This window comes from Pseudoalteromonas sp. SWYJ118 (assembly GCF_015864505.1).
GTDB classification, from domain to species: domain Bacteria; phylum Pseudomonadota; class Gammaproteobacteria; order Enterobacterales; family Alteromonadaceae; genus Pseudoalteromonas; species Pseudoalteromonas arctica.
This window is the reverse complement of the sequence record NZ_JADYXC010000016.1, coordinates 1-57,671: the sequence shown is the minus strand read 5'-3', so window position 1 is coordinate 57,671 and position 57,671 is coordinate 1. Positions and strand designations below refer to the sequence as shown.

Genomic DNA, 57,671 nt, shown 5'->3' with positions numbered 1-57,671 from the left:
GCATCGTTCTGAAGGTCAGGAAAAAGCCGAGACTATTCGTGCGGGTGTTGACCGTCGTGTAACAGTAATGCTTGCCGATGCAGAGCGTAATGCGCGTTCTGTACGTGGTCAAGGCGATGCTGATGCCGCAGGCATCTATGCAAGCGCGTATAACAAAGACCCTGAGTTCTTTAGTTTTGTGCGTTCGCTTGAGGCTTACAAAAAGACTTTTAAAAATAAGCAAGACGTTATGGTGCTTTCACCAGATAGCGACTTCTTCCAATATATGAAAGGCGCTAAAGCTCAATAGGCTTTACGTTAATTATTTAAAAGTTAAAAAGCCTCGCATTTGCGGGGCTTTTTGTTAAACACAGTCTAGTGCTTTAAATCACTGTTATTTATGTGGTTATTAGCTAATATTTGGATATAACAAATGCGCGCAGAAAAAATAAGCTGAACAGGGGTGATCTTTACTTTAGTTTTCTGGTAAAATCTCGTCCTAATTTTCTCTAAGTGAATTTACGATGGGTAAAAACGTTGTTGTATTAGGCACCCAATGGGGTGACGAAGGAAAGGGTAAGGTAGTTGATCTCCTTACAGACAAAGCATCTTTAGTAGTTCGTTATCAAGGTGGCCACAATGCGGGTCATACTTTAGTTATCGAAGGTGAAAAGACGGTTCTACACCTTATTCCATCGGGTGTATTACGTGACAATGTTAAATGTGTGATTGGTAATGGTGTAGTTTTATCACCAGAAGCGCTAATGAGAGAAATTGGCATGCTTGAAGAACGCGGCGTACCAGTACGTGAGCGTCTTTTAATAAGTGAAGCATGTCCGCTAATCTTGCCTTTCCATGTTGCATTAGATGTAGCCCGCGAAACTGCTCGTGGCGATAAGCCAATTGGTACAACTGGCCGTGGTATCGGTCCTGCGTACGAAGATAAAGTGGCTCGCCGTGGTTTACGCGTAGGCGATTTATTTAATCCTGAATTATTTGCAGCTAAATTAAAAGAAGTTCTTGAATACCATAACTTCACTTTAGTTAACTACTACAAAGTAGACGCTGTAGATTTCCAAAAAACGTTTGATGATGCAATGGCTGTTGCTGATATCTTAAAAGCAATGGTTGTAGATGTAACTGAGCTTTTAGATCAAACGCGTTTAGCAGGCGAAAACATTTTATTTGAAGGTGCACAAGGTACGTTACTTGATATCGATCACGGTACTTACCCTTATGTAACATCTTCAAATACTACAGCTGGTGGCGTTGCGACTGGTGCAGGTTTTGGTCCATTAAACCTTGATTACGTTTTAGGTATTATTAAAGCGTACACTACACGTGTTGGTTCAGGTCCTTTCCCTACAGAGCTTTACGACGGTCTTGAGAAACAAGATCCAGTTGGTAAGCACTTAGGTGATAAAGGCCATGAGTTTGGCGCTACAACAGGTCGACTTCGTCGTACTGGTTGGTTAGATGCAGTGGCTATGCGCCGTGCGGTTCAAATCAACAGTATTTCAGGTTTTTGTTTAACTAAGCTTGATGTTTTAGACGGCTTAGAAACGCTTAAAATCTGTATTGGTTACAAGCTTGAAGATGGCACAGTTACTAACGTAACACCATTAGCAGCTGAAGGTTACGATAAAGTAACGCCAGTATACGAAGAAATGCCAGGTTGGTCAGAAAACACTGTTGGTGTAACGAGTCTTGACGGTTTACCAAAAGCTGCGATTGACTACATCAAGCGTATTGAAGAAATTACGGGTGTTCCAATTGATATTATTTCTACAGGTCCAGACCGCGTAGAAACTATGGTACTTCGCAACCCGTTTGCGTAATTACTATTAGATAAAAAAAGCTGCCGAGTGCAGCTTTTTTTTGTGTCTAAAATTCACCTTGGAACGATCTTTGTATATCATTTAATAAGTTTATTTTTATAAGTGGTGAGCATGCGTTTATTTTCTCGTAATTGCGTATTAAGGCTTTCGTTAATTTCGTTGTCTTTATTTATATCAACCAATAGCTTAGCTACAGAAAGCCCTGCTGCTGTACCGCTGTATACAGAATCTGAGCTAATTGCGTTAATAAATAAAAATACGCATTTAGCGCGGGTAAAGGCAGATGATTGCCAGTTAGTGCAAGATATAGAAGCACGAGCCAATAAAATGGCATTGCCGTCTTATCAATTTTTATACGGCGATATGCTGGCTTATAACGTGTGCGTGGATCGTAATGTAGAGTTAGGTGTGTATTACATGCGAAAAGCGGCTGAACAAGGCTTAGCGACAGCGCTAGAGCAGTTAGGGCGTTACTACGACATCGGGCGTTTAGTTCAGCAAGATAAAGCAATGGCAATTACGTATTTGCGTGAAGCGTCGTCGCAAGGCAATTTAAAAGCACAACTACGTTTGGTTAAATTATTTAATGATGGCTATGGCAGCCCGCGTGATTTTGAAGATGCATACCGTTGGCTATTTAATTCTATGGTCGCAGATAAAGCGACTCATAAAAAAATTGAGCGAGCGCTGACTAAGTTAGCGCAAAAAATGCCAGATAGTGTGGTTGCGCGAGCTCGCCTTCCTATTTAATGGCTCTTAAAAAACAAAACCCTAACTTTTTAAGTTAGGGTTTTTGAGTTTTTACAGGTAGTAAAAGTGTTTAACTTTCTTCTTTAGCCTTTGTTTGCGGGTCTTTTAAGACCGACATTTTAGGCGGCTGTAATGCAACAACACGCTCGCCTTCTTGCGGCGGTTTTTCCATGTTGATTGTAAACGGTCTTAGCTTAATTGGCGTATCGTCGTCGCTGTCTTTATCACCTTTAAGAATAAACAAAGGGATAGCCTCAGGGTTCATTTCTAGGTATTGCTCCCAGCTAAACTCATCCGAGATACGTGTTGAACTAACCTTACCGCCTTTAGCTATGATACTGCTCAAACGTGCGTATGAGCCTTCGTCGCCAAACAATATTTGTCTAGATAAAAACGTTGCACTGTCTTTATTTGCTTTAGCATGCGACGTTGATGAGCGAAGCGAAAATACATTTTTTTCATTAAGTAAATGCGAAAAGTATTGAACGCCTAGCGCATTATGATGACGGTTTGGCGATAGCGCTAAGACACTGCGAATAGTTGTTAGAGGTAAGTAGCGTTCAGCATGCTCTGATTGCGGGTTACCATAATAACAAGCTAAGCCATCCATACGTGCCATTCTGCAGTTTTCCCATGCAGGATCTGAAAGGTGAACCGGAATATTCTGCTCTTGTAAGCCGCGTCCAATTGCACGCGATACATGGTTTGCACCAATAATTAATATTGTGTTTGGCGATGGTTGGCGTACACCTAATAGCTTGGCAACAGGGATGGCTGTTAAGCTTTGCAGCACAACCGTAATGATGATCACCGTAAATATAAGTGGCACCATCTTTTCAGCATCAGCAACGCCAGCTTCCATCATACTTAGTGCAAATACCGACCCAACGGCTGCGGCAACTATACCGCGTGGAGCAATCCAGGCAAGTACCAAGCGAGACTTCATTGGTAAGTCAGTACCAAAGGTCGAAATAGCAATACACAGTGGGCGTGCAACAAAAAGCACAATAGCTAAAAATATAAATACATCGCTGTCGAGCATCATCAAATCAGAAAGCTGTAAACGTGCTGCAAGTAAAATAAACAGCGTTGATATTAATATCATCGACAAGTCTTCTTTAAACTCAAGTACAGAATCTATTTCTAAATCGTCTTGGTTCGCAAGCCAAATACCAAATACAGTTACTGCTAATAAGCCTGATTCATGGCTTAAATAGTTTGATACAGAAAAACTAATAAGGACTAGTGCTAAAATTCCAAACTTATGTAATTCAAATGGCAGCCACTCGCGACGCATTAATAGGGTTGTTAGCCAACCTGCAGCAACACCAATACTTAAACCAACACCCAGGGTTTTAACTAAAGCAATAATAGTATGACTAAATACTTCGCCTTGGCCTACAAGCATTACAGCTTCAAATACCAATACAGCAAATAATGCGCCAATTGGGTCTATTACAATACCTTCCCAGCGAAGTATGCGGTCTATGTCTTGTGTTGGACGCATTGAGTTTAATAGCGGTGCTATAACGGTAGGGCCAGTAACAACGAGTACTGCGCCTAGTACCGCAGCAACACGCCAATTGAGCTCAAGCAACCAGTAGGCGCTTAAGCTAATAATAATGCAGGTAGTAAGCATACCGATTGAGCAGAGATTCCTTACAACTTTTCCTATCCCTTTTAATTCTCTGAAATGCAGAGTTAAGGAACCTTCAAATAAAATGATGGCAACGCTTAGTGATACTACTGGAAACAGTAAATCACCTAACAATGCATCAGGGTCTAAAACACCACTAAATGGTCCAAGTAAAAGACCAGTAAGCAATAAAAAAAGAATAGCGGGTACTCTAAAAGCCCACGCGACCCATTGGGCAAGCACAGAGCAAAGTGCGATACCGGCTATGTAAATTGCTGACATAGATTAAGAATTCCTTATTTATAACGATATGTTTAGAAAGTATAACTTTTGTTAATTATTAATACAGGGGTATACACCGGAAACTGAAATATTACTAATCAATTTTAGCTGCTTATAAAAGATTAGTAGGCTTAAATTATTTAGCGAGAACTTAGCCACCTTATTTTAAAGTGTATTAATTGTTTAATTTATTGAATTTTAATAACAATATAAAGGGTATGAGTGTTTCGTATTAACTTAGTTCGAATTTTAACCTTGATTTTAAAGGGGTATTTGGTGTATTATACTTCGTGTTCTAATAATTAGTCATCTAACGAAGTTTATTGAAGATAAAACAGGCTTGTTAATCTTAACGTCATTTTTAATCTTTATAATCATGTGTTAGTGATGTTTCTAGTATTTGAGCATTATAAAATATCATTTGCCGAATTCTTGGTATGGTTTTGCCAAACAAGTTTATTTAATTATTTAAGTAAATAAAGGTTTGAGTTGAACTATTACTTTCAATATTTAGCCCCCCATCGTGGCGGTTAAATCTCGGTCCTTTGGTCTTCACCCTATCTGTTGGTGTATCAGACTTTAGAGGCTCTATGTATGTTGTTAATAAAAAAGCCACACACAGCTTTTTACAGCGATGCATAAACAACACTTTTAAATTTTTTGATTAGTGCTGCTCAATATTATTGGGTTGTTGCTACTTTTACTTGACCTCAAATCTAAGCTTCTTGTTTTAGATATGGTTTTTGCGTGTGTGTAAAAAAGTGTTGCCTAAATGAAAAGAAAAATTCGAAGCTATGTTTTAAACCTAGCTACTTAGTTTTAGCTCGTCTAATTAAGATGAGCGCAGATAAAATGGAAAGTTGAGCATTTATGCAAAAGTTAAATTGGCGACGTATCGTACTTAAAGTAGGTAGTGCATTAATTGCACCAGATCAAGATGGCTGCCGTTCGCGTTACATATTAACCATCGCACAGTTCATTGTTCGTTGTCGTGCCCGTGGAATCGAGGTGATTTTAGTATCATCGGGTTCTGTAGCGGCTGGAGCGCATTTATTCCCATCAGACAAACCTCGCTCTGTGGTGATGAAAAAAGCAATGGCAGCAGCAGGCCAAACAGAAATGATCGCCATGTGGGACCGCTTTTTTGACTTTCCATCTGCGCAACTATTATTAACGCACGGCGATTTACGTGACCGCGAGCGTTACCAAAGTATTCGCGAAACAGTGTTTACTTTGCTTGAGCATGGTGTTTTTCCTATCATTAATGAAAATGATGCTGTAACTACCGACGACTTAAGAGTGGGTGATAACGACAACTTATCAGCAATGGTCGCAGCAGCAGCCGATGCCGATGCTTTATTAATATTCTCAGACGTTGATGGGTTATATGATAAAAACCCTAACTTACATGATGATGCGGTGTTACTGCCTGAAATAAAATCAATTGATGAATCTATTTATGCTATGGCAGGATGTGCTACAAGTGCTGTTGGTACTGGTGGCATGAAAACCAAAATAGAAGCGGCAGAAAAAGCAACGTCACATGGTATCGCGACTTATATTATAAACGGCTTTAAAGAAGAAACATTTACGAAACTGCTAGCTGGGGAAAATCCTGGTAGCGTATTTTTACCGTACGAAAAGCCGATGCAAGATTCTGTACATTGGATGACACATACAGCAAATGAGCAAGGTGAAGTTGTTGTTGATGGATCATTTGATGAATCCCTTGAAGGTGAAAGTGGATGTATTCGCGGTGATGAAATCATGGAAGTCCATGGTGAATTTGCTGTTGGTGATACCATTTTAGTACGTAGTGAAGACGGTACGCGTTTAGCTAAAGCGACCGCAAATTATAGTAGCTGTTTGTTAAACTTTATTGCAGACAACGAACAGAGTGAATTCAGCGAAAAAATGCAGGATTCAATTGGACCAGTTATATCTGAAAAACATATCGCATTATTGGAGAAGTCATGAGTTTAATTACGGACATTTCACGCCAGACAGCTAAAGCTGCCCATACACTTGCTTTACTCGATACCGAGACTAAAAATCAAGTACTAGTTGAAATGGCAGCGGCATTAAGAGAGCAAAAAGCATTTATAATCAAAGAAAACGAAAGTGACCTAAGCGCAGCACGCGACAATAACTTAGCAGCCTCAATGATCGACCGCTTAACGCTAAACGATGAGCGTATTGAAGCAATGGCAGAAGGTATTGAAGTAATCGTAAGCCTGGACGATCCTGTTGGTCAGTTACGTGATATTACAGAGCGTCCAAATGGCATTAAAATTCGTAAAATGCGCGTACCTCTTGGCGTTGTATGTATGATTTACGAAGCACGCCCAAATGTAACAGCAGACGCTGGCGCATTATGTTTTAAATCAGGTAATGGCGTAATTTTACGTGGCGGTAAAGAAGCACTTAAAAGTTCGCAAGCTATCGCAAGTGTAATGCACAGCGTACTTGAAAAGCATAACTTACCAGTATCACTTATTTCAGTGATTCCAGATCCAGATCGTGCACTATTAATGGAATTAATGCAGCAACGTGAAAGCATTGACTTAATAATTCCACGTGGCGGTGAAGGCTTAATTAACTTTGTTACTGAAAACAGTACGATCCCAGTAATTCAGCATTACAAAGGCGTTTGTCATCTATATGTAGATAAAGATGCAGACCTAGAAATTGCGCTTAACTTACTACTTAACGGTAAAACGCAGCGTACCGGTGTTTGTAATGCACTTGAGGGCTTAGTAGTTCATCAAGATGTTGCAGATGAGTTTTTAAATCTGTGCGCAGTTGTATTACGCCAAGAAGGTGTAAAAATAAATGCTGACAGCTTTGCAGCTAAATACTTTGATAATGCAACTGTGTTAGCCGATAACGAATTTGGTGAAGAATATCTAGACCTAGAAATCGCTATTCGCGTTGTACCAAACTTTACGGCAGCGGTTGAACACATTGCACAGTTTGGTTCAAACCACACTGAAGTAATTTGTACTAAAAACGCAGCCGCTGCAGAGCTATTCCAGCGTAGTGTTGATGCTTCTGTAGTTATGGTTAATACATCATCTCGCTTTTCTGATGGCTCACAGCTGGGTCTAGGCGCAGAGATTGGTATAGCAACTTCTAAGCTTCATGCATACGGCCCTATGGGACTTGAGTCACTGACTACTGAGAAGTACTTAGTGAATGGTGAAGGCCAAGTTCGCGAGTAACCGCTAAAGCTTAATTTCATTAAAAAGCCGAGTATGGAAATACTCGGCTTTTTTGTTTTTTCAGACTACTCTGTAATTAATTTAGTTTTTCAAGCCAGTCGCTTGCAGGTTCAGGCCTGTGTAAATAATAGCCTTGAAGAATAACTTCTGGATATTCTTGCAATAAATCAAAGTGGGACTGGTTCTCTACACCTTCAGCAACTATCTCGAGTTCAAATAAACGGCCTAAGCTTACAATCATATCAATAATTAGCTTATCGTTATTATCCGTCGGTGCTTCCAATACAAAAGAACGGTCAATTTTTAGTTCTTGTATGGGTAATTGTTTAAGATAAGTTAAACTCGAATATCCAGTACCAAAGTCATCAATTGATACCCTAATACCTAGCTTCTTGAGAAAGTGAACAGCCTCAATAGCCGCTTCCATGTGATTAAGCAATGTACCTTCAATTATCTCAATAGTGAGTTGCTGAGGATTAATGCTATGTTGCTTTATTTGTTGGCTAATAAAGCTTAAAAAGCGCGCTTCATGAAAGTGCCTGCCACTTACATTAATTGATAGGTTTAACTCAGGGTGAGTTTTACTAAGTTGCGTTAATATTTCAAGTGCATTTGAAGTTACCCAGCAATCTAAGTCATAAATTATATCTGACTCTTCGGCTATAGATATAAACTCACCAGGGCTAATGAAGCCTTTTTGAGGATGCTCCCATCTTAATAAAACCTCAGCCCCTTTAAGGGTTTGGCTTCGGTCAAATTGGGATTGTAAATATAGGGATAACTCATTATTTGAGATTGCTTTACGTAAATCTTGCTCTATTTCAAAACGGCGTTTTGCTTGCTCGCCAAACGAAGTATCAAAAAAGGTAACTCTATTGCCGCCTTTTTCTTTTGCTTTGTAACAAGCTGCCTCACAGTTACGGATTGTTTCTATAGCGCTTTCCCACTGATCTTCTCGAGGAAAAATATACGTGCCAATACTTACTGTTAAGCTAACGTCTTGTTCATCAACGACAAAGGGGTGGTTTACACTTATGATCAGTTCTTGGGCTTTATTTTCAGCCATAGCTTGGGCTCTGATCCTGCCAACGCCTTTTTCAACTGTACACAGTACTGCAAATTCATCACTGCCTAAGCGAGCAATAACATCTTTTTTACTCACCTTAGAATGAATTCGTTTAGTTAATTCTTTTAAAATGTTATCGCCAGCGAGTAGGCCTAATCCATCATTTATTGAGTGGAAGCTGTCTATGTCAATAATATAAATATAGGCATAACTATTTTCGGTACTACAAACCTGAAGTTGCTGCTCTAACTGCTTTAAAAAACCATTTCGGTTGGGCAAACCTGTAAGTTCATCATGCCATGTGAGGTAGTGAATTCTTTCTTGCGTTATCTTAACGCTAGAAATATCACTAAATACACCAATATAGTGCACGTTGGTATCTTGCTCGCCTCTTACCATACTAAGAGTTAATAACTCAGGATAAAGCTCGCCATTTTTTCGTCTGGTTACTAGCTCTCCACTCCAATATCCTGCTTGGTTTGCATGATGCCATACTTGATCAAAGCTAATACTAGGGTGGTTATTTTGTTTAATATCGTGCAACTGCATTTGCAGGGAGTCAGATTCAGAGTAACCTGTAATCCGGCAAAATGAAGGGTTTACGGCAATAATTTTTCCGTTACTGTCGGTAATAACAACGCCATCAGCGGTTCCCGTTAGGGCTTGATAAAATAACTTTTGTTTTGAGGAGAGTTCTTTTAATTCTTCTTCACGCTGACTTAACTCTTTCGCCAGTGACTCTATTTCAAGTAGTTTGTCGTGCAGGTCAAAGTTTTTTTCTATAAGCCTATCTAGCATGCCTTGAGCGGTAATGTGAGTGCGAATGCGTGCTCTAACGAGCGCTAGCTTGTAAGGTTTGTGTATGTAGTCAATTGCGCCCATAGCAAAGCCTTTTTCTTCAGACTCTTCCTCGGTAAGCGCAGTTACAAATATGACGGGGATGCCTTTGGTATTTTGTTTCGCTTTGAGTATATTACATACTTCGTAGCCGTCCATGCCGGGCATCATTATGTCTAATAAAATCAAGTCAGGCCTAGTTGACTCAATAAAGATCAAAGCCTGCTCACCACTAGTAGAAATACGTACATCGTAGTCAGTTAAAAGTCCTTCTACTAATACGTGTAAATTACTAGGTTCGTCATCAACAATAAGAATTAAAGGTTTATGCTTTTGTTCTGTGGTTAATCCATTATTGTTTGCGAGGTAATTTGAATGCACTATCTGTCCTTCTCTGCGTTCTTTACAATATTAAATCTAGTTCAGGTTAGTGGTTATGCCTAATTTTTATTATCGTTTCTATACTTATCAATAAGCTCAATTACTAACGCGTAGTTAAAATGATCAATTGCTTCTTTGAGCTTAAATAGAGAGTGGTCTCTCTCATATTGATTCATTTCTAGCTGTCTAATCAAACTGCTAGGTACGGGGCGAGCCGTTAATGCTAATGAGTATATATTATCAATAACTGAGTCTTCGTTTTCTAGTTCATGTTGCTGTATATGTTCTTTTTTAAAGCTGTAAGCTATCAAAAATTGTTTTACAGCAAAAAGTGTAAGTATTAATTGCTCATTAAAATGAGATAAATTAATACTTTTCTTATCTATTAAGCTTTTCTCAACACTTTGCGCACTTTGTTGCAGTAGCTCAAAGCCTAATGTGCCGGCCAAGCCTTTGAGTGTATGTACTAGTCGAATTAAGCTTTCTAACTCTCCATTTTTGATTAATATATCAGCTTTAATCGAAAAGTCATTGTAATCGTTGACAAACTGAGTAAATAATTTAGCTAACAATTCGTCATTGTTTTCTAGGTTTTCTTTTGCTAAAGGCAGGTTTATAGTGCTCAGAGATTCGCTACTTTGCAGATGCTTTTCTATACTTTCGTAAAGCGCATCAAAAATAATCGGTTTTACTAAAAAGTCATCCATACCCGCTCTAAACGCTGCTTTTTTATCATTAGGATCTGCGGCTGCCGTAATTGCAATTATGGGAGTTTTGTAGCCTCGCTCTCTTAATATGCTTGTTGCTTCAAGCCCATCCATAACTGGCATTTGAACATCCATAAAAATAATATCGATGTCATTTATCTCTACTTTATCTAATGCATCATGTCCATTATCAGCAATGATCACGGTCATATCTAATTTTGCTAAAAGGGCGGAGGCTATTTCTTGGTTAATTCTATTATCATCAACAACTAATGCATTAAAACCCGAGAATTTAGGGTGAGGCTTTAATTGCTTTTCTTTGAAATTATTTGGTGAAAGCTTTCTTAAAATTTCAACTTCACTATTTTTATTACCAATAATTATAATGTCTATATTTTCATTTTTTGCAATTGGCTCAGGAGACTCTTCATCGGTAATTAATAAAATCAGTGTCAATTTTTCATTAACGTTTTTATTTTGAGCGTACAGTTGTTGTAAAATAAAGTTATCGTTGAGCTCTTTTTTTTCTATCGACATTATTACAATACTAAATGGGCTACTAGGCTGAGACATTTTTGCAATGGCTCTTAATGGTTCTTGTGTTGTTTCTGTCGTTATATTTATATCACTTAGTAAGTCCATTAATTTTTTAATTTGGTCATTATCAGGGCTAATTAATAAGGCGTGTTTTTTAAGCTTTTGTTGCTCAGATAAAGTAAAGGGTAGAGTAAAGAAAAACTCGCTACCTTGATTAATCGTGCTCCTTACTTGTATATCTCCGCCCAGCAATTTAGTTAATTGTTTGCTTATAGTGAGTCCTAAACCAGTCCCACCATACTTTCTTGTTGTGCTTGAATCACCTTGCGAGAAAGACTGGAATATAATTTTTGATTGCTCTTCAGTCATCCCAATACCCGTGTCTTTTATACTAAAGCGAAGGTTTATTGTTTTTTCGTGTTGAGATGTCGCTTCTATAATTAATGATATTTCACCATGCTCAGTAAACTTAATTGCGTTACCTACACAGTTATTTATTATTTGACTTAAGTGCATTGGATCGCCAATAAGTTCAAGCCCTGCATCAACGTGTAAAGTAAAGTTTAATAACAAGCCTTTTTGCTTAGCATTTGTTGAGAATAAATTTTGAACGTTAGAAACTATAGTATGTAAGGTAAAAGGGATTTGCTCTAACTGAACTTTTTCCGATTCTAGTTTAGAAAAATCCAGAATATTATTTAAAATCTGCAATAAATTTTGAGCACTTGAAAAAGCTTTATCTGCGTAGTGTTTTTGCCTTGAGGGAAGCTCGCTGCTTTGTAAGAGTTGCAACATACCTAATATGCCATTCATTGGGGTGCGAAGTTCATGACTCATATTGGCTACAAAATCTATTTTTGTTTTATTGGCTTTATCAGTTTGCTCCATAGCACTCGTCAGGTCGGCATTCATTGCTTCCATTTGGGAATTTAATACGCGGGTTTCATTGAGTAGCTCTTTGGTTTGCTTATTTTTTAAATATAAAGCGTTGGCTGCTTTTATTACCGACGCTATTTCAGTTTGATTTTGGCTGGTATTTGAAATGGTTACTGGCTTTTCGTTATTCATGTCTTTAAGTAATAAAGTGAGCTGGGTAATCGGTTTTATAACCGATCTAAAAATAAAATAGCTTAATAATAAAATGATTAACATAATTAAAACGGCAAATATATTTGCCTGTTCTGTATTTTTTGTTAAGTGGCTACTTAGTAGCTCTTCTGTTTCGGTTAGTTTATTTTTTTCTATATTTTTAATTTCATTAGTTAAATACAGCAATTCGTTTTCTATGCCTGTAAGCACTACATTTACAGAAAAAGTGTAGCTACGGGTGAGTAATACAAGTTGGTTATAAGCTTGTTTTAAGCTTGTTGTTTTATTGGAGAGGGATTCATTTATTACAGAGGTGCTCGTTAGTTTTTTATGTAAGTGATTTAAGTTTTGTTTTACATTTTGTGCTTCATCAAAATTAGGTTTATAGAGATAGCTTATAATTGCGTGTTTTAAATTACTTATTGTGAGTAAAACATCGTTAAAAATAACTTTATTATCATTGTTTGAAGACCCTTCTAAATCACTAATTGTTACCTGTAGGTCATCAATAGGCTGTTTGAACTGAGTAGTGTAAAGGTGTTCGCGTTTTTGTCTGTTTACGACAACTTGGCCAAATGTATCTTGGTAATTATTTAGATACTCGCCAAGGCGTATTAGTGAGTTTTGATACTCAGGGGTCTGGTTTTGAGTGTTTGTTTTTAGCTGCTCGAGATTTAGATTTGCCTTATTTAAATAAAAATTAAATTTGGTAATCGTATTTTCATTTGCATTGTCAATAAATGAAACTGCATGCCCTTGCAGGGAAATAATATCGTTTTCTAAGTGATTCACAGCTTCACTTTGAATAAGCGCGTTATGCTGCGACTTTTGCAAGTTAAGTAAGGACGTTTGCGAATAGTTAAACAAATAGCTTTGTAAAAGAAGTAATCCAATCAGCGAACACAAAGCTAATATTATTTTTGATTTAATTGAATTTATTATCATTATCGGCTAATCAACTCATACCATTTTTGTAGACTGTAGTCATAGGTTGGCATAACTGTATTCCATACTGCTACATTGCTAAAGCGTTTATAGTAACTACCACCATTACGTTGCGCACCAGCTTTAATAGCTACGTCGCCATTTGTATTTAATAAGTCTATGTTTGTTGCTTTTCCACCGTACCAGTAATCCCATTCGGCCGGCGATAAGAGTAGTTTAGAGCGTTGTGGGTTACTAATGTAATAACCTTGGCGAGCAATAAATGCACCAGGCCAGCCTGAAAGCCACCAATTCATATAATCGTAAGCTGCATCTTTTACGCTACTTTGTGTTTGTGACGATAAACACATAACACCATGCCAGCCTCGGTAGCCTTCTTTTGGCGCGGCAAAACGAATATTAATATTTTGGCTGTTTAACGCAGAGACGGCAGGCGAAAACATACTTTCTATATGGGCTCGCTTACTTTTCATAAATTCAATCGACTCAGGAACCGAGTTCCAATAGCCACTAAAGTGACCTTGGCGTTTAAAGTCGAGTAATATACTAAACAATCTATCAAGTTCTGGGCGAGTCATCGCACCTATATTTTTAAATTTTATAAGCCCTTTACTTTGCGCTGCTAGGGCTAGGTCAAATAGTCCAATGGTAGGCGCATTTACGATAGCTACTTTACCTCTGTTCTCGTCATCAAGCAGCCAACTCCAGCTTTCGGTTTCGTATGCTATACCGGGCTTAATAAAATCGGTGTTGTAACCAAAAGAGTCAACATTATGCACATAAGGTAAAAAGCTAATATGATCGCTTTCTTGTGAGCTTAATGTGCCATCGGGTTGAACATTTAATAATTTATAGGGAGCATCACCTGCACCAATACTTGCAGTTTCGGTTAGTTTTCCCGTTTTAGTAAGTGGATTTATCTCGTTAAAGTAGGTGAGTCGTTTTTTTTCTATTGGCTGTATAGAACCTGCATCCCAAAGCACATTAATGCTGTTTGACCATTGTTCGTATAAATCAAAGGAGCTAGGGTCCATTGATGCCTTTTGCAAAACAGCAGCGCTGCCTGCGGGAGTAAATTCTATATTAATACCCAAGTCACTCATCGCTTGTTTGCGGATAGCCTCTTGGAGTGTTACATGCGTACCAAGTACTCTTAATGTGACTTTTTTTCGGGCAAAAACATAAGGCGCATGTGTTATTGCACCAGCTGTTAAACCTATTGCAGCTAGCTTTTTTAGCGTTGAACGCTTAGGTATGTCCATGTTAAGCCTAAAGTACTAATGTGTGACATTATGTATAGCTAAGAACTTGTAAAGACACAAGTTGAATGGATAAATTTAAAATTATATAAAATGAAAAACTAGAATAGTAGGGTGTCAAAAAATAATAAAAACAATGGAAAAATAGAAGAGTAGAGCGAATTTGAAAAGGAGTAGGAAAGTGGTGGAGCTAAGCAGGATCGAACTGCTGACCTCCTGCGTGCAAGGCAGGCGCTCTCCCAGCTGAGCTATAGCCCCACATTCCTAAATTACATATAATGTAACTGCTTGACTGCTGAGTTCCAAGCGGGACGAACTTTAAGTTTTTTTATAAATTTGGTCAAGTATTTTTTCGTAAATTTTCACTGTTTACGTCAATTTTTGTTAGACTCGGCTTAATTCAAAACTAAAACGATAAAAAACAATGAAAAAATGTGTTCTAGCGCTTATGGTTTTACTCGCTGGCTGTGCCTCAAATGATGAGCCGCCTTTTGAAATAAATAATAAACAGTTTCACGAAAAGCAAGATGAGCAAGGCAATAAGCTTTTTGCTTATGTTGTTTCGGTAAAAGCTAAGCATCGTGAAAACTTTAACCTAGACCGTGGTCCTAACAATAGACCAAGCCGTGGTGAGGTTAAGCAGTATATAGAGAAAGAGCATTTTGAAGAGTCGAGCATTCTGAAGTTGCAGCTAGAAGATCAAGCAGTTGAATTATTAAATCAAGAGCTAAAAGAGCGTGAGTATTGCGATAACAAACATGAAGTTAATGATGTTTTATGGCGAGATTTGAGCGTACAGCTAAGAGGACGTTGCTTGTAATATGTTGGCTGATAAAACTAAGTTAGCAGAGCTTTTAGTGGACCTAAATATTACTTACGATGCAATAGAACATCCGCCGCTACATACTAGCTTAGCGGCTGATGAGTTTATGATTGAGCGCCCAGGTACTCGTCTTAAAAACCTATTTTTACGCGATAACGAAGGCAAGCGACACTTTTTAGTTATTACAGCGCACAATAAGCAACTCGATTTAAAGGCACTATCAAAGCAACAAGGGCTTTCGCGTTTAGGGTTTGCATCGAGTGAACGCTTAGCAACGTATTTAAAAGTGGCTCCTGGGTGTGTATCTATGTTGGCTCTTTTAAATGATAAGCAAAACGAAGTGAGCTTATGGGTTGACCAAGATATTTGGGGTGGTGATTTGTTTCATTGTCATCCGTTTGAAAACACCCAAACATGGTTGCTTAGTAAAGCTGATTTAGAAACATTTTTTAATCACACAAAGCATCAACCGCGCGTTGTATTTTTACCCTCAAAATAAGCCCACATAATTAACGATAAACCGCATAAGCAAACCGCGAGCAGCGTAAACATAAACGCTGTTTGCCCATGATGTTGGTATACCACACCGGGTAATAACGACCCCAATGCCCCACCACTGTAATAAAACGATACATATCCGCCATTGGTTACGCTTGGCGGGGCTTTACTTATTTTATTAACGAGCGGTGCGGCAGTTGAATGAATCACAAACATAGCACCACAAAACAAAGTAAATGCGATTAAAAATAAGCTAAGCTGGTGGCTCATTAATAAAATAATACTCACACTATAAAAACTAAATACCGCAGTTAATAAATGCCAAGGCGAAGGGACTTTTTTAAGTAACCAAGGTGCAGCAATAGAGGCGAGGGCACCAACTAAATAACCACTGTAAACTAAACCTATGTCACGAGTATTGGTAATTAAAAACGTGTTTTGTAATATAAACGGTAAGTAATTAAGTAATGCAGCAAAACAAAAAAACATACAAAAGACGGCACCGTACACTTTAAGGATAGCGCCTTCTTTAAGTTGTTTAATGTAATCCAGAGGAGAGAGCTGCGGCGGTGTAGCTGGGTTTGTAAAGCGAGAATGCTTAATTGTCAAAGCTAAGCAAATAAGCATAAAAGCAATTACGTAATAAAAGCTCTGCCAATTCCATAAGTCGCTAAACAAAGCTGCGAGCACACGACCAAAGTAACCACCAACTATACTGCTACCAATATATAGGGTCATATTTTTTTGAAGTGTATCAGCGCTATAACTCATACCTATATAGCTAGTCATTGCTGTTAAAGCTGCAGGGAGTGTTAAACCTTGTAAAAATCTGACTAATAATAAAAGCTCAAAGCTAGGTACATAAATAAAAAGTAAGCAGCTAAGGCCTAAAAGCACCATTGCAATACGTAATATAAGTAGTGGATTTATTTTTGCTAAAAATAAACCATAAACGAGCGGGGCAATGGCTAAGGGCAGCATAGTTGCAGTCATTAAGCTGCCAGCTACCGCAGGTGCTACATTAAATTCGCTCGCAAAAAGGCTAAGTAGGGGTTGGGGTGCATAAAGCACAAAAAATATAAATACCGAGCAAACGAGTAGATGAGGTAAACGCATTATATGGCTCGTGCATTTGCTGATTGGTTGCGTGGTATTGTATTAAAAATTGCTTTTAATTCATAATTAAAACCATAGTCATTGCGCTATATCATGGTTTGTTTTAACTAGTTTGCTAGATTAATGTCGATAGCGCTGTTATTTGAACTCGTTGGTGATTAAAATAGCGATAATATTAGTTTTTAGTGGAACAAAGCCATGGGTTCATTACAAGACCAATTGCTTCAAGCAGGATTAACAACATCGCATAATGCTAAAGTTGCTAAATCAGAAAAGCGTAAGCAACAAAAAAAGCAAAAGAAAGGGGCTACTAGCAACCCAAGTGATCTGCAAAAGCATATTCAACAAACCAAGCTAGAGCAGCAAAAAAAAGCTGAAGAGCTTAACCAAACACGCCAAGTAAGCTTAAAGCAGCGCGAGCAAGAAGCGCGTGTTAAACAAATTTTAGAGCACCACAACCAAGACGCTATTCGTGGTGAGCGCACATTTAATTTTACTTATCAAAATAAAGTAAAAAATATCGACGTAAACGAGAAAACGCAAAAAGCGTTATCGGGCGGTCGTTTAGCTATTTGTGTACTAGAAGGGCAATTTTACGTATTAGACGACGAACCAGCACGCAAAGTGGCTGAAGTTGACGAAAAGTATATTGTTTTTCATGTAGAGCCAGAAAACAAACCAAAAGATGAAGATGACCCGTACGCAGACTTTGAAGTACCAGATGATATAGTGTGGTAATAGTCCATTAAGGGTAAGCTCATTTTTATTTGCTAAAGTATATAAAAGTGAGACAGAAACGAGTTAGCGGTTTTTGGTTAAGTTGATCGTCTAGCGTCGTTTCGTACGTATGCTTTTTATTTGATTGTTTACTACAATCAATAGAACAGTTTTTCTAACCGTCAAAAAAGAAGAGTAAATACAATGAGCAAGATGAAAACACTACTATTAGGCGCGGGCATTACTTTAGCCGCAAGCTTCTCGTTTAATGCAGCTGCTGCCGATGGCGCTGCACTCTATACCGCTAAAAATTGTCAAACTTGTCATGGCGCTGAAGGTAAAGCACCAATTATGGGTATGTACCCTAAACTAAACGGTCAAAACAAAGACTACTTAGTAGCGCAAATGAAAGACATCAAATCAGGTGCACGTAATAACGGTATGACCATGGCTATGAAAGCAATGGTTGCAACGGTAACTGATGAAGAGTTTGAAGCAATTGCAGATTACCTAGCTAACGTAAAATAATTTACGCAGTTATACCATTTTAATACAATTGGTATTTTAGTTTTACAAACAGCCACACAATAGTGTGGCTGTTTTGTTTGGTGTTTGCTATAAAATAGAGACTGCTTTAGACTTCTAAACATCTGTTCGTACAGGTTAATAATGTACGTTTTTAAAAGGCTTATTATGTTTGATTTACCCCAACTCGATTTAAAAAATAAAGTATCGGCACAAGAGTGGCAACTGCGTATTGATTTAGCTGCGTGTTACAGACTGGTAGAGCACTTTCGTTGGGGGGATTTGATCTATACGCATTTATCAGCACGTTTGCCTGGCACCGATCATTACTTAGTGAATGCCTTTAGTTTAACCTTTGATGAAGTAACTGCGTCTAATTTAGTAAAGGTCGACTTAGCCGGTAACATTATTGACGATACGCCATTTAGTATTAATCCTGCTGGTTTTACTATCCACAGTGCGATTCATGAGGTACGCGAAGACGCTCATTGTGTTATTCACCTTCATACTAAAGAAACAATCGCAGTCGCTACACAAAAAAATGGTTTATTACCGCTTAGCCAGTATTCAATGTTTTCACTGCCATCGCTTTCTTACCATGGCTACGAAGGGCTTGCGGTAAATGACGATGAGAGAAAAGTACTGCAAGACGATTTGGGCAGCACTAACCATATGTTATTGGTAAACCACGGTGGCTTAACAGTAGGCCCAACTGTGGGTGATGCGTTTATGCGTTTTTATGATTTACAACGCGCGTGCGAAATACAATTAGCGCTACAATCAAGCTCGCAAGAGGTTATTGAAGTGCCGCAACCTATAATCGACAATATTTATAATCAAGCAAACGTAGTACACAGTGGTAGCACTGGCGGGCAACTTGCGTGGCCTGCTATGTTACGTAAAGCGTATCGACTTGACCCTAGTTTTGCAAAATAACCCATAGCGGTTAATAAGGAATTTTAATGAAAGTAAATCGCGTTGAAGTATTTGATATTCACTGTCCTGATAGACCTTCTTGGACGCCTGTGTTTGTACGTATTCATACTGATGAAGGCATTAGTGGTGTTGGCGAAGCAGGCCTTGCTTACGATTTAGGCCATAGTGCTGCTGCTGCAATGATTAAAGAAATGGCCGATGCCTTTTTAATTGGTCACGACCCATTTCAAACAGAAAAATTATGGTCACGTATGCTACGTGAGAGCTTTTGGGGCTTAGGCGGCGGACCTGTTGTATACGCAGCCATGAGTGCTATAGATACCGCGCTTTGGGATATTAAAGGTAAAGCGCTTGGTTTGCCTGTATACCAATTACTGGGTGGTAAAGTTAACGATAAATTACGCACCTACGCATCGCAATTACAGTTTGACTGGGATAGCGAATTTAAAGCGCTAGTACAGCCGCAAGAATATGCAGAAGCGGCTTTAAAGGCGATGGCCGAAGGTTACGATGCAGTAAAAGTAGATCCAATTCAGTACGATAAAGACGGCAATACTTATTACGACCGTACAAAAATAATCTCACGTACTGAAATGAAGCTATACCGTGCGCGTATGCAAGCTATTCGCGAAGCAGTAGGCGACGAAGTAGATATTATTTTTGAATGCCACAGTTTACCGGGTGTTACAACCGCCATTCAGTTGGGTGAAATTGCAGAAGAATTTGACTGTATGTACTTTGAAGAGCCAGTTAACTATTTAAACCATTCATTACATGCAAAAGTAGCAGATAAAGTTAATGTGCCAATTGCTGGTGGTGAACGTTTGTATAATCGCTGGGGTGTGCGCCCGTACTTAGAAGATCAAAGTATTGATGTTCTACAACCTGATATTGGTTTATGTGGTGGTTTTACCGAAACCAAAAAAGTGTGTGATTACGCTGATATTTTTGATGTGCGTATTCAAGCTCACGTATGTGGCGGGCCTGTTGCAACGGCAGCATCACTGCACTTAGAAACGGCTATCCCTAACTTTTTGATTCATGAGCACCATACTTATGCGATTAAAAAGTGGAACCGCGAGTTATGTTTACAAGACCCACAGCCTAAAAATGGTTTCTTTGAAGTATCAGAAGAGCCTGGGTTAGGTATTGAATTAAACGATGAGATTGTTATGCGTTCTCAACGCGTAGAAATAAAATAATAGCCTTTTAACCTAACTTTAGGTTATACATTAAAAAGCCGGTAAGTGATTAGTCACTTACCGGCTTTTACTCGTTTGGGGGGAGGTAAAGCTTGTTATAACTCGTTGATTTTACATTCCACGTCTTTAAGTTCAATAGTTGCTTTACTATCAAGGTGGCGTATATAGCATTGCTTGCCTTTAATCATCAATTCAAACTGATCGGGTGTATTGCGACTTTGCGTGTCGATAATATTATTACCATCTACATTGCTAAGGGTTACTGTGCTGCTGGTAGTAAATACATCATCAGCTAATTGAGTCTCTTGCATATGTACAAGTGTTTTAATTGCTTTGCTAACCGCTGTTTTATTTGGCTTTGCCAGTAGAGCATGTTGCAGCTTAGGTGTCGGGTCTGGATTTTGAGATATGCAGCCATTGAGAAAAAGCGCTGAAAATACAACGATTAGTAAAAAGTACATTTTCATAAATTGGCCGTATTATCATAAAAAGAGAGTTTAATATAACTAGTTTTACTTACACTTGGTAGTAGTGCTTAGCGTTTGCATAGCTAAGGTCATGCCATGTCTTATCGTTTGAGCATAGCGCCTTATGGCAGTGCCATAGGTTGTTGTAGCTTGTATTTATTTGGCACACAGGGAAGTTGCTAGCAAACATAATACGCTGCTGGCCAAAGTGATTAAAAAGAAAATTAAAACACGCGGCTTGTTGCTCACTGGTGAGCCTAAGTAATTCAAAACCAGAGAATTTAATTGCTATGTTGTCATGCTGAGCAAGTAACTCAACACCTTGTCGCCAATCATTTAAATTACTTGGCAACCCTGCATGATTAATTATAATTTGAAGCTGCGGTAGCTGCTTAGCGTAGTAAGCCACTCGTTTGGTTATTTCGCTATTTTCAATATCAAACTGAGCTTCAAAATGCAGTTGGGTATCTGATAATATTGTTAGGTTTTTAAAACTATTAGCATCTAATAAACGCTTTGCGTCAGTACCTTCGGTTATATCTCTAATGCCACACAAACTCAGATGGGCTAAAGCTTCTAACGAGTTTATAAACTCATCAGCCGATGAGTCAATTTGGTTGTAGCTAATGGCTTTAAATGGAATACCTTTTAAATGCGAGTCTAGCCAGTTTAGCTCGTTAATAGGGGAGGTGTTATCGAATCCGGCTTCTATATGAACAAGCCCTACTAGCTCAAAGTCAGTACTTTTAACAAGTTGCTGTGCACTTACTGGTTGTTTAATTTTTTCTAGGTTAGGCCACGCTGGTGGGTTAGCACCTTGTAGCCATGAGTATTGACCTTCTACTAAATTAAAAAAGTGTACGTGTGGGTCAATAATTTTTAGGCTCATTGCAGATTACTCATTGGGCAGTATTCATTGCGCTGTGTAACCACCATCAATACTTTGTAGGCTGCCAGTAATAAAGCTGGCATCGTCGCTTGCTAAAAAGCTCACAAGGGCGGCAACCTCGTCGGCTTGACCTAATCGGTTAAGCGGTTGCAGACTTGCTTCCTCGGCAACTATTTCAGCTTTGTTTGCGCCACTTTTTGCGCAGTACGCATCTATCGCGTTATGAAATAGCGGGGTTTCTATTGTGCCAGGGCATACCGCATTTGCTCTAATATTAAAACCCGCGTAATCAAGCGCTGTTGTTTTAGCCATTGAGGCAAGGGCATGTTTTGTTAGGTTATACGCAAAAGAGTTTTGCTTACCTATAATTGCCTGATCGGAAGCGACTAATATAATAGCACCGCCATTTTGCGCTTTCATGCTTGGCAATACGCTTTGTATTGCGGCATAAGCGCCTTTAACATTAAGCGCAAAAAGTGCATCGAGAGTTTGCTCGTCGGTGCTTTCTATATTTGCGCTTAAGTGTTTTCCAGCATTAGAAACAAGTACATCAATACGTTTGCTTTGTTCACAGATAGCGTTGATACAGCTTTTTACCGCCGATACATCACTTACATCACACTGATGAAATATACCGATTTCGCTCAGCTCTATATCAAGGTTATGTACTTCATAGCCATTATTTAGCAAACGCTTTACTACGGCTAAGCCAATACCTTTTGTACCACCTGTAACTACTGCAACTTTAGACATACTTACTTCCTTTATTGCTAACTAGTGAGAGTGACCACAGCCGCCTTCAGCGTGCACGTGTCCGTGAGAAACTTCTTCACTTGTCGCTTCGCGTACTGATATAACTTCAACGTCAAACGTTAGCGTTTTACCAGCAAATGGGTGGTTTAAATCACAATCAGCGTTAAAACGACCAACCTTAACAATAGTAACCTGATGACGACCTTGGTTAGAGCTAACCATTGCTGTCATACCAGGTTTCCATACTTTAACATCACCTTGTAGATGCTTAAGCGGGATACGCTGAATTAAGTCATCAACACGCTCGCCGTATGATTCACTTGGCTCTAGAGTTACACTAAATTTTTCGCCAGCTTCTTTGCCTTCAAGTGCTTTTTTTAAACCAGGAAGCATGCCTTCGCTGCCATGAATGTAAGTAAGTGGCGCTTCGTTTGTGCTACTTTCAATTTGCTCGCCCGCTTCGCTAAGGGTGTAATGAAATTCAACTGCTGAATTTTTGCTAATTTGCATGCTTGTCTCTTCAAATAATAACTATGTTAGGGCGCAATTTTACGCGAAATATACTTGTTTATAAACTTAACGTGGCTGATTTAGTGTTTTTTGTAAATTTAGCAGAAAATCTTTTTTTGTTGGGGCTGCTTTTTGCTTTTCAGCTTGTGGTATAAACAGTACTAATTGAGTGCCAGGCTTTAAAATACTTGATGCAGAGAGTTTGTTCCATTTTGCCAAGTCGCTATGAGGTACATCGTAAAGCTGACTTATACTCCAAAGGCTATCGCCCGACTTAACTTCGTAATCTATTTCAATGGTGGGAATCGCAATCTCTTGGTGTTCTAAATAAGGGCTGATTTTGTAATCAACAGTTAATGTGCTTGGCAGGGTTTTAGGTTGTCCAACTAATAACTTTTCTCCAACGCCTATTAAATTATTATTTTTGTTATTAAGTTGTTTTAAAGCTTTTACCGACATACTAAAACGTCCAGCAATACCGTAAAGCGTGTCGTTTTGTTTAACGATGTACTCTCCAGCAAAGTTTGATTTAAAAAACTGACTTTTTAATAAAGCCTCCTGTCCTATAGGAAGCAGTAAAGTATGCGGCCCGTTAGGTGAGCTTTGATTTTTTAAATATCCCTGATTAATCGCGTGTAACTGCTTTGAACCTATACCAGAGAGCTTAGCTATGACTGAAAAGTCGAACTGCTGGCCTATATTCATCTGTGTTGTAAATGGCTTATATGCAAGCTTTGGGCGTTTAATGCCCTTTTGTGGATGCTTAACTAAATAGCTTAAAGCGAGTAACTTGGGTACGTAGTCGGCGGTTTCTTTTGGCAGACTGAGTGACCAGTAATCGGTGCTTTTACCGCGTTTTTTGTTTTTTTCGATTGCGCGTTTAACGCGGCCCTCACCGCTGTTATAAGCAGCCAAAGCATGTAGCCAATTACCATCAAAGCGTTTATGTAAGTAGCTTAAGTAATCAAGTGCTGCATCGGTTGAAGCAAGTACGTCTTGGCGCCCGTCATACCATTGGTCTGACTTAACTCCAAAGTGATGCGCTGTTGCGCCAACTAACTGCCAAACACCAACAGCTTGCTGTGATGAGGCTATCGTTGGTCTAAAATCGCTTTCTACAAATGGTAGTAAAGCGAGCTCCATAGGTAGTTGCTTTTGCTCAATTTTTTTTACGATATGATACAGGTAAGGCGCTGCGCGTTTACTCACAGTTTGTAAGTAGTTAGGTTGCTTTGCGTACCAGCTGATACGCTTTTTTAACGCGCGATTTTGATAAACCGTAAAGTGTAGATTGTTGGCTATATGCACCCACAGATCGGTGGTTTTTGGTGGGCGCTTTTTTACGATTGTTTTTTTGAATTGAAGTGGCGTAACGTGCTCACTAACTTGGGGCGTTTGAGCTACTTCCTCGTCAATATCATAAGTATAGTCAGGCTCAAAATGAGTAAATATTTGTGGAGCTTCTTGTGGTTCTTGCTCCGTTGATTGACAACCAAATAACAAAATACCCAAACAACATAAAACCAAACTGCGCATAGTGATCACTTTTGTAAATTCCTTTTATTATTTTAACACAATCCGTTGTGTTGAGTTATTCTGCGCTTTTTGCGCGATTTAGGCCAGCTTGTAAAAAGAAGTTACTCGATTTTATATTAAGCGCTTCTTGTTTATAAGGCTCAATAACTGATTCAGGAAACGATAGCATTAACTGCTCAATACTTTGATCTTTATTGTTTTTAACGTGCTCTATTATGGCTGTTAAAAATGATAGAGGCTGTTTTAGCTGCTCTTTTGTTAATGTGCCGCCGTGCCCAGGTAAAATAATAGTGAGCTTTTCGTCGTTAATATATTGCTTAAGCAACGTTTGCCAACTTTTAAGTTCACCGTGTCCAGGGTAAGGAAGCCAGTCAACGATATCGCCACCAATCAGCACACTGCCATTATTAGTAGTAATAGTTAAATCACCGTTAGTATGGGCTTGCTGCGGCTCAATGGTTATCTCAAAACCACCAAGGTCGATAGTTTTATGATTATCGATTATTATTTTTGGTTCGCCAAGTTGATATTCTTGCCAGCGAAAAAGTCGTTTTTTTGCAAGCTCTAACTTATTTCGCCATTTAGCTTGCTCTTCTTTGGGCACATTCGCTAATCGTTGGTAGCTCAGCTCAATGCTCTTTTCATACGTGTCTAGCTTGTCGGTATATGCTGTTTGATAAAGGTTAAAATTTTTATTTACCTGCTGATGAACAATGAGCTTGGCATCAGGATAAAAATTTTGCATAACCGCCATACCTAGCAAGTGATCGTCATGGTAGTGGGTAGCCACTAAATAGCATAAAGGTGTTTTAAGGCGTTTCTTTAAATCTTCAGCAAGTTGTTCAACTGCGGCAAAATTGGCGCTCGTATCAACAAGTAGGGCACATTTTTCGCCTTCAATTAATACTTGGTTAGAGTCGTAAAAGCGAAGCTTGTCTTGTTGCTTTAAAAACTGAATATGAGGGTTTATTGTATTCCAAGTGACGGCAGCATAGGTGCTAGGTACTATTGATAATAAAGTGCATGCTAATAGTAAGTGCTTACATGAAGAGGCTATGTTTGAAAGTTTTAACTTCATTTATTATCTCTACGCTGGTGCTTAATTACTTTAATAATAAACAAAAAGCGCAGTATGCGCTTTTTATTTTTGGTGTTTAGGGTCATTTGCCAAATGCTGACTGAGTTTATCAATCATTTGGTCTTGATGCTGTTGCTCAACTGTAGCCTGTGTTTTTGCTTCTAGCAATTCGTGGCTTAAGTTTAATGCTGCCATTAGTAGGGCTTTTTGATCGTTTCTAACGGTTGAGCGTTGCTTCATTTGCTCAACTAAGTCATTTAGATTTTTAGCTGCTGCTATTAATGCATCTTCCTGCCCTTCAGGGCAAGCAAATTGCTGCTCTTTACCTAGCAACTCAACAGTGACCCGCTGGTTTTGCAGCTCAGACATTAGCTAGCCTGTTGTGCGCTTTGTAACTTATCAAGAAGACCAGATAAAGTAGTGCTGGCATCTTTTTGCTTTTCTTCATTTTCTAAAGCTTCAAGTTGTAGCAATTCGTTGTCATCGCTTAGTTTAGTGTTCTGTTCTTTTAAAGTAACAACATCTGTTTGTAATTGGTTATTACGTTCGATTAAAGAATCGATCAGTTGTTCGAGTTGTTGAAGAGTAGTGTTATTCATAAAGGCGCTCATATAACTGTAATTAATGTCATGCAAATGTAAAGCAAAGTGTGTTGATTTGCCAGCATTTACGGTGGTTTTAGCTGATTTTTCTTTTGCGTTAAGGGATAATTCAGCATATGGGCTTTTTCATTCAGAAATGGTTCACTTAAACACTCTCTTATCTTGGTGTAAGTTGCCAAAGCCTAGTGCTTATGGTTCACTTACGACATTAAATTGCGTATGGCGAAAATAAATAATGCTTAGTTACAGACACTCATTTCATGCGGGTAATCCTGCCGATGTACTTAAACACTTAGTACTGGCACAAGTGCTAAATTATCAAACAATTAAAGATAAACCGCTTGATTATATAGACACACATTCAGGTGCTGGCTTTTTTGAACTTGCAGCTGCCGATGCGCAAAAAACGCAAGAGTATCAAGATGGTATTGAAAAACTTTGGCATCATAAAAGTGAGCATGCTGAGCTTAATGAATACATTGAATTAATTAAGTCATTTAACGACACTGACGAACTTGCGTTTTATCCAGGTTCACCAAAAATTGCAGAGCACTACTTACGCCGCCAAGATAAGGGTTGGTTTTTTGAACTGCACCCGCGCGATTTATTATTACTTGAAGAAAACATGCAAGGTAAGCGATCTATTCGTGTACGTGGAGAGGATGGTTTTGCAGGTTTAGTTGGTTTGTTACCACCAGCATCTCGCAGAGCGTGTGTATTAATTGATCCTCCATACGAAATTAAAGATGACTACGAAACGGTTGTAAAAACCTTAGTTAAAGCTCATCAGCGTTTTGCTACAGGTACTTACATGATTTGGTATCCGGTAGTAGACAGAGAGCGTATTGATAATATGGAGCAGGGCTTAATTGATTCAGGAATGCGCAACATTCAGTTATTTGAATTAGGCACTGAAGCCGATACTGATGTACACGGTATGACAGCATCGGGCATGATTGTAATTAATCCTCCATGGAAGCTAAAGCAAACAATGGATGCAATAATGCCTGAGCTTGTTGGTTTGTTAAGTGAGCCAAGTGGTTTTTACCGAAGTGAACAACTCGTTGATGAGTAATTTTAAATAGCGCTTATAACGAATAATAAAATGCCCAGCTTTGCTGGGCATTTTATTTAAAATCAATACGAATGTGTTAGGTAATATTTATATAAGGGAGCTAAATATTAATTAAAATAAACCGCACTAAAAGTAGCAAGTGTATTACCGCGACTGTTTTTAAGTTTTAGTGATTCACCTGTTATTTCCCACTTTGAAGTTTTGCTAAGTACGTCAGACATAGCTGCTTCTTGGCTCATATTATCCGAGCACATCTTTTTTGTACTTGCTAGCTGACTAAGTGTAATTGTTTGCTGCTCGGTGCTATAGCTTCCGCTAAAATTATTACAGCCTAAAAAGCCATTAACGCGGTGGTCTTTATTGAACTGAATGAATGGTTCTTTAGTTGTAACATTCACAGTTTGAGCATTTATTGTTATTGCTTTCCAGTAAGTATTTGTGAGTGTTACATCGGGTTTTTGAGTCGACACTTTTGAAAGCTCAATTTTATAGGGGGTAGTTAACTGTGATTCTGCAAACGGGTCATGATTTGTTGTACTTGTGTAAAGCACTTTGTCTTTATTTATAATTCTGGCGCTTAGGCTATAGCGATGTTTATCGCTAATTTTGCTGGCATCATAAATTAGCTCAACGGTAAATGGCGGGGCTTGGGTTACATCAATCACTTCTTGTGTGATTATATCGGCTTTTACATCCATTTTAGATACATTGGAAAGCGTAACTATTAATTGCGAGCCAGGGCGAAGCATACTGCGATCTTTGTAGCTAGCTTGGATAGTTAGGCTGGTTATTGCTTCTGCAATTTCTGTGTTTTCAGTCGATTTAGTTTGCTCACCGCAGCCAGTTACTGCAAAAGCGCTAAGCGCCAATAAGCCAATCCCTGCAACTGCCTTTTTACGCGAAGATACTGCTTGATGCTTTTCCATGTTGGTTATCCTTACTCAATATCATGTCCTTAGTGTATTACCTAGTTACTTAATCATTCCTTAACTTATTTTAAACATAAAAAAAGGCGCATTAGCGCCTTTAATAATTAAAAACAAACGATTATTTTTTAACAAACTTAGTTAAAATAACAATGCGCTGGCCGTCAACTCGCCCTTCAATATGTTCAGGGTTGCTGGTTAGGCCAATATTACGAACAGCTGTTCCACGTTTAGCGGTAAGGCTACTGCCTTTAACGTCTAAGTCTTTAATTAGGGTAACAGTATCGCCTGCTTGAAGTACTACACCGTTGCTATCTACATGCTTTAAATCGTCATCTTCGGCAAGTGCTTTTTTAGCCCAGGTTAGCGTGTCTTCTTCAAGGTAAATCATGTCTAGCGCATCTTGTGCCCAGCCATTATCAGGCGCTAAACGCGAAAGCATTCTGTAAGCTACAACTTGTACTGCAGGAGTTTGGCTCCACATGCTATCGTTTAAACAGTGCCAATGTGTAGGCGTTATTTCGCTGTTATTCTCGATTTGATCTTTACATGTTTGACATGTGTAAATACATTTATCTGAGTGGGTTTCAGTTACCGGTGGTACTTCATAAACAGATAAGTTCTCGGTGGCTGCACACAATTCACATTGATTATTACTACGTTCGATTAAGGCTTTTTCAATACTCATGGGGCTCTTTCTGATTCTGGTCGAGTTAACATTTGCTGCTATTATACTCCAAAACACGAGCTCTGCGCCATTAGTCCCTTAATTTTGTGTGGGTATATTACTCATATACTTATCTTCAATACTTTTTATATATCCTTGAGCGTGAAGGTTTTTAATTGCTAGGTTTATTTGGGGCAATAACCCTTTATGTTTGCTCAATAAACGAATTCTCAAAAAACCATGGGAATGCTGTGCGCCAAAGGCAATGTTTATCCCTAACTGCTTTGCCCAATAGAGCGCAGTTAACTTACCTACTAGTGCTGCTTCTACACGGTTTCTTGATAGAGCGGTCATAAGTTCTTTCTCGGATGGAAAGTCAACACGCTCAAAGGTGTTATCGTTAAAGTAATAGTAACCTAGTACTGTTCCTATATATTTGCCCTTTAAGCTATCAGCGCTTTGCCAGTTCCGGGCATTTTGAGGCAAGGTAACAATCATTTCTGTGGCATAAATAAGGGGCTCTGAAAAAACATAACGAGAGTCATTTCTCTCATCCTTTGGAAGCCATTCTAATGAAATAACATCAAAATCGATTATTTCATCTTGTAAATATTTGGTAATACGCTTTGTGGGTAGGTCGATATGAGAAGCTGCAATATTTGCATCATCGAGTGCTTTTTCAATAATTTCGGGTAATACACCAGGCTTTTCTGGATCATTTGTATAATATGGATAATGACTACCTGACGCGCTAACATTGTATTTGAGGGGAGTAGGGTTAATGCTGGCATAGCTAAAAAATACAAATAGCAGAGGGCTCAGTACTAATAACCGAATAAAGTTAGCCAAATCTCCACCTTTTATATTAATATTTTTATATTAGTGTTGTGTAATTTTAACATTTTTGCAATGACGACTATGTTTATCTTATGCGAGTTGCATTAAAGTACACATATTATTGGCTGTTTTGCCATCTCTTATTTATAGGTTTAGAGCCAAGTGAAATTAAATAACATACCTGATGAGGTACAAAAAATAACTCAGTTTGTCGCGCGGCAACCTATTTTTGATATAGACCAGAATGTTTTCTCGTACGAACTGCTTTATCGAGACTCAGCCAACAATGCGTTTCCTGTGGGCACTTCTGATGTGCATGCGACAAGCCGCCTGTTTTTTAATGCATTAATGTTGGTAGGTTTAGATAGACTTACCGCGCATCATTTAGCTTTTATAAACTTGTCATCAGAAACTATTCTCGATAACTTTCCCAAACTTTTATTGCCAGAAAATAGTGTTATTGAAATAGTAGAGCGCACGGGTAATATTCCTGCGGTTGCTGAGCGTGTGCAAGAACTTAAAAAAGAAGGGTATGTTTTTGCACTTGATGATTACGATGGCGATCCAAAATGGGAGCCACTATTAGCACATGTTGATTACATAAAAATTGAGATAGATGATCCGGTTATTAAAACCAATATGCGCATTAAAAAAATAAAACGCGCAAATCCACATGCAAAAATAATTGTTGAACGAATAGAGACGCATGAACAATTTAATATATTAAAATTGGCAGGCTGTGATTTATTTCAGGGGTTCTTTTTTTCTCGCCCAGAAATGATTACGTATAAAGGTGTAGAGCCTTCAAAGTTAACTGTTTTTGATCTATTGCGTTTTACAGCAAAACAAAAACTTTGCTTTAAAGAAGTTCACCAACGTGTGGCCAGAGATGTCGCTATAACAGCCAGGGTTTTAAAGCTGGCTAACGCGCGTTCAGGCAAAGCAAATTTAGTTATTACTTCTATTTCACAAGCGGTTATTTATTTAGGTGAAGACACAATAAGACAATTTGTTCGCGTATTAGCAATTAGTGAGTTGGGGGTCGAAAAACCAACCGAATTAACTAAGCTTGCTTTAACTCGGGCACAATTTATGTCGCTTATTTTAGATCAAAATAATAAAGAACTGACTGAGCAAGGCTATCTAGTGGGTTTGTTTTCTGTGCTTGATGCCATTTTAGATGGCGATTTAAAAGACATAGTTAAAGAGTTTACTTTAGATGCTGCAATATCTGATGCGTTACTACTTGAAAAAGGCACTTTAGGTGAGTGTTTATCGCTAATAAAAGAGTTTGAAGTAGATAATATTGATAAGGCGATGGTTCAACTAGCTAAAATAAATCCCGAACAACATGTTGGGCATATATTTAATTTTTTACTGGATGCTGTTTTATACAGTGACGACATTATTGAGGCAATAGCAGAATAAATATGCGTAATTGGTTGTCGGTTATAAGTGTAGTGGTTGCTCTTTGTTTATTGTTTCCTGGTATTACAAAACCAGTATTAACAATAGAGGGCAACATAGATAAATCAAAACTAGCGCAAGCGGGTATTGAAATGCTGGCTGAAGAGGGTGATGGTCGAACTCGCAGTATGCTAATGATGTTCTCGAACATGCTAGGGCTTGATAAGTTAGAAGGTGAGATTAGCGCCTATAACAAAACACAAAGTATTTTAGGCACAGTTAAAGAGCTTGCTAGCAATAATAATTTATTTGTAGCCGCTTTAGTGGGGTTGTTTTCTATTGTTATTCCAAGCTTAAAGCTATTATTACAATTGCTTTATTGTTGCCTACCTTTGAATGGGTTTAAGCAAAAGCTCGGTCTGGTTATTTGTGCATTAAGTAAGTGGAGCATGGTTGATGTATTTGTTATTGCATTAATAGTGACTTACTTAGCAGGTAACGCCCATGGTAAAAGTGGTGAGCTACTTGTTATGAATGCACAATTTGGTGAAGGGTTTTGGTATTTTAGCGCATATTGTATATTTGCAATTATCGCGAGTAACTTAATTAAAACACCTGATAAACCGCAGTCTACATAATTAAAGTATTTGTGGTTGCCGTTAGGTTGCCTTACAATCATTTTAAAGTTTATTAAAAGGCATAATGTTGCAACGTTTTTACTCTAGTTTACTCATGATAACTTTACTGCTCACTTTTGTGGGTCAGGCAGTTGCGTCTGTAGCTATGGTATGCGAAATGCCACATATGCCAACTAAAACAGCAATGCATGCCCAAATGCCAATGACACAAAGTAGTGATGCAACAGCTGTCGATAGCATGTCTGAAAATATGATGCAGATGGATTGTTGCGACGACGAAAGTACGCCACAAAATGACTGTAAATGCCCTATGAGTGGCTGCGCTGCTAACTCAATGCTTAATGTTGATACTTTATTTAGCGTTACTTTACTTGAATCTGAAAAAGTAAATGTACGTGTATTTACTACACAAATTAATATACCTCGTTCACTCTATCGCCCTCCTATGTCTGCTTAATAGCAGGATAGGTGTAATATCAATTTTATTGAAAACATGCTCATTCTAGCGAGTTAAATAACTCTCTAACTGCGTTAAAAATTACTTATATAAAGCAACTATACTGCGTAATTTTTTCCTTTTTATAGAGCTATTTCCCTACCGCAATAATAGATCATTAATTCAATGCAATTGATATAAAAGGTTTTTGTAAAACTCCTAAACACCTTTTTTGCTTCCTAATTTAAGATTTTCTTTTATTTTTAGATGGAGCAGGTGATGAACCACGCTGTAAGTATTAAAGTCGTATTATGTAGTGTTGTGTTATTTAGCACAGCTGTTAATGCGCAAAATAACCTAAATACCGAAATGCTAAAGCAAACTAGTAATGAGCAAACGCTTAGCTTAACGCAAGCGCTTAATTATGCGCTAACGCATGAGCCATGGCTAAAAGCGAGTGGCTACCAAGAAGATGCAGCAATAGCGCAAAGCATTGCCGCAGGCACCTTACCCGATCCTGTTTTAACGGTTGGCTTACTCAACTTACCTACTAACGGTTATGCGTTTGACCAAGAAGGGATGACGCAGCTTAAAGTTGATTTGAGCCAAAAGTTTAGCCGAGGGAATAGTTTAGCGCTTAAACAAAAAGCATTAGCACAGTCTGCTCAACAATACCCTTGGCAGCGTGCCGATCGCTTAGCACAAGTAAAAGCAATTGTGATTGAGTCGTGGTTAAACGCGTATCGTGCTCAGCGAAGTATTGCTTTAATTGAGCAAGATAAAGGGCTATTTACTCAACTTATTGACATTACCGAAGCAAGCTACGCAAGCACCTTAGGTAAAACACGTCAGCAAGATATTATTCGTGCGCAATTAGAGCTCACCCGTCTTGAAGATAAGCTGGTTATGCTTGAGCAGCAATTTGAAAGTGCTAAAAACCGTTTAGCACAGTGGTTACCTATGAATATGCTTATGCAGCCTTTAAATACTGAGTTTACTAAAACCGCAGGGCTGGTTGATTTTGCGAGCCTTGAATTTGATGAGCTAATACAGTTGCTTATGGTGCATCCCGCAATTATTGCGATAGATAAAACCGTAACGGCAAAGCAAACCGAAGTTGCACTCGCTAAGCAAAGCTACAAACCTCAGGTGGGCGTTAATGTGGGTTATGGTTACCGAGATGATACCCCGATGGGTGAGTCGCGAGCTGATTTACTCTCTGTAGGGTTTAGTATTGATTTGCCATTGTTTACTGATAACAGACAAGATCAACAGGTTAAATCGGCTATTGCTAGTGCAGAAGCTACTAAAACACAAAAGCTGGTGGCGCTTCAAAAACTCAAAGGCATGTACTTTAAGGAGTTTAGCCAACTCGCTCGTTTGCAAAAACGCGATGCGCTTTATCAAAATACGTTATTACCGCAAATGTCAGAGCAATCTCAGGCAACACTAAATGCTTATACACGCGACGACGGGGATTTTTCTGACGTGATGCGCGCGCGCATTAGTGAACTTAACGCCAAAATTGATGCGCTTAATATTCAAGTAGATCAACATATTATTACCGCCCGCCTTAATTATTATGCAAGTAGCTTAGACCCCCAAGTAATGAGCGAGCAAACTGGAGAATTACACAATGAATACTAATTTAAAGTTACTTGTTGCCGCCTTAGTTGGCGCAGGCGCCTTTGGGTTAATAGGCGGCTTAGTAATGCAGTTTTTACCTAGCAACTCGGCAATGAATGAACAACAAAGCGCTGACAAACAGCCCTTATATTGGGTAGCCCCGATGGATAGTAATTACAGGCGTGACGCGCCAGGGCTTTCGCCAATGGGAATGGATTTAGTACCTGTGTATGAAAACGCTAGCAACGCTCAGGATGGACCAGGTGCTGTAACTATTTCGCCTGCAGTAGTTAATAACTTTGGTGTAAGAACTGCCAAAGTGCAGCTTAAAACACTTCACAGCGATATAAATACTGTGGGTTATGTGCAATATAACCAAGACCAACTTATTCACATTCATCCGCGTGTAGAAGGCTGGATTGAAAGTTTATATGTTAAAGCACAAGGCGCAGAAGTTAAAGCCGGTGAGCCTTTATATACATTGTATTCACCACAATTGGTGAACGCACAGGAAGAGCTTTTATTGGCAGTTAATCGTAATAATACCGTGTTAATTCGCGCTGCAAAGGCGCGTTTAGAGTCGTTAAATGTGTCTGATGGATTTATCGAGCGCTTACAAAAAAATAAAAAGATAATGCAAAATATTACTTTTTACGCAAAGCAAAGTGGTGTGGTAGATGAGCTAACAGTACGAGAGGGCTTTTACGTTAAACCAGGCACATCAATGATGAGTATTGCCCAGCTTGATGAAATTTGGGTAGAGGCGGAAGTGTTCGAGCGCCAATCAGAACAAGTGAGTGTTGGGTTGCCCGTTACAATGACGCTTGATTACTTAAAAGGTCAAAAGTGGGAAGGTAAGGTTGATTATATTTACCCCGCGCTTGATGCTAAAAACCGGACTCTGCGTGTAAGGCTTAGGTTTGAAAATGTAGATCATCGGTTAAAACCAAATATGTTTGCACAAGTGAGCATTCACGCTAAAGCGAGTAAGGCGCAATTTACAGTCCCTAAAGAAGCGGTAATCCGCACGCAGCATCAAAACCGTGTGGTTATTGCATTAGGTGAGGGGCGTTTTAAATCGGTAGAAGTTGAAGTTGGGCAAATTAATAGTAATGAAGCGGTCATTTTGTCAGGTGTAATGACAGGTGACACGGTAGTTACTTCAGCGCAATTTTTAATAGACTCTGAATCGAGTAAAAGCTCCGACTTTAAACGAATGGAAATGCCTAGTTCTAGTATTAGCTCAGGTATGAGTTCTGTTTCAGGCTCGAATATGAACATGGATATGCAGCCACAAAACGCCACGATTAACGGCACTATTAATGCCATAGATACACAAAATCGCATTATTAATATTAGCCGAGAAGCCATTGAAAAATGGAATCGAGAACCCGCCACAATGGACTTTGTATTAGCGCCAGATATTGATATTAGTCAGTTTGAAAATGCCCAGTATATTAATTTTACTTTTAGCATTATTAACGATGAATTTGTAATTACTAAAGCGCAAAACGCAGAGCCGATTGATCATTCTACTATGCAACATAGTTCTCACTAGGAGCCATTATGATAACTGCCATTATTCGCTGGTCTGTTAGCAATCGCTTTTTTGTGTTGTTGCTTACATTAATTTTACTGGGTGGAGGATTGTTTGCGGTAAAAAATACTCCCGTGGATGCCTTGCCTGACTTATCTGATGTTCAGGTCATTATAAAAACCACTTATCCGGGGCAAGCGCCGCAAGTAGTGCAAGACCAAGTTACATTTCCGCTCACCACAGCAATGCTTTCTGTGCCGGGTGCGCAAACTGTAAGGGGTTTTTCGTTTTTTGGAGACTCGTACGTTTACGTTATTTTTGACGAAAAAACCGATTTGTATTGGGCGCGTAGCCGAGTACAAGAATACCTAAGCCAAGTAGCGAGTAGATTACCCGATAGCGCTACGCCAGAGCTTGGCCCTGATGCAACCGGCGTAGGTTGGATTTATTTATACGCACTCGTTGATAAAACAAATAAACACGATATTAGTCAGCTACGAAGCTTACAAGATTGGTTTTTAAAGTTTGAGCTACAAACTGTGCCCGGTGTATCTGAAGTGGCTGCTGTTGGTGGCATGGTTAAGCAATACCAAGTCAATGTAGAGCCCGATAAATTACGCGCATATGGTATTCCGCTTAGCCTCATTCAAACCGCTATTCAACAAGGCAACCAAGAGATGGGCGCCTCAGTAGTTGAAATGGCTGAAGCAGAATACATGGTAACAAGCACCGGCTACATTAAGAGTGTTGCCGACTTGGAAGCCATTCCGCTTGGCGTAAACGCTAATGGTACTGCGCTGCAATTGCGTGATGTAGCTGATATTCGAGTTGGACCGCAAATGCGCCGTGGTGTAGCAGAGCTAAATGGCGAAGGTGAGGTAACCGGCGGCATTGTTATTATGCGCTATGGCGAAAATGCACAAAAAACCATTGAGCTCGTAAAAGCAAAATTAGAATCGCTTAAAAAGGGATTGCCAGAGGGTGTTGAAATAGTCCCTGTGTACGATCGCTCCAACTTAATAAATAACGCGGTAGATAATTTAACAAGTAAGCTAATTGAAGAGCTTATTGTAGTTGCCTTAGTGTGTGTGGTGTTTTTGTTTCATGTGCGCTCATCGCTGGTGGCGATTATTACGTTACCGCTTGGGATTTTAACGGCATTTATAATTATGTATTGGCAGGGGATTAACGCCAATATTATGTCTTTAGGAGGAATTGCAATAGCCATAGGGGCAATGACTGACGGTGCTATCGTCATGATTGAAAATATGCATAAACATATGGAAAAAACGCCCCTTACCAACGAAAACCGCTGGGAAGTTGTGGCTAAATCGGCGAGTGAAGTGGGTCCTGCATTATTTTTTAGTTTATTAATTATTACCGTCAGCTTTATGCCGGTATTTATTTTAGAAGCGCAAGAAGGACGTATGTTTGCGCCACTGGCTTACACTAAAACCTATGCTATGGCAGCGTCTGCTGGGCTTGCGATTACCTTAGTGCCGGTATTGATGGGTTACTTTATTAGAGGTAAAGTTATTTCGGAGCAAAAAAATCCAGTTAACCGATTACTCGTCGCAGCGTATCGACCACTACTTAACTGGGTGCTTAAATTTCCAAAAATGACATTGGTACTCGCGGTGGTTGTTTCTGTTATTGGCTTTTATCCAGTAAACAAAATAGGCAGTGAATTTATTCCGCCACTTGATGAGGGCGACTTAATGTATATGCCCACAACGTATCCTGGTTTATCGGTAGGTAAAGCGCGCGAAATACTACAGCAAACCGACAAATTAATTGCCACAGTACCCGAGGTTAAAACAGTATTTGGTAAAGTTGGGCGAGCAGAAACTGCAACAGATCCTGCGCCGCTTACAATGATAGAGACGTTTATTCAGTTAAAACCAAAAGACGAATGGCGCGAGGGTATGACTCTTGAAAAACTTAAAAAAGAACTCGACGGTTTGGTTAAGTTTCCGGGGCTAACTAATGCGTGGGTAATGCCAATTAAAACACGCATTGATATGCTCGCAACCGGTATTAAAACTCCCGTGGGCATTAAAGTTGCGGGACCAAAGTTGAGTGAAATTCAAAAAATTGGTCAGCAAATAGAAGTGCTATTAAAAGATGTGCAAGGCACCGCATCGGTTTACTCAGAGCGAGTAGCCGGTGGACGTTATATAAAAGTAGATATAAATCGTGAAAAAGCCGCGCGTTATAGCTTAAACATTAGCGACGTACAGCAAGTTGTATCTACTGCAATAGGTGGTACAAACGTAACACAAACGGTAGAAGGGCAAGAGCGTTATCCTGTTAATTTACGTTATCCGCAAGCATACAGAGACTCGCCAGAAGAGTTAATGCTGTTACCTATTGTAACTCCTACAGGGCAGCGTATAGCACTTGGTGATGTAGCCGATGTATTTATTGAAGATGGACCGCCTGGTATAAAAAGCGAAAATGCACGTTTAAACGGTTGGAGTTTTATTGATATAGATGGCGTTGATATTGGTACTTACGTTGAGCACGCTCAGCAAGTGCTCGATAAAGACCTAATACTACCTGCTGGCTACTCAATTACGTGGGCTGGGCAGTATGAATACATGCAGCGCGCTAAAGAAAAACTGACTTATGTATTACCACTTACATTAGCGATTATTATTGTATTGCTTTACCTTAATTTTAGAAGCTTTGCTGAGGTCACTATTATTATGGCTACGTTGCCACTGGCAATGATTGGTGGCGTATGGCTAATGTATTTAGAGGGCTTTAACTTTTCAGTTGCAGTAGGTGTAGGCTTTATTGCCTTAGCCGGTGTTGCGGTAGAAATAGGGGTCATTATGTTGGTGTATTTAAACCAAGCCTATCAAGAAAAGTGCCTCGAAGCAGAGCAAGCCGGAAAACCGCTTAGCTTAGTGCAATTACAGCAAGCTATCATTGAAGGAGCAGGGCTTCGAGTACGCCCGGTTATGATGACTGTCGCGACAATTATTATCGGTTTATTACCTGTACTTTATGGCACGGGCACCGGAAGCGAAGTAATGAGCCGAATAGCAGCGCCTATGGTTGGCGGTATGGGCAGTGCAATTGTACTCACCTTACTTGTTATTCCTGCGGTTTACCTACTATGGCGCAAACAAGGACTTAAATAATATAAAACAACAAGACTATAGAGCAATGCTGTTACTACCCATGCATTGCTCTATAAAAATTACCTATAATTTGTAAGTTGTTCTATTAAATAGCTAGTTATTACTAATATTTAAATTAACTAACTGTTTTTAAATAGCTTTTTAATTGGCACGCTTTACGCAGTGTATTACCTATACAGTCAACTAAGTAAGGAATGCACATGCAAGTTAAAACAATTAAAGAGGTATACGATTGGACCGTTTTGTTTCATACACAAATGGCGGCTAATTTTTATAGCGTAAAGGATTTACTTGATGAACATAATGCAATGCTGGTGGACTACTACCTAAATTACGAAAAAAAACTCGCCGAAGATTTAGTCGGGTTTAAAGCGATAACCGAAATAAATACGCTCGATACGTACAGTTATGAATACTTTGCTAAAAATCCTGAGCTAATTACTTTTGAAGACATTAGTAAAGATCAGCAATTCGATGAAGAAGTCATTCAAGGGTATTTAGCACAGCAACATCAAAAAGTGATTGAGTTATATGAATACTTACTTGAACGCGCCGAAACCGAAAGTGGGCAAGAAAAGCTTCAACAAATACTAGAGCTTGAAAAGCAAGGTATAAAGCAAATGATGCAAAGTACTAATCGTCATATGGATATGTAGCTTTATAAAAGAGCGGGATTACTGAGTTTATCTCGCTCTTATTAGCTTTAAGGTGATTATTTAAAATAGCTGATGCTTGCATCGGCTTATTTTATGTCTGCGTTAAATAATCTGCAGAGCATTTTGATGGACTAAAATGGTATGCGTGTCAGTTGTATGGCACGCATAAATGGAGGTTAAACTTCTTCCGTATCTACAATCAAATCACTTGTAATTGATTCCAATGCTTCAATAACTTCGTCTTTATCCATACCATTTGGCAGAGTAACGGTAGCAACAGCGCTAAAAATAGGCACTCCCCAATTAGGTGCGCTTTGTTGTCTTGAATTTAAGTGAGTAATATTAGCGCCTTTATGACGTATTACACTTGCCAGTTCTTGAACAATACCAGGACGGTCGTTACCTGTTATAACTAGATTAATTTGCTCTAGTGTTGATGGTTCAATCTCTGTGCTTCCGGTTTCAATACGAACGTCTAATTTAGGTAACTTATTTAAAGCACTTTGTAATGATTGAAAATGCTCCTCAGCAACTTCAAGTTGAATAATACCTGCAAAATGACCTAATAAATGGCTTAAGTTACTACTAAGCCAGTTGCCATGATTTTGTAATACGACTGATGAGATGCTCTCTACTAAACCAGGGCGATCTTTCCCTAAAATAGTTATAACCAACTGCTTCATAAATAATTCTCTTTTTAAGCCCAAAGAAAGTAAATGCATAGGCATTAAGTATGTTGTCTAATTTAAATTGTGTGTTGTTGCACTTTTTATAAATCTTTGATTATAAATTAAAAAAATGAATATAGTTGTGTTGACTATACGCAGTATTAATAGTCATTATTATTTACTAAGTACTCTTTTAGTATTGACCTCGATAAATACTTTGTCCAATTATTTTATAATTTAGTTCACTTATAAATCACCTATTTGAAGCTAATTTAGACTTTTCCCTCGTTAGTTTTATTTAAAGCTGTTTTAGAGTGCTTATTATTACTGCTGTAACATTACTGTCATCTTGATGAAATATAATTTATGCAACGTTAAGATTTAAGGGTGTTTTGATGACTTCAAATCCGAATAAGCCGACTTTTAATACGGATCGAAGCCGTCTATTTAAAGATCGGTTTGCCAAGTTTGGCATAACCGCAGGTGGGATAATGGTATTGGTAGCACTGCTATTAATATTCTTTTACCTTCTTTATGTAGTACAGCCAATTTTTGAATCAGCAAAAGTAGAAAAACGCGATAGCTTTCATGTTGCTAATTCACAGCAAATAGCAGGCTTAGGTGTAGAAGAGCAAACTGAAGTTGCTTATTTACTCAGTCAGCAAGGTCAGGTTGATTTTTACAGTGTGCAAGATGGCAGCTTTGGTAAAAAGCTTAAAACATTAAACGCAGAGCTACCAAGTGATGCAACAAGCTTTGCAACAAGCGCGCCTTTTCAAGGGCATTATGCGTTTGGTTTAGAAGATGGCACCGTAATGGTTGTTGCACCTAAATTTTTAGTTACCTTTCCAAATAACGAGCGTAAATTAACACCTCGCTTAGGTTTTCCTCTAGGGGAAATGGCTTTAGAAGTAGATGAACAAGGTGCAGCTATTAAACGCTTTGCATTTAGTCACTATGAAGACAAAACAGCGGTTGTAGCTCTTACAGAAGATAAGCGTGTATTATTTAGCAGCTTTATTGCTGAAGAGAATATGTTTACCGGTGAAGTAGAGTGGGTTGTTGAGCGTACAGAACTTGATGTTAATGGACGTGTAGACGAATTATTAATGTCGCCAGATACAACACGTACTTTTGTACGTTCTGCTAATCAAGTGTATGTATACGATACGCGTGACCCAAGTGATGTAGAGCAAATTCAGTTGCTTTCGGCTAACGAAGAAAATGCAAATATTGTATCTGCACAACTGCTAGCGGGCGCAAACTCACTCATGCTTGCTAATGATAACGGTGAGGTTTCGCAGTGGTTTGAAGTAAACACTGACACAGGCCGTGAATATCAAAAAATTCGCTCATTTGAAACAACTAAGCAAAGTAAATTAAATGTATTTACTGAGTTTTACCGTCGTACTTTTTTTACTACCGGCAATAATGGTGAGCTAGGCGTGTACTACACAACCAGCGAAGCAAAACTTTGGCAGGGGAAAGTAAGTGAAGGCGCAATAGAAAACTTTGCAATTGCACCACGTTCAAATGCTGCGTTAATTTTAGCGGATAATAAGCTAACAGTATTAGACATTCATAACGAGCACCCAGAAGTTACGTGGTCAGCACTTTGGCAAGAAGTGTGGTACGAAGGTTACCCAGAGCCAGGTTATATTTGGCAGTCAACATCAGCCAGTGACGACTTTGAATCTAAGTTTTCACTTGTGCCAATTTCGTTCGGTACATTAAAAGCAGCACTTTATGCGATGTTGTTTGCTGTACCAATCGCGCTTTCGGCGGCTATTTACACGGCATACTTTATGTCGAGCAAATTACGTAAAGTGGTTAAGCCTACCGTTGAAATAATGGAAGCATTACCAACCGTTATTTTAGGTTTTTTAGCGGGTCTTTGGTTAGCCCCATTAATAGAAGAGCACTTACCTGCCATTGTTGGGTTACTCATATTATTACCTTTAGGTATGTTAGCGACAGGTTTAGCCTGGACTAAATTACCAACAAAAATACGCCATAGAATTCCTGATGGTTCGCATTCAATCATCCTTATTCCGGTCGTTTTACTTATTGGTTGGTTTTCGTTTGCTATGAGCGAATTTGTTGAACTTTGGATGTTTGACGGCAATGTACGTCAGTACTTAACAAATGAGCTAGGTATGACATTCGATCAACGTAACTCGCTTGTTGTAGGTATTGCGATGGGTTTTGCGGTTATTCCTACTATATTCTCAATTGCAGAAGACGCGGTATTTAGTGTTCCAAAGCATTTATCAAATGGCTCATTAGCATTAGGTGCGACGCAGTGGCAAACACTAATACGTGTTGTATTACTAACAGCAAGTCCAGGTATTTTCTCTGCGGTAATGATGGGACTTGGCCGAGCAGTTGGTGAAACCATGATTGTACTTATGGCAACCGGTAATACACCGATTATGGATTGGAGCATTTTCCAAGGTATGCGTACGCTTGCAGCAAATATTGCAGTTGAAATGCCAGAGTCAGAAGTAGGTAGTTCGCACTATAGAATATTATTCTTAGCAGCCTTTGTATTATTCATATTCACATTCATTTTTAACACAGTCGCTGAGTTTGTTCGCCAGCAACTGCGTGAAAAATACAGCTCAATGTAAGCGGAGAGACATGACATGGTAAAGCAGTGGTTTAAGTCTGGTTCTCCTTGGATTTGGATGACCGGTGGTGCAGTGAGCATCAGTTTGATTTCAGTTTTAGGCTTATTGGCAATGATAGCCTGGAAAGGGTTAAGCTTTTTCTGGCCTTCAGAAGTTGTACAGTTTGAACTTGAAGGGTCGATTGCAAAGCAAACCGTTATTGGCGAAGTTTACGATCGTGAATTAGTACCAAAAACGCGTTTAGCCGCGACAGGTATTGATGTTAGCGGGTTTGAAAAAGAAGAAATAGAGCGCTTACTTATTAAAACAGGTAACCGCGAATATGTAGATTTAGATTTTCGTTGGATATTAGAAACCGACATAACAAATAAAACAGCACCAGCGGCGCTTGCAGTATTTGAGCGTAGTAAAAACGGTAACTTTTATGGTTATGTGCAAAACGTTATTAAAGACGGTCAACCGGTTAATGGCGATAAAATAGAAGCGCTACATGAGCTTGTAGAGCGTGCGGTTGATTTAAATGACGAAGCACTTGATTTGCAAAATGGTGACATTGGGCATATTAACTACGCACTTGAACGCTTACGTTTAAAAGAAAAAGGCTACTTACTTGATAACGCTCTCACTGATGAGCGTGTTGCTGAGCTTGCTCAAGCACGTGCTGAATTACGTGCAGAGTATGGTGTACTTGAAAAAGATTTATTTGCACTACGCAAACAAGCTAAACGTGACCACGTAACTGTAAAAGATATGCGCGGTGAAGTTGTTACAATTCCTATGTATCAAGTACTTGATGTTTGGTTTCCAAACGATATGGGCTTTTTTGCAAAGCTAGGCCACTACTTTGTGCAACTAGGTAAGTTTGTATCCGATGATCCACGTGAAGCAAATACAGAAGGCGGTGTTTTCCCTGCTATATTTGGTACTGTATTTATGGTTATGCTGATGGCTGTAATTGTGACGCCGTTTGGCGTTGTTGCTGCAATTTACTTACACGAGTACGCCGCAAAAAATGCAATCACTAAAATGATTCGTATCGCAGTGATTAACTTGGCCGGTGTTCCTTCAATTGTATACGGTGTATTTGGCCTCGGCTTTTTTGTATACATGTTAGGTGGTAGCTTAGACCAATTATTTTATCCAGAATCGTCGCCAACGCCAGTATTTGGTACGCCAGGTGTAATGTGGTCGGCATTAACGCTCGCTATACTAACGCTGCCAGTTGTTATTGTATCGACTGAAGAAGGTTTATCTCGTATTCCAAGTACCGTACGTGATGGTTCACTAGCGCTTGGCGCAACAAAAGTTGAAACGTTATGGCGCATAATTATTCCAATGGCAAGCCCTGCAATTATGACAGGTTTAATACTGGCAGTTGCGCGTGCTGCAGGTGAAGTTGCACCGTTAATGCTAGTAGGCGTTGTAAAAATGGCTCCTACATTACCACTTGATGGCAACTTCCCATATTTTCACTTAGATAGAAAGTTCATGCACTTAGGCTTTCATATATACGATGTTGGCTTCCAAAGCCCTAATGTTGAAGCGGCACGCCCGCTGGTATACGCAACGGCCTTTTTATTGGTGTCGGTGATTATTACCCTAAACATAACGGCCATTGGTATACGTAACCATTTACGTGAAAAGTACAGATCGCTTGAACACTAATTAGTAAAGATTTTATAGGTAACAAAAATGATTACAGTCGCTCCAAAAGTAAACCAAGCTAATATAGGCCAGAAGTTAGACCTAGAAAATTTAACGGATGACCAAAAAGCGCTAGAGATTAAAGATCTCGATCTTTACTACGGTGATAAGCAAGCGCTTAATAAAGTAAATATGAACATTCCAAAAGGCCAAGTAACTGCGTTTATTGGACCATCGGGCTGTGGTAAATCAACTCTATTACGTTGTATTAACCGCATGAACGATTTGGTTGATATTTGTCGTATTGAAGGTGAAATATTACTTCACGGTCAAAATATTTACGATAAGAGCGTAGATGTAGCAGCACTTCGTCGTAATGTAGGTATGGTGTTTCAGCGTCCTAACCCATTTCCTAAATCAATTTATGAAAATGTGGTTTATGGCCTACGCTTACAAGGCATTAAAGAGAAGCGTAAGTTAGACGAAGTGGTAGAGCAATCACTTCGTGGTGCTGCTTTATGGGATGAAGTAAAAGATAGATTACACGATAGCGCGTTTGGCTTATCGGGTGGTCAGCAACAGCGTTTAGTTATTGCTCGCTCAATTGCAATTGAGCCAGAAGTTCTTTTATTAGATGAACCTACATCAGCACTTGACCCTATTTCTACTTTGGTAATCGAAGAGCTAATAAACGATTTAAAAAACCAATTTACCGTTGTTATTGTTACACATAACATGCAACAAGCAGCACGTGTATCTGATCAAACAGCCTTTATGTATATGGGCGAATTGATTGAGTACTCAGACACAAATACCTTATTTACTACACCAACGAAGAAAAAGACCGAAGATTATATTACCGGTCGTTACGGTTAATTAGCCCGTTGTAGCGTGTTGTGCAAGATTAAGAGAGAAGGTAACTATGGAACATAATATTAATAAACATATTTCTGGGCGTTTTAACCAAGAACTAGAAAATGTACGTAATCATGTATTAAGTATGGGTGGCTTAGTTGAGCAGCAGTTAAATAGTGCGCTTGATGCGGTGAGTCGTAACGATGCAGAGCTTGCTCAAAAGGTACGTCAGAACGATTATAAAGTGAATGCAATGGAAGTAAGCATTGATGAAGAGTGTACGCGTATTATTGCTCGTCGTCAGCCTGCAGCAAGTGACCTGCGTTTAGTGATTGCAATTGCTAAAACAATCGCTGATTTAGAGCGTATTGGCGATGAAGCTGAGCGAATTGCTAAAGTTGCACTAGACTCATTTACCAAAGATCAGCAAGATTTATTAGTAAATATTGAAAATATGGGCCGCCAGGTTTTAAAAATGCTACACGACGTACTAGATGCATTTGCGCGTATGGATGTGCAACGTGCATTTCAAGTACATAAAGAAGATGCAAAAGTTGACCGCGAATATGAAGCCATCACACGTCAAATAATGACTTACATGATGGAAGATCCACGCTCAATACCTAAAATCATGGACTTAGTCTGGTCTGTTCGCTCATTAGAGCGTATTGGTGATCGCTGTCAGAACATTGCTGAATACATTATTTATTTTGTTAATGGCAAAGATATTCGCCATACATCTCAAGAAGATATAGAAAAATCACTATGATTTTTTACCCATCATGCTTTTCTATTAAAGCGGCTTAGTGTCGCTTTGTGTATTGCAAGCTTTAGTGAAGTAATAAAAAGCGTTCACAATCTTGGTTAATACTGTAAAATTCATGCTGCAAAGCATATCAATTTGATTAAAGGGTCAGTTATGCCTACAAACGCGTTTTTAGGAGTATTTGCAAAATCTCCTATCAAACCAATGGAAGAACACATCAAGAAGGTTCATCAAGCAAGTAAAGCTTTGATACCTTTTTTTAATCACGTATTTAAAGAAGAGTGGGTACAAGCAGAAGAGCTTCGCATCACTATTCGCAATTTAGAACGTGAAGCTGATGATATGAAAAGAGATATACGTTTACAATTACCGCGTGGTTTATTCATGCCGGTAGAGCGTACAGATCTTCTCGAACTAGTAACTCAACAAGATAAAATTGCCAATAAAGCAAAAGATATTGCAGGGCGAGTGATTGGTCGTGAAATGACCATTCCAAAAGTTATGCAAGCTGATTTCTTAGCTTACTTAACCCGTTGTGTAGATGCGACTAAACAAGCATCTAAAGCAATTAATGAATTAGAAGAATTGCTAGAAACGGGTTTTAAAGGTCGAGAAGTCACCTTAGTAGAAAAAATGTTAGTTGAATTGGATGCCATAGAACAAGACACGGACGAAATGCAGATAAAAGTACGCCGCCAGCTACGTGATGTAGAGGGTGAGTTAAATCCAATTGATGTTATGTTTTTGTACAAAATCATTGAATGGGTTGGCGAGCTTGCAGATATTGCAGAGCGCGTAGGATCACGTCTTGAGCTGATGTTAGCTCGTTAATTTAAAATCAGTTCAAACACGAAAGATTAAGGTTTTACAATGGATATCATTGCATCTTACGGCACGGTATTAATTTTAATTGCCGCAGCAGTCGGCTTTTTTATGGCTTATGGTATTGGCGCGAACGACGTAGCGAACGCCATGGGCACATCTGTAGGTTCAAAAGCGCTAACAATCAAACAAGCTATTTTTATAGCGATGATTTTTGAATTTGCAGGCGCTTACTTAGCAGGTGGTGAGGTTACATCAACAATTCGTAAAGGAATTATCGATGCCGCACCATTTGCAGACATTCCTGAACTTATGGTTCTGGGTATGATTTCGTCTTTATTTGCAGCGGGTGCTTGGTTATTAATGGCCTCGTTCTTGGGTTGGCCAGTATCAACGACTCACTCAATCATTGGTGCAATCATTGGTTTTGCGTTAGTTGCTGTTGGTACTGAGGCGATTCAATGGGATAAAGTAGGTGGTATTGTTGGTAGTTGGATTATAACGCCCGCCATATCAGGCTTTATTGCATACTTAATATTTATGAGTGCACAAAAACTTATTTTTAATACAGATGCACCACTAAAAAATGCTAAACGCTATGTACCACTTTATATGGGTTTAGCAGGTTTTATAATGGCCTTGGTTACAATTAAAAAAGGCTTAAAGCATGTTGGTGTTGATTTAGGTGCAGCCGAAGGGTACGCCTTAGCAATAGCTGTAGCAGTTGTCGTTGCTATAATTGGTAAAATTGCTATTTCTCGTTTAAATATCGATCCAAAAGCAGATAAACAAATGCAATTCAACAATGTTGAAAAAGTGTTTGCTGTTCTTATGGTATTAACAGCATGTTGTATGGCCTTTGCACATGGTTCTAACGATGTTGCTAATGCAATCGGTCCACTAGCTGCTGTTGTAAACATTGTTGAAAACAATGGTGAAATTGCTAAAAAAGCGGCTATTGCTTGGTGGATTCTACCTCTAGGTGGTTTTGGTATTGTTGCGGGTCTTGCTATTTTGGGCAAAAAAGTAATTAAAACGATTGGTGAAGGCATTACACATTTAACGCCTAGCCGTGGTTTTGCTGCTGAACTAGCCGCTGCTTCTACCGTTGTTATTGCATCAGGTACTGGTATGCCAATCTCTACTACTCAAACCTTAGTGGGTGCGGTATTAGGTGTAGGTATGGCACGTGGAATTGGTGCACTTAACATGGGTGTTATCAGAAACATTGTAGTTTCTTGGGTAATTACATTGCCAGTTGGCGCTGCCCTTGCTATTGTTATTTTCTACGTACTAAGAACCGCATTTGGGGTTTAACAAAAAAGTACTCAAAGACTTTTAGCTTGAAAAGATCTCAATGCCCTAGGTGTTGGGGTCTTTTTATTTGTGGAAAGAAAAAATGACCAATCTTCCAAGTATCAAACAGCTACAGTATTTATTAGCTGTTCATCAACATCAGCACTTTGGCAGAGCTGCCAGTGCCTGTTTTATAGGGCAATCTACTTTAAGCAGTGCTATTCAAAATCTTGAAGAAACGTTGGGTTGCCAGCTTATTGAACGCGAAAATCGCAGCCTTATGTTTACCAGTATTGGTGAAGAAGTTGTTGAGCGCTCTCGTAAAATAATTAACGATACAATTAGTTTAAAAGAACTCACTAAAAGCTTTTTAACACCACTGAGTGGTAAATTAACAGTGGGTGTTATACCTACAATTGCTAGCTTTATAGCGGCTCCTCTGTATCACTTTTGTAAAGAAACCTTTTGTGATTTAGAGTTGGTATTAATAGAAGATACGAGTGATAAGCTACTGGATAAACTTGAGCATGGGCATATTGATTTAGCGCTACTTGCACTGCCATACGAAACCGATAAATTTCATACACAAGTATTGGCAAAAGATCAGTTTAGTTTAGTGCACCATAAGGACTACAGCGCTGCAAAGGGCATAGTCGACTTTAATCTATTACCAGAGGCTAGCGTATTCTTACTCGAGCGTGAGCACTGTATGACAGGCCATGCGCTCAGTGCATGTCATTTAAACCGTGCTAGTTGTATTAACCCATTTGAAGCAGCAAGCTTGCATACATTATTGAGTATGGTTGAGCATCAGCTCGGGGTGACTTTTTTACCACAAATGGCGATTAACGCCGGAATTTTAGATAATAAAAATATGGTGGCAACACCATCACAAAGCGATGCATATAGAGATATTGGCATATTGTGGCGGAAAACTACGGGGCGGATTCGCGACTTTAAGTTATTTAGTCAACAGCTTGAGATATTTTTAAAGCGCCAATGTAGTTTAGATTTTTCTAAATAAGAATAGGAAATGAATGAAAGCAGCTTATAAAGGCTGCTTTTGATTTTTAAGATGGCTTTCAAAAGGCTCAAGTTCGGGTAAAAATAGTAAATAAATCCATACCACTAAGTTAAAGTAAGGCACGCAGCCTAATACAGTAAAAACCTTAACTGGGTAGCCTTTAATATTTGCGTAACGATAACACTGATACGCGATTGCAAAATGTATAATCAGTAATAACATAACTAGCTGTGTCATACCTTTCTCCTTAAAAGCTTAAATAGCTTTGAAACCCACTATAAATATCAGTACTACGCCGCCAAAAGGTAATGTCATGTTTTTAAAGTGAAATGCATTAAAAGGCACGACATTTTTTATTTGGTACTGAAAGTATAGGCAAGAAAGGTAATATTGGTAGTAACAAATTGTTTAATTTTGTTTATTTTGGGCTAGCTTGTTGTTGGTAAAACGTTTTATTTTTTGAAATTTTTTCAAGTTCATCTTTTACTTTTTCAACAGGTATTGGGCGTGCAATAAAGTAGCCTTGTCCATAGTCAACACCTATCTCTTTTAGTGCAAAAAATATCTCTTCGTTTTCAACGTACTCAGCTACAGAGCGCTTATCGAGAGACCGACTAATATCATTTATTGCTTTTACTAACGCTAAGTCTATAGGGTCATTAAGCATGTCGCTTACAAATGAGCCATCAATTTTTACATGCTGTGCTGGAAGCTGCTTTAAATAGTTAAATGTACTAAAGCCAGTTCCAAAATCATCAATAGAAAAATGACAGCCTAAGCTATTAAGCTTCTCAATCATTTTACGAGTCGCTTTTAAGTTGTTAATACTTGCTGATTCAGTTATTTCAAAAATTATCCGCGAAGGGGGCACGTTATACTTTTCAAGGTTTGATTCAATTAATGGCAATAAGCGTTCATCTAAGAATGATTGTGCTGACAAATTAATAGCAACTTGGTTTAACTCTGGGTGCTTAGACACACAAGCAACGGCATTACGTATAACGCATTGATCCATCAAAAATGTGTCGTTAAGCATCTCTAAAGAGGGAATGAATTGATTTGGGTACACAAGTTCACCTTTGAGTTTTAAGCGTAAGAGCGCTTCAAAATAAGCAACTTTACACTCTTTAAAATCCCAAATAGGTTGGTAATGCAGTTCAATATTATCTTGCTGCAGTGCTTGTCGAATTTCGTGACCCCATTCAAGCCCAGTTTGAAGCGTATTGTTTTGAGCGTCCTCTTTTGAGTAGCAATGTACTAAGTTACGCCCTAAATTTTTGGCAATATACAAAGCAATATCGGCTTGTTTTAAACATTCATTAGGATCATTGTTTTGTGTCGTAATTTGAGTTAAACCGATAGAGCAGCTAATTGTGTATATCTGATCTTCTGATTTAAAAGCATGTTTTTCTATTGCGCTGCACACACCTTCAGCAATAAGGTGTGCATCCAGTAAATTCATATCGGTAAGTATGACTGCAAACTCATCGCCGCCTATTCGGCACACCAAATGGTCTTCGCCAATATTTGCTTTAAATAATTGCGCCACTTCTTTTAATACTATGTCACCTTGGTGGTGACCTTTGCTGTCGTTTATTATTTTAAAGTGATCGAGGTCAATATAAATAACAGCATGCTCTATGCCATCATACGTGTATTTATCTTGGCATATTTTATTAAGCTGTTGATCAAAGTAATAACGGTTATGTAAACCAGTTAGTGGGTCATGGTGTGCTAAATGACGTAGTTGAAGTTCTGCTTGCTTTCGTTCGTGTATGTTATCGATGGTTGCGGTGATAGTTGCGTTATTACGACTGTTTTTTATTAGCTGTAACCTGCATTCGACCCAAATTAAGTTGCCATTTTTATGGGTGAGTTTTACTTCTATTTGTTGTTGCTGCTCGCCACCATGTAAAATGTCGTTAATAGTATAGTTTAGTCTTCCCTTATCTTCATTATTACAATAAGTACTTAATGGGGTTTGTAGCGACGATTTAACACCAAAGCCACTTAAAGTTTCCCATGCTGGGTTAATAAAACGAATATTACCTTGTTGATCAAGCTCTAAAACAACTGTATTTAGATGTAATAAAATGCGTTGATGAGCCGAAAATAGCTCTTTATAACGAACTTCACTGACGCTTAGCTGCTCTACTTTATAAGCAAATTCAGCGTAACTCACCATAAAATCTTCACGTCGTGCAGCGTGGTCACACACTTTATTTAAAAATGAAGGGTCGTATGGGGCTCTAATAAAATCGGTAACACCAGACAGCAAAAGCTGCTCAGCGTAATCAGCATCATCACTTTCTATAATCGTAACAATAGCTTGTTTAGAATTGTGCTGTAGGATTTCTTCAACGAGTACACTCGAGCTCTCTGCACTTGATGTAGTGGCATCGAGTAGCACAATTGAAAACTGCTGTTGGTTGTAAGCGTTTAGTGCTGCTTTGGCTGAGGTAACGTGAGTAATAGCAAAGTTTAACTTTAACTGTTCACTAATTTTGTCGGCCGTATTTTGAAGCGGCTCTAATAGCAATAAATTTAGTCGGCTACTTTTTTCTAAGTGCGTAGATAAAACATTCGCAAGCACTTGAGGAAGCATGTCTTTATGTTCAAACGGCAGTACAGCATCTATTCCGTAGCTTCTGGCTGTTGTTTCGGCAATACGCTCACAGTAAATTGGCGGAATAAGTAAAATTGGGGTGTTTTTTGGTGTTTTTAATAATCCTGAGCGGATCATCCTCGAAAAGCGCCAGCCGTCAATTTTTCCAACATTAATGCCCGTTATTATAATATCAACAGGGTGTTGTTTTAAAAGCTTTAAAGCTTGTTGGCTATCTTGCGCATCAATAAAGGTAAATACATTTAAGCTATCTAAAGTGCCTTTAATCGCGCGACGTTCAGCACTACTTGCGTTTAATATTAGCAATTTAAGCTGGTTTGGCACGTGTTGAACACCCCTAATGTAACTTATAATAATTCAGCCGAACAAGAATAGTGACATTTAACCATAAGAACAAGAAAATTAAATGACAAACACGCAAACAAGACATTATAAGTTTGGCTGATTTCTTGAGCTTAATATCCGATACATATACACTTGGCGCGATTTTAAATGATGTGGATTACTAATTATGCGCGTGGCTGACTTTAGCTTTGACTTACCTGATGAATTAATAGCTCGTTTTCCTAAAGCGGACAGAACTAGCAGCCGTTTACTTACTTTAGATGGCCCAAGCGGAACTCTAGAACATAAAGTGTTTAGCGACATACTTGATTTAGTAAACGAAGGCGATTTGTTAGTCTTTAACAATACACGCGTAATTCCAGCACGTATGTTTGGTCAAAAAGCCTCTGGCGGCAAAGTTGAAGTGCTTGTAGAGCGAGTGCTAGGTGAACATCGCGTACTTGCGCACGTACGCGCGAGCAAGTCGCTTAAGGTTGGTAACGAAGTTATTTTAGAGGGCAAAGCCAAGGCAATAATGGTTGCACGCCACGATACATTATTTGAGCTTGAGTTTGATCATAGCCAAAACGTGCTAGATATACTTAATGATATTGGTCATATGCCACTGCCTCCTTATATTGACCGACCTGATACCGAAGCTGATCGCGAGCGTTACCAAACTGTTTATGGAGAAAAGCCAGGTGCAGTTGCTGCGCCAACAGCGGGCTTACATTTTGACGATAAGTTAATGACGGCACTAAAAGATAAAGGTGTAAACATGGCCTTTGTTACTTTACACGTTGGCGCCGGTACTTTTCAGCCAGTACGAGTAGATAGTGTTGATGAGCATATAATGCACTCCGAGTACATTGAAGTACCCGATGATGTAGTTGCTGCCGTTGCACAAACCAAAGCAAGTGGCGGGCGCGTAATTGCTGTAGGCACAACTTCAGTACGCTCATTAGAGTCGGCAGCTAAAGTTCACGGCGGCAAGTTAGATACGTATTTTGGTGATACCGATATATTTATTTTTCCGGGTTACCAATTTAATGTTGTTGATGCCATGGTCACAAATTTTCACTTACCAGAATCAACGCTTATAATGCTAGTCAGTGCTTTTAGCGGACAAGACAATATTATGGGTGCATACAATACGGCAATTGAACAAAAATACCGATTTTTTAGTTACGGTGATGCGATGTTTTTAACACGCAAGTAACCGTTTATTATTTAATACTCAGTAAAAAACACTAAAAACCCCAGCAACGAAGCTGGGGTTTTTGTTTAGCATAATAAGCAAACCTGAATTTATCGCAGCTAATAGTATTAATGAGGTAAAAAGGGTAGAATCGAGCGGTTAAATTATAGCTTGTTGGACTGTTTTTCTGACATTGAGGATGATATGAAATTTGAATTAGATTGTACTGACGGAAAAGCGCGCCGCGGCCGCTTAATTTTTGACCGTGGTGTAATAGAAACACCTGCATTTATGCCTGTTGGTACTTACGGTACTGTAAAAGGTATGACGCCAGATGAAGTAAAAGCCACTGGTGCGCAAATATGTTTAGGTAATACCTTTCATTTAATGCTTCGTCCAGGTACTGAAATCATTAAGCAACATGGTGATTTACACGACTTTATGAATTGGGATTTCCCAATTTTAACTGACTCAGGCGGTTTTCAAGTATTTAGCTTAGGCGCAATGCGTAAAATCACTGAAGAAGGCGTGTTATTTCAATCTCCAGTAAATGGTGATGAAATTATGATGTCGCCTGAAAAGTCGATGGAAGTACAGCGCGACTTAGGCTCAGACATCGTTATGATTTTTGACGAGTGTACGCCATATCCAGCAACTGAAAAAGAAGCTAAAGATTCTATGGAGTTATCTCTTCGTTGGGCTAAGCGCTCAAAAGAAGGGCATGGCGACAATCCATCTGCTTTGTTTGGTATTATTCAAGGTGGTATGTACCCAGAATTACGTGCACAATCGCAAGCAGGCTTAGAAGAAATTGGCTTTGATGGCTATGCATTAGGTGGTCTATCAGTAGGCGAGCCTAAAAACGAAATGATGAATATTCTTGATCATTGTGCGTTTAAAATGCCAGAAGACAAACCACGCTACCTTATGGGTGTAGGCAAGCCAGAGGATTTAGTTGAGTCTGTTCGCCGTGGTATTGATATGTTTGACTGTGTTATGCCAACACGTAATGCGCGTAACGGCCATTTATTCATTACCACGGGTGTAGTTAAAATACGTAACGCAGTACATAAAACAGACACAGGGCCACTTGACCCTGAGTGTGATTGCCATACGTGTGGAAACTATTCACGAGCTTATTTGCATCACCTTGATAAATGTAACGAAATTTTAGGTGCGCGACTAAACACAATTCATAACTTACGTTACTATCAACGTGTTATGGAAGGTTTACGTAATGCAATTAGCGAAGGTAAATTAGAAGAATTTGTACAAGATTTTTATGCTCGCCGAGGCCAAGACGTGCCAGAGCTAGTAGATATAAAAAATTAAACTTTAAAATTAAAGAGGAAGTATCATGAGTTTATTTATTTCAAATGCACACGCAGCAGCTGGTCAACCTGCAGCAAGCGGTGGTTGGGAAATGCTAATAATGTTAGCTATTTTCGGTTTGGTTTTTTACTTTTTAATCTACCGCCCGCAAGCTAAGCGCGTTAAAGAGCACAAAAGCTTAATGAGTATGATGGCTAAAGGCGATGAAGTACTTACCCAAGGCGGTTTAGTGGGTAAAATTGTGAAGATTTCTGAAGAGAAAGATTTCATCGTTATCTCTTTAAACGAGCAAGCAGAAGTAACAGTACAAAAATCTGCAGTATCTGCAGTATTGCCAAAAGGCACAATGAAGTCGCTATAAAAATAATAAGGACGACCCCGTGTTAAACAAGTTTCCAGTTTGGAAGTATTTACTTGTTTTAGCTGTGGTAGCCATTGGCCTTTTATATGCCTCTCCAAACTTGTATGGTCGCGATCCGGCTATACAAGTTTCAGGTGCTAAAGGCGCTGATGTCGATCTCAGTGTTGTAGACAAAGTAAACGCAATCCTTGAAAAAAATAATGTAACCGCTAAATCGACAATACTTGAAGATGGACAAATTTTAGTTCGTTTAAAAAATGTTGAAGAACAGCTTAAAGCGCATGACTTACTGCGTGATTCGCTTAACGACGATTATATTTCTGCCATTAATATGGCACCAGCTCAACCAGCTTGGTTAAAAGCGGTTGGTGGTAACCCTATGAAGCTAGGTCTTGATTTAAGTGGTGGCGTACATTTCACCATGGAAATCGACATGGCAACAGCGGTTGATAACCAGCTTGAGCAAATGGAACAAGATTTTCGTAGCGACCTGCGCGAAGAAAAACTACGTTACCGTAGTGTTCGCCGCGTAGCAGGCTCCGATCGTATGCGTGTAGAAATGCGTACTGAAGAAGACAAAAATGCAGCAGAGAGTTTCTTAGAAACTCGCTACCCGCTAAATGTCTACATTGATGACAGCAGTAACGATAAAGCATTTTTTGCGACAATGAGTGAGCAAAAACTCAAAGAAATTCGTGACTACGCTATCAAGCAAAATGAAACGATTATTCGTAACCGTATCAACCAAATTGGTGTTGCAGAACCTAACGTACAACGCCAAGGCGCTGAGCGTATTATTGTTCAACTACCTGGTATTCAAGACACAGCACGCGCTAAAGAAATTTTAGGCGCAACAGCAACACTTGAATTTCGTGAAGTAGACGAAAACGCTGATATTAGCGCTGCTGCTCAAGGTCGTATCCCTGCGGGTACTGAAATGATCATGAGCCGCGACGGTTACCCTGTTGTACTTAAAAAGCGTATTATTCTAGAAGGCAGCCATATAACTGGCGCGCAATCTGGCGCTGATGAATACCAACGCCCGCAAGTGAGTATTACGCTAGATAGCAAAGGTGGGGCAAAAATGAATGCCTTTACCAAACGTGCTATTGGTAAGCGTATGGCAACGGTATTTATTGAGTACAAGCCATCAGGTAAAAAAGATGCAGACGGTAAAGCGCTTCCGCCTATTAAGGTTGAAGAAGTTATTAACGTAGCAACAATTCAAGCACGTCTTGATCGCTCGTTCCGTATTACCGGCATCGATAACCCAGCTGAAGCACATAACTTAAGTTTGCTACTTCGTGCAGGTGCGCTTGTAGCACCAATTCAAATTGTTGAAGAGCGCACTGTTGGTCCAAGTTTAGGTCAAGAAAATATTGAAGCGGGTATGACTGCGGTTGCACTTGGTTTTGCGTTTGTACTTGTGTTTATGCTTGTGTACTACAAAGGCTTTGGTATGGTTGCAAACCTTGCGCTTGCGGCTAACTTAGTACTGATTGTTGGTGTTATGTCTTTAATTCCAGGCGCGACACTTACGCTACCTGGTATTGCAGGTATTGTATTAACCGTAGGTATGGCAGTTGATGCTAACGTACTTATTTTTGAACGTATTCGTGAAGAGCTGGCCGATGGCCGCAGCCCTCAACAAGCGATTCATTTCGGTTACGATAGCGCATTTAGCACTATATTTGATGCTAACATCACCACGTTAATCGCTGCCATTATACTGTTTGCAGTAGGCACAGGTCCGATTGCGGGCTTTGCAGTGACACTTGCGATTGGTATTTTAACTTCAATGTTTACAGCCATTGTTGGTACCCGTGCGGTAATCAACTTATTTGTTGGTGGTAAACGTATTGATAAACTTTCGATTTAAGGAGCTGACATGCAAATTTTAAGTTTGGGTAGTAGAACCCTTCGTTTCATGTCTCTTCGTAAAGTGGCTATGGGTTTTTCGACGTTATTAATTTTAGCGTCGTTTGCATCAGTTTTTGTTAAAGGTCTAAATTTTGGTTTAGATTTTACCGGCGGTACTGCGGTAGAAGTTGGTTTTTCACAGCCAGCAGACCTTAAAAAAGTACGTGCTGCGCTAGCTGATAATGGTTTTGCTGATGCATCAGTACAACTATTTGGTTCAAGCCAAGAGATTTTAGTTCGTTTAGCACCGCGCGGTAGTGATGTAAAAGCCGAAGTAATTGGTAACCAAGTAATCGATGCGCTTAAAAAAGCTGATGACAGCGTAGTAATGCGCCGTATTGAGTTTGTGGGCCCAAGTGTAGGTGAAGACTTAAAAGAGCAGGGTGGCCTTGCCATGTTAACTGCACTTATTTGTATCTTAATCTACGTTGCATTTCGTTTTGAATGGCGCTTTGCTGTGGGTGCAGTAGGTGCACTACTACACGATGTTATTATTACTGTGGGTTTATTTTCGATATTAGGTTTAGAGTTTGATTTAACTATATTAGCGGCAATTCTTGCGGTAATAGGTTATTCACTTAACGATACGATTGTTGTATCTGACCGTATTCGTGAAAACTTCCGTAAAGTGCGCATTGACGATACTGTAGAAATTATTGATATTTCACTTACGCAAACACTTAACCGTACACTTGTAACCTCAATCACGACTATTTTAGTATTGATTGCTTTGTTTGCATGGGGCGGACAAACCATTCATGGCTTTGCAACTGCATTGCTGTTTGGTGTGTTTATTGGTACTTATTCTTCGATTTATGTTGCGAGTTCTGTTGCTATAGCAATGGGCGTAAGCAAAGAAGACTTAATACCAGAAGTAATTGAAAAAGAAGGTGCAGACCTAGACGCAATGCCGTAGTAGAGTCTCATTAAATAAAAACCGCTCCTATGAGCTAACACCATTCAGTTAAGCATGTTTTGACTTAATGGTGTACCGAGTTTTTGAAATTCGAACGGTCCTACTTTTGGGCCGTTTTCTTTTTTCTGGAAGAATATAACGTTTCACTCGTTCTCG

50 protein-coding genes and 1 tRNA gene (1 of these 51 running past the window's edge) are annotated in these 57,671 nt (G+C 39.1%); 31 read left to right on the top strand and 20 right to left on the bottom strand.

From position 1 onward, the window contains the following. The 3 genes from hflC to I6F48_RS14590 form a co-directional block, all read left to right on the top strand. On the top strand, positions 1 to 289 hold the end of the coding sequence (hflC, locus tag I6F48_RS14600; RefSeq protein WP_010554353.1) for a protease modulator HflC. The gene continues 590 nt to the left of window position 1, outside the view; the window shows 289 of its 879 coding nt (coding positions 591-879); the start codon falls outside the window, past its left edge; its stop codon occupies positions 287 to 289. A gap of 214 nt (positions 290 to 503) precedes the next feature. Next, positions 504 to 1,817, top strand: coding sequence for an adenylosuccinate synthase (locus I6F48_RS14595; RefSeq protein ID WP_010554354.1), 1,314 nt, complete (start codon positions 504 to 506; stop codon positions 1,815 to 1,817). A gap of 111 nt (positions 1,818 to 1,928) precedes the next feature. Next, on the top strand, positions 1,929 to 2,567 hold the full coding sequence (locus I6F48_RS14590) for a tetratricopeptide repeat protein (RefSeq protein WP_197119719.1): 639 nt from the start codon (positions 1,929 to 1,931) through the stop codon (positions 2,565 to 2,567). A 70-nt stretch (positions 2,568 to 2,637) separates the two neighbouring features. On the opposite strand, the gene I6F48_RS14585 is transcribed toward I6F48_RS14590, so the two are convergent. Continuing rightward, positions 2,638 to 4,485, bottom strand: a complete 1,848-nt coding sequence (locus I6F48_RS14585) for a cation:proton antiporter (protein ID WP_007586413.1) — start codon at positions 4,483 to 4,485, stop codon at positions 2,638 to 2,640. 870 nt (positions 4,486 to 5,355) lie between these two features. Here I6F48_RS14585 and proB point away from each other — a divergent pair. Both proB and I6F48_RS14575 read left to right on the top strand, forming a co-directional pair. Beyond that, positions 5,356 to 6,462: a glutamate 5-kinase gene (gene proB, locus I6F48_RS14580; protein WP_010554355.1), complete on the top strand. Its 1,107-nt coding sequence runs from the start codon at positions 5,356 to 5,358 to the stop codon at positions 6,460 to 6,462. Beyond that, entirely contained in the window at positions 6,459 to 7,706 is a 1,248-nt protein-coding gene (locus I6F48_RS14575; protein ID WP_007586417.1) for a glutamate-5-semialdehyde dehydrogenase, read from the top strand. The genes proB and I6F48_RS14575 overlap by 4 nt, the downstream gene beginning before the upstream one ends. Positions 7,707 to 7,782: 76 nt before the next feature. Here I6F48_RS14575 and I6F48_RS14570 read toward each other — a convergent pair whose 3' ends face one another. From I6F48_RS14570 to I6F48_RS14555, 4 genes are all read right to left on the bottom strand, one after another. Then, positions 7,783 to 9,990, bottom strand: a complete 2,208-nt coding sequence (locus tag I6F48_RS14570) for a two-component system response regulator (RefSeq protein ID WP_165741849.1) — start codon at positions 9,988 to 9,990, stop codon at positions 7,783 to 7,785. 59 nt (positions 9,991 to 10,049) lie between these two features. Continuing rightward, positions 10,050 to 13,268 (bottom strand): ATP-binding protein, encoded by a 3,219-nt coding sequence (locus tag I6F48_RS14565; RefSeq protein WP_197119718.1) that lies wholly within the window; start codon positions 13,266 to 13,268, stop codon positions 10,050 to 10,052. Further along, positions 13,268 to 14,530 carry an ABC transporter substrate-binding protein gene (locus I6F48_RS14560; RefSeq protein WP_197119717.1) on the bottom strand — a complete coding sequence of 421 codons (1,263 nt, stop codon included), beginning with the start codon at positions 14,528 to 14,530 and terminating at the stop codon, positions 13,268 to 13,270. Before I6F48_RS14560 ends, I6F48_RS14565 begins: the two co-directional genes overlap by 1 nt. A gap of 179 nt (positions 14,531 to 14,709) precedes the next feature. Then, positions 14,710 to 14,785, bottom strand: a tRNA-Ala gene (locus tag I6F48_RS14555). A gap of 166 nt (positions 14,786 to 14,951) precedes the next feature. Between I6F48_RS14555 and I6F48_RS14550 the strand changes: the two genes are divergently transcribed. Continuing rightward, complete coding sequence (locus tag I6F48_RS14550; protein ID WP_010554359.1) at positions 14,952 to 15,347, top strand: hypothetical protein; 396 nt, start codon at positions 14,952 to 14,954, stop codon at positions 15,345 to 15,347. Between the two features lies 1 nt (position 15,348). Further along, positions 15,349 to 15,849 (top strand): prolyl-tRNA synthetase associated domain-containing protein, encoded by a 501-nt coding sequence (locus I6F48_RS14545; protein WP_197119716.1) that lies wholly within the window; start codon positions 15,349 to 15,351, stop codon positions 15,847 to 15,849. Here I6F48_RS14545 and I6F48_RS14540 read toward each other — a convergent pair. Then, positions 15,816 to 16,964 carry an MFS transporter gene (locus I6F48_RS14540; RefSeq protein ID WP_197119715.1) on the bottom strand — a complete coding sequence of 383 codons (1,149 nt, stop codon included), beginning with the start codon at positions 16,962 to 16,964 and terminating at the stop codon, positions 15,816 to 15,818. The genes I6F48_RS14545 and I6F48_RS14540 overlap by 34 nt on opposite strands. Before the next feature lie 198 nt (positions 16,965 to 17,162). Here I6F48_RS14540 and I6F48_RS14535 point away from each other — a divergent pair, with 198 nt between their 5' ends. The 4 genes from I6F48_RS14535 (at position 17,163) to I6F48_RS14520 (ending at position 20,344) form a co-directional block, all read left to right on the top strand. Continuing rightward, positions 17,163 to 17,702 (top strand): DUF2058 domain-containing protein, encoded by a 540-nt coding sequence (locus I6F48_RS14535; protein ID WP_002957867.1) that lies wholly within the window; start codon positions 17,163 to 17,165, stop codon positions 17,700 to 17,702. Positions 17,703 to 17,885: 183 nt separating this feature from the next. Continuing rightward, positions 17,886 to 18,209: a c-type cytochrome gene (locus I6F48_RS14530; protein ID WP_002957866.1), complete on the top strand. Its 324-nt coding sequence runs from the start codon at positions 17,886 to 17,888 to the stop codon at positions 18,207 to 18,209. Between the two features lie 165 nt (positions 18,210 to 18,374). Next, positions 18,375 to 19,142: a class II aldolase/adducin family protein gene (locus tag I6F48_RS14525; protein WP_165741163.1), complete on the top strand. Its 768-nt coding sequence runs from the start codon at positions 18,375 to 18,377 to the stop codon at positions 19,140 to 19,142. Positions 19,143 to 19,168: 26 nt separating this feature from the next. After that, positions 19,169 to 20,344 carry a mandelate racemase/muconate lactonizing enzyme family protein gene (locus tag I6F48_RS14520; protein WP_007375956.1) on the top strand — a complete coding sequence of 392 codons (1,176 nt, stop codon included), beginning with the start codon at positions 19,169 to 19,171 and terminating at the stop codon, positions 20,342 to 20,344. A gap of 95 nt (positions 20,345 to 20,439) precedes the next feature. Here I6F48_RS14520 and I6F48_RS14515 read toward each other — a convergent pair whose 3' ends face one another. The 8 genes from I6F48_RS14515 to I6F48_RS14480 all read right to left on the bottom strand — a co-directional run bounded on the left by I6F48_RS14515 (position 20,440) and on the right by I6F48_RS14480 (position 26,176). Further along, a complete protein-coding gene (locus I6F48_RS14515) occupies positions 20,440 to 20,811 on the bottom strand; it encodes a hypothetical protein (protein WP_165727109.1) in 372 nt (123 codons plus the stop codon). A 49-nt stretch (positions 20,812 to 20,860) separates the two neighbouring features. Next, on the bottom strand, positions 20,861 to 21,700 hold the full coding sequence (locus I6F48_RS14510) for an amidohydrolase family protein (RefSeq protein WP_197119714.1): 840 nt from the start codon (positions 21,698 to 21,700) through the stop codon (positions 20,861 to 20,863). Positions 21,701 to 21,724: 24 nt separating this feature from the next. After that, positions 21,725 to 22,453, bottom strand: a complete 729-nt coding sequence (locus I6F48_RS14505) for an SDR family NAD(P)-dependent oxidoreductase (RefSeq protein WP_007586438.1) — start codon at positions 22,451 to 22,453, stop codon at positions 21,725 to 21,727. Between the two features lie 21 nt (positions 22,454 to 22,474). Further along, on the bottom strand, positions 22,475 to 22,963 hold the full coding sequence (locus I6F48_RS14500; RefSeq protein ID WP_197119713.1) for an FKBP-type peptidyl-prolyl cis-trans isomerase: 489 nt from the start codon (positions 22,961 to 22,963) through the stop codon (positions 22,475 to 22,477). Positions 22,964 to 23,029: 66 nt separating this feature from the next. Further along, a complete protein-coding gene (locus tag I6F48_RS14495) occupies positions 23,030 to 24,499 on the bottom strand; it encodes a LysM peptidoglycan-binding domain-containing protein (RefSeq protein WP_197119712.1) in 1,470 nt (489 codons plus the stop codon). A gap of 55 nt (positions 24,500 to 24,554) precedes the next feature. Continuing rightward, positions 24,555 to 25,577, bottom strand: coding sequence for an MBL fold metallo-hydrolase (locus I6F48_RS14490; protein WP_197119711.1), 1,023 nt, complete (start codon positions 25,575 to 25,577; stop codon positions 24,555 to 24,557). A gap of 63 nt (positions 25,578 to 25,640) precedes the next feature. After that, positions 25,641 to 25,946, bottom strand: a complete 306-nt coding sequence (locus I6F48_RS14485; RefSeq protein WP_007586447.1) for a cell division protein ZapA — start codon at positions 25,944 to 25,946, stop codon at positions 25,641 to 25,643. Beyond that, a complete protein-coding gene (locus tag I6F48_RS14480) occupies positions 25,946 to 26,176 on the bottom strand; it encodes a hypothetical protein (RefSeq protein ID WP_007586448.1) in 231 nt (76 codons plus the stop codon). The genes I6F48_RS14485 and I6F48_RS14480 overlap by 1 nt, the downstream gene beginning before the upstream one ends. Positions 26,177 to 26,414: 238 nt before the next feature. Here I6F48_RS14480 and I6F48_RS14475 point away from each other — a divergent pair, with 238 nt between their 5' ends. After that, a complete protein-coding gene (locus tag I6F48_RS14475; RefSeq protein WP_121953748.1) occupies positions 26,415 to 27,254 on the top strand; it encodes a 23S rRNA (adenine(2030)-N(6))-methyltransferase RlmJ in 840 nt (279 codons plus the stop codon). 107 nt (positions 27,255 to 27,361) lie between these two features. Here I6F48_RS14475 and I6F48_RS14470 read toward each other — a convergent pair whose 3' ends face one another. From I6F48_RS14470 to I6F48_RS14460, 3 genes are all read right to left on the bottom strand, one after another. Next, the gene (locus I6F48_RS14470; protein WP_101164326.1) at positions 27,362 to 28,180 is read right to left on the bottom strand and encodes an META domain-containing protein; all 819 of its coding nucleotides are present in this window, start codon (positions 28,178 to 28,180) and stop codon (positions 27,362 to 27,364) included. Positions 28,181 to 28,301: 121 nt separating this feature from the next. Further along, positions 28,302 to 28,868 (bottom strand): PhnA domain-containing protein, encoded by a 567-nt coding sequence (locus I6F48_RS14465; protein ID WP_007586451.1) that lies wholly within the window; start codon positions 28,866 to 28,868, stop codon positions 28,302 to 28,304. Between the two features lie 78 nt (positions 28,869 to 28,946). Further along, positions 28,947 to 29,696 (bottom strand): substrate-binding periplasmic protein, encoded by a 750-nt coding sequence (locus I6F48_RS14460; protein ID WP_197119710.1) that lies wholly within the window; start codon positions 29,694 to 29,696, stop codon positions 28,947 to 28,949. A 150-nt stretch (positions 29,697 to 29,846) separates the two neighbouring features. Here I6F48_RS14460 and I6F48_RS14455 point away from each other — a divergent pair, with 150 nt between their 5' ends. From I6F48_RS14455 to I6F48_RS14425, 7 genes are all read left to right on the top strand, one after another. Then, complete coding sequence (locus I6F48_RS14455) at positions 29,847 to 31,112, top strand: EAL and HDOD domain-containing protein (RefSeq protein WP_197119709.1); 1,266 nt, start codon at positions 29,847 to 29,849, stop codon at positions 31,110 to 31,112. A 2-nt stretch (positions 31,113 to 31,114) separates the two neighbouring features. Next, a complete protein-coding gene (locus I6F48_RS14450) occupies positions 31,115 to 31,729 on the top strand; it encodes a paraquat-inducible protein A (RefSeq protein ID WP_010554372.1) in 615 nt (204 codons plus the stop codon). Between the two features lie 94 nt (positions 31,730 to 31,823). Further along, entirely contained in the window at positions 31,824 to 32,186 is a 363-nt protein-coding gene (locus I6F48_RS14445; protein ID WP_231615241.1) for a hypothetical protein, read from the top strand. A gap of 258 nt (positions 32,187 to 32,444) precedes the next feature. After that, complete coding sequence (locus tag I6F48_RS14440; RefSeq protein ID WP_197119708.1) at positions 32,445 to 33,812, top strand: TolC family protein; 1,368 nt, start codon at positions 32,445 to 32,447, stop codon at positions 33,810 to 33,812. Beyond that, positions 33,802 to 35,349, top strand: coding sequence for an efflux RND transporter periplasmic adaptor subunit (locus tag I6F48_RS14435; protein ID WP_197119707.1), 1,548 nt, complete (start codon positions 33,802 to 33,804; stop codon positions 35,347 to 35,349). Before I6F48_RS14440 ends, I6F48_RS14435 begins: the two co-directional genes overlap by 11 nt. Positions 35,350 to 35,357: 8 nt before the next feature. Continuing rightward, complete coding sequence (locus I6F48_RS14430; protein WP_197119706.1) at positions 35,358 to 38,477, top strand: efflux RND transporter permease subunit; 3,120 nt, start codon at positions 35,358 to 35,360, stop codon at positions 38,475 to 38,477. 200 nt (positions 38,478 to 38,677) lie between these two features. Continuing rightward, positions 38,678 to 39,133, top strand: a complete 456-nt coding sequence (locus I6F48_RS14425; RefSeq protein WP_007586459.1) for a hypothetical protein — start codon at positions 38,678 to 38,680, stop codon at positions 39,131 to 39,133. 176 nt (positions 39,134 to 39,309) lie between these two features. Here the strand turns inward: I6F48_RS14425 and I6F48_RS14420 are convergent, their stop codons facing one another. After that, on the bottom strand, positions 39,310 to 39,816 hold the full coding sequence (locus tag I6F48_RS14420) for a glycine cleavage system protein R (protein WP_197119705.1): 507 nt from the start codon (positions 39,814 to 39,816) through the stop codon (positions 39,310 to 39,312). A 380-nt stretch (positions 39,817 to 40,196) separates the two neighbouring features. On the opposite strand from I6F48_RS14420, the gene I6F48_RS14415 reads away from it, so the two are divergent. The 7 genes from I6F48_RS14415 to I6F48_RS14385 all read left to right on the top strand — a co-directional run bounded on the left by I6F48_RS14415 (position 40,197) and on the right by I6F48_RS14385 (position 48,838). Then, positions 40,197 to 42,431, top strand: coding sequence for an ABC transporter permease subunit (locus tag I6F48_RS14415; protein WP_165727118.1), 2,235 nt, complete (start codon positions 40,197 to 40,199; stop codon positions 42,429 to 42,431). A 15-nt stretch (positions 42,432 to 42,446) separates the two neighbouring features. Then, positions 42,447 to 44,096: a phosphate ABC transporter permease PstA gene (gene pstA / locus I6F48_RS14410; RefSeq protein ID WP_007586463.1), complete on the top strand. Its 1,650-nt coding sequence runs from the start codon at positions 42,447 to 42,449 to the stop codon at positions 44,094 to 44,096. A gap of 27 nt (positions 44,097 to 44,123) precedes the next feature. Then, positions 44,124 to 44,951 (top strand): phosphate ABC transporter ATP-binding protein PstB, encoded by an 828-nt coding sequence (gene pstB, locus I6F48_RS14405; protein ID WP_007586464.1) that lies wholly within the window; start codon positions 44,124 to 44,126, stop codon positions 44,949 to 44,951. 46 nt (positions 44,952 to 44,997) lie between these two features. Continuing rightward, positions 44,998 to 45,699, top strand: a complete 702-nt coding sequence (gene phoU / locus I6F48_RS14400; protein WP_007586465.1) for a phosphate signaling complex protein PhoU — start codon at positions 44,998 to 45,000, stop codon at positions 45,697 to 45,699. 150 nt (positions 45,700 to 45,849) lie between these two features. Then, entirely contained in the window at positions 45,850 to 46,527 is a 678-nt protein-coding gene (locus tag I6F48_RS14395) for a TIGR00153 family protein (RefSeq protein WP_002957838.1), read from the top strand. A 39-nt stretch (positions 46,528 to 46,566) separates the two neighbouring features. Next, positions 46,567 to 47,835 (top strand): inorganic phosphate transporter, encoded by a 1,269-nt coding sequence (locus I6F48_RS14390; protein WP_007586466.1) that lies wholly within the window; start codon positions 46,567 to 46,569, stop codon positions 47,833 to 47,835. 82 nt (positions 47,836 to 47,917) lie between these two features. Continuing rightward, positions 47,918 to 48,838: a hydrogen peroxide-inducible genes activator gene (locus tag I6F48_RS14385; RefSeq protein ID WP_165727119.1), complete on the top strand. Its 921-nt coding sequence runs from the start codon at positions 47,918 to 47,920 to the stop codon at positions 48,836 to 48,838. A gap of 24 nt (positions 48,839 to 48,862) precedes the next feature. Here I6F48_RS14385 and I6F48_RS14380 read toward each other — a convergent pair whose 3' ends face one another. Continuing rightward, a complete protein-coding gene (locus tag I6F48_RS14380; protein ID WP_024592496.1) occupies positions 48,863 to 49,075 on the bottom strand; it encodes a hypothetical protein in 213 nt (70 codons plus the stop codon). 181 nt (positions 49,076 to 49,256) lie between these two features. After that, positions 49,257 to 51,788, bottom strand: a complete 2,532-nt coding sequence (locus tag I6F48_RS14375) for a two-component system response regulator (RefSeq protein ID WP_197119704.1) — start codon at positions 51,786 to 51,788, stop codon at positions 49,257 to 49,259. Positions 51,789 to 51,975: 187 nt separating this feature from the next. Here I6F48_RS14375 and queA point away from each other — a divergent pair, with 187 nt between their 5' ends. From queA to secF, 5 genes are all read left to right on the top strand, one after another. After that, positions 51,976 to 53,007 carry a tRNA preQ1(34) S-adenosylmethionine ribosyltransferase-isomerase QueA gene (queA, locus tag I6F48_RS14370; RefSeq protein WP_197119703.1) on the top strand — a complete coding sequence of 344 codons (1,032 nt, stop codon included), beginning with the start codon at positions 51,976 to 51,978 and terminating at the stop codon, positions 53,005 to 53,007. Between the two features lie 183 nt (positions 53,008 to 53,190). Beyond that, complete coding sequence (gene tgt, locus I6F48_RS14365; RefSeq protein ID WP_007586471.1) at positions 53,191 to 54,318, top strand: tRNA guanosine(34) transglycosylase Tgt; 1,128 nt, start codon at positions 53,191 to 53,193, stop codon at positions 54,316 to 54,318. Positions 54,319 to 54,343: 25 nt separating this feature from the next. Further along, entirely contained in the window at positions 54,344 to 54,679 is a 336-nt protein-coding gene (yajC, locus tag I6F48_RS14360) for a preprotein translocase subunit YajC (protein WP_007586472.1), read from the top strand. Between the two features lie 19 nt (positions 54,680 to 54,698). After that, a complete protein-coding gene (gene secD, locus I6F48_RS14355) occupies positions 54,699 to 56,558 on the top strand; it encodes a protein translocase subunit SecD (RefSeq protein ID WP_165739576.1) in 1,860 nt (619 codons plus the stop codon). A gap of 9 nt (positions 56,559 to 56,567) precedes the next feature. Next, positions 56,568 to 57,515, top strand: coding sequence for a protein translocase subunit SecF (secF, locus tag I6F48_RS14350; protein WP_007586474.1), 948 nt, complete (start codon positions 56,568 to 56,570; stop codon positions 57,513 to 57,515). The last annotated feature ends 156 nt before the right edge of the window (positions 57,516 to 57,671 follow it).

Bases quoted from the DNA above. Each gene is read 5' to 3' on its own strand.
- I6F48_RS14530 (WP_002957866.1), top strand. From the start codon at position 17,886: ATGAGCAAGATGAAAACACTACTATTAGGCGCGGGCATTACTTTAGCC.
- I6F48_RS14540 (WP_197119715.1), bottom strand. From the start codon at position 16,964: ATGCGTTTACCTCATCTACTCGTTTGCTCGGTATTTATATTTTTTGTG.
- pstA (WP_007586463.1), top strand. From the start codon at position 42,447: ATGGTAAAGCAGTGGTTTAAGTCTGGTTCTCCTTGGATTTGGATGACC.
- I6F48_RS14535 (WP_002957867.1), top strand. From the start codon at position 17,163: ATGGGTTCATTACAAGACCAATTGCTTCAAGCAGGATTAACAACATCG.
- I6F48_RS14450 (WP_010554372.1), top strand. From the start codon at position 31,115: ATGCGTAATTGGTTGTCGGTTATAAGTGTAGTGGTTGCTCTTTGTTTA.
- I6F48_RS14575 (WP_007586417.1), top strand. From the start codon at position 6,459: ATGAGTTTAATTACGGACATTTCACGCCAGACAGCTAAAGCTGCCCAT.
- I6F48_RS14490 (WP_197119711.1), bottom strand. From the start codon at position 25,577: ATGAAGTTAAAACTTTCAAACATAGCCTCTTCATGTAAGCACTTACTA.
- I6F48_RS14515 (WP_165727109.1), bottom strand. From the start codon at position 20,811: ATGAAAATGTACTTTTTACTAATCGTTGTATTTTCAGCGCTTTTTCTC.
- I6F48_RS14595 (WP_010554354.1), top strand. From the start codon at position 504: ATGGGTAAAAACGTTGTTGTATTAGGCACCCAATGGGGTGACGAAGGA.
- yajC (WP_007586472.1), top strand. From the start codon at position 54,344: ATGAGTTTATTTATTTCAAATGCACACGCAGCAGCTGGTCAACCTGCA.
- I6F48_RS14545 (WP_197119716.1), top strand. From the start codon at position 15,349: ATGTTGGCTGATAAAACTAAGTTAGCAGAGCTTTTAGTGGACCTAAAT.
- I6F48_RS14445 (WP_231615241.1), top strand. From the start codon at position 31,824: ATGATAACTTTACTGCTCACTTTTGTGGGTCAGGCAGTTGCGTCTGTA.
- tgt (WP_007586471.1), top strand. From the start codon at position 53,191: ATGAAATTTGAATTAGATTGTACTGACGGAAAAGCGCGCCGCGGCCGC.
- I6F48_RS14510 (WP_197119714.1), bottom strand. From the start codon at position 21,700: ATGAGCCTAAAAATTATTGACCCACACGTACACTTTTTTAATTTAGTA.
- I6F48_RS14475 (WP_121953748.1), top strand. From the start codon at position 26,415: ATGCTTAGTTACAGACACTCATTTCATGCGGGTAATCCTGCCGATGTA.
- I6F48_RS14565 (WP_197119718.1), bottom strand. From the start codon at position 13,268: ATGATAATAAATTCAATTAAATCAAAAATAATATTAGCTTTGTGTTCG.
- I6F48_RS14505 (WP_007586438.1), bottom strand. From the start codon at position 22,453: ATGTCTAAAGTTGCAGTAGTTACAGGTGGTACAAAAGGTATTGGCTTA.
- proB (WP_010554355.1), top strand. From the start codon at position 5,356: ATGCAAAAGTTAAATTGGCGACGTATCGTACTTAAAGTAGGTAGTGCA.
- I6F48_RS14440 (WP_197119708.1), top strand. From the start codon at position 32,445: ATGAACCACGCTGTAAGTATTAAAGTCGTATTATGTAGTGTTGTGTTA.
- I6F48_RS14425 (WP_007586459.1), top strand. From the start codon at position 38,678: ATGCAAGTTAAAACAATTAAAGAGGTATACGATTGGACCGTTTTGTTT.
- I6F48_RS14500 (WP_197119713.1), bottom strand. From the start codon at position 22,963: ATGCAAATTAGCAAAAATTCAGCAGTTGAATTTCATTACACCCTTAGC.
- queA (WP_197119703.1), top strand. From the start codon at position 51,976: ATGCGCGTGGCTGACTTTAGCTTTGACTTACCTGATGAATTAATAGCT.
- I6F48_RS14430 (WP_197119706.1), top strand. From the start codon at position 35,358: ATGATAACTGCCATTATTCGCTGGTCTGTTAGCAATCGCTTTTTTGTG.
- phoU (WP_007586465.1), top strand. From the start codon at position 44,998: ATGGAACATAATATTAATAAACATATTTCTGGGCGTTTTAACCAAGAA.
- I6F48_RS14385 (WP_165727119.1), top strand. From the start codon at position 47,918: ATGACCAATCTTCCAAGTATCAAACAGCTACAGTATTTATTAGCTGTT.
- I6F48_RS14395 (WP_002957838.1), top strand. From the start codon at position 45,850: ATGCCTACAAACGCGTTTTTAGGAGTATTTGCAAAATCTCCTATCAAA.
- I6F48_RS14495 (WP_197119712.1), bottom strand. From the start codon at position 24,499: ATGCGCAGTTTGGTTTTATGTTGTTTGGGTATTTTGTTATTTGGTTGT.
- pstB (WP_007586464.1), top strand. From the start codon at position 44,124: ATGATTACAGTCGCTCCAAAAGTAAACCAAGCTAATATAGGCCAGAAG.
- I6F48_RS14465 (WP_007586451.1), bottom strand. From the start codon at position 28,868: ATGAGTATTGAAAAAGCCTTAATCGAACGTAGTAATAATCAATGTGAA.
- I6F48_RS14435 (WP_197119707.1), top strand. From the start codon at position 33,802: ATGAATACTAATTTAAAGTTACTTGTTGCCGCCTTAGTTGGCGCAGGC.
- I6F48_RS14520 (WP_007375956.1), top strand. From the start codon at position 19,169: ATGAAAGTAAATCGCGTTGAAGTATTTGATATTCACTGTCCTGATAGA.
- I6F48_RS14560 (WP_197119717.1), bottom strand. From the start codon at position 14,530: ATGGACATACCTAAGCGTTCAACGCTAAAAAAGCTAGCTGCAATAGGT.
- I6F48_RS14485 (WP_007586447.1), bottom strand. From the start codon at position 25,946: ATGTCTGAGCTGCAAAACCAGCGGGTCACTGTTGAGTTGCTAGGTAAA.
- I6F48_RS14390 (WP_007586466.1), top strand. From the start codon at position 46,567: ATGGATATCATTGCATCTTACGGCACGGTATTAATTTTAATTGCCGCA.
- I6F48_RS14480 (WP_007586448.1), bottom strand. From the start codon at position 26,176: ATGAATAACACTACTCTTCAACAACTCGAACAACTGATCGATTCTTTA.
- I6F48_RS14470 (WP_101164326.1), bottom strand. From the start codon at position 28,180: ATGGAAAAGCATCAAGCAGTATCTTCGCGTAAAAAGGCAGTTGCAGGG.
- I6F48_RS14380 (WP_024592496.1), bottom strand. From the start codon at position 49,075: ATGACACAGCTAGTTATGTTATTACTGATTATACATTTTGCAATCGCG.
- I6F48_RS14590 (WP_197119719.1), top strand. From the start codon at position 1,929: ATGCGTTTATTTTCTCGTAATTGCGTATTAAGGCTTTCGTTAATTTCG.
- I6F48_RS14415 (WP_165727118.1), top strand. From the start codon at position 40,197: ATGACTTCAAATCCGAATAAGCCGACTTTTAATACGGATCGAAGCCGT.
- I6F48_RS14585 (WP_007586413.1), bottom strand. From the start codon at position 4,485: ATGTCAGCAATTTACATAGCCGGTATCGCACTTTGCTCTGTGCTTGCC.
- secF (WP_007586474.1), top strand. From the start codon at position 56,568: ATGCAAATTTTAAGTTTGGGTAGTAGAACCCTTCGTTTCATGTCTCTT.
- I6F48_RS14420 (WP_197119705.1), bottom strand. From the start codon at position 39,816: ATGAAGCAGTTGGTTATAACTATTTTAGGGAAAGATCGCCCTGGTTTA.
- I6F48_RS14525 (WP_165741163.1), top strand. From the start codon at position 18,375: ATGTTTGATTTACCCCAACTCGATTTAAAAAATAAAGTATCGGCACAA.
- I6F48_RS14550 (WP_010554359.1), top strand. From the start codon at position 14,952: ATGAAAAAATGTGTTCTAGCGCTTATGGTTTTACTCGCTGGCTGTGCC.